Annotated in this window: 53 protein-coding genes and 1 tRNA gene (1 of these 54 only partly in view); 35 read left to right on the top strand and 19 right to left on the bottom strand. The window is 73.0% G+C overall.

Annotation, left to right across the window (positions count from 1 at the left end; genetic code table 11):
* The 3 genes from ACFWEG_RS01660 to ACFWEG_RS01650 all read right to left on the bottom strand — a co-directional run.
* Positions 1-2,025, bottom strand: the 5' portion of a protein-coding gene (locus ACFWEG_RS01660) for a serine/threonine-protein kinase (RefSeq protein ID WP_387207970.1). Its footprint begins 42 nt before the window's first position; the window shows 2,025 of its 2,067 coding nt (coding positions 1-2,025); the start codon lies at positions 2,023-2,025; its stop codon lies off the left edge, out of view.
* A 265-nt stretch (positions 2,026-2,290) separates the two neighbouring features.
* The gene (locus tag ACFWEG_RS01655; protein WP_387208039.1) at positions 2,291-2,728 is read right to left on the bottom strand and encodes a MarR family winged helix-turn-helix transcriptional regulator; all 438 of its coding nucleotides are present in this window, start codon (positions 2,726-2,728) and stop codon (positions 2,291-2,293) included.
* Between the two features lie 115 nt (positions 2,729-2,843).
* Entirely contained in the window at positions 2,844-3,506 is a 663-nt protein-coding gene (locus ACFWEG_RS01650; RefSeq protein ID WP_387207968.1) for a DJ-1/PfpI family protein, read from the bottom strand.
* Between the two features lie 277 nt (positions 3,507-3,783).
* Here ACFWEG_RS01650 and ACFWEG_RS01645 point away from each other — a divergent pair, with 277 nt between their 5' ends.
* The 4 genes from ACFWEG_RS01645 (at position 3,784) to ACFWEG_RS01630 (ending at position 9,602) form a co-directional block, all read left to right on the top strand.
* The gene (locus tag ACFWEG_RS01645; RefSeq protein ID WP_387208037.1) at positions 3,784-6,198 is read left to right on the top strand and encodes a lamin tail domain-containing protein; all 2,415 of its coding nucleotides are present in this window, start codon (positions 3,784-3,786) and stop codon (positions 6,196-6,198) included.
* Between the two features lie 437 nt (positions 6,199-6,635).
* Entirely contained in the window at positions 6,636-8,000 is a 1,365-nt protein-coding gene (locus tag ACFWEG_RS01640) for an aspartate aminotransferase family protein (RefSeq protein ID WP_387207966.1), read from the top strand.
* A gap of 122 nt (positions 8,001-8,122) precedes the next feature.
* Positions 8,123-8,806 carry a GntR family transcriptional regulator gene (locus ACFWEG_RS01635; protein WP_387207964.1) on the top strand — a complete coding sequence of 228 codons (684 nt, stop codon included), beginning with the start codon at positions 8,123-8,125 and terminating at the stop codon, positions 8,804-8,806.
* 145 nt (positions 8,807-8,951) lie between these two features.
* Positions 8,952-9,602 carry a hypothetical protein gene (locus ACFWEG_RS01630; RefSeq protein ID WP_387207962.1) on the top strand — a complete coding sequence of 217 codons (651 nt, stop codon included), beginning with the start codon at positions 8,952-8,954 and terminating at the stop codon, positions 9,600-9,602.
* A 40-nt stretch (positions 9,603-9,642) separates the two neighbouring features.
* On the opposite strand, the gene ACFWEG_RS01625 is transcribed toward ACFWEG_RS01630, so the two are convergent.
* Positions 9,643-10,149 carry a tetratricopeptide repeat protein gene (locus tag ACFWEG_RS01625; protein WP_387207960.1) on the bottom strand — a complete coding sequence of 169 codons (507 nt, stop codon included), beginning with the start codon at positions 10,147-10,149 and terminating at the stop codon, positions 9,643-9,645.
* A gap of 24 nt (positions 10,150-10,173) precedes the next feature.
* Positions 10,174-10,980, bottom strand: a complete 807-nt coding sequence (locus ACFWEG_RS01620; RefSeq protein WP_387207958.1) for an SLATT domain-containing protein — start codon at positions 10,978-10,980, stop codon at positions 10,174-10,176.
* A gap of 323 nt (positions 10,981-11,303) precedes the next feature.
* On the opposite strand from ACFWEG_RS01620, the gene ACFWEG_RS01615 reads away from it, so the two are divergent.
* From ACFWEG_RS01615 to ACFWEG_RS01605, 3 genes are all read left to right on the top strand, one after another.
* Positions 11,304-11,645, top strand: coding sequence for a YbaB/EbfC family nucleoid-associated protein (locus tag ACFWEG_RS01615; RefSeq protein ID WP_387207956.1), 342 nt, complete (start codon positions 11,304-11,306; stop codon positions 11,643-11,645).
* A 171-nt stretch (positions 11,646-11,816) separates the two neighbouring features.
* Positions 11,817-12,416, top strand: coding sequence for a recombination mediator RecR (gene recR / locus ACFWEG_RS01610; protein ID WP_387208035.1), 600 nt, complete (start codon positions 11,817-11,819; stop codon positions 12,414-12,416).
* Positions 12,409-13,116, top strand: coding sequence for a DUF5063 domain-containing protein (locus ACFWEG_RS01605; protein ID WP_387207954.1), 708 nt, complete (start codon positions 12,409-12,411; stop codon positions 13,114-13,116). The genes recR and ACFWEG_RS01605 overlap by 8 nt, the downstream gene beginning before the upstream one ends.
* Here ACFWEG_RS01605 and ACFWEG_RS01600 read toward each other — a convergent pair.
* On the bottom strand, positions 13,113-14,168 hold the full coding sequence (locus ACFWEG_RS01600) for a serine hydrolase (RefSeq protein ID WP_387207952.1): 1,056 nt from the start codon (positions 14,166-14,168) through the stop codon (positions 13,113-13,115). The two genes, ACFWEG_RS01605 and ACFWEG_RS01600, sit on opposite strands and share 4 nt — an antisense overlap.
* Before the next feature lie 448 nt (positions 14,169-14,616).
* Between ACFWEG_RS01600 and ACFWEG_RS01595 the strand changes: the two genes are divergently transcribed.
* The 3 genes from ACFWEG_RS01595 to ACFWEG_RS01585 all read left to right on the top strand — a co-directional run bounded on the left by ACFWEG_RS01595 (position 14,617) and on the right by ACFWEG_RS01585 (position 18,829).
* Positions 14,617-15,888 carry an aspartate kinase gene (locus ACFWEG_RS01595; RefSeq protein WP_387207950.1) on the top strand — a complete coding sequence of 424 codons (1,272 nt, stop codon included), beginning with the start codon at positions 14,617-14,619 and terminating at the stop codon, positions 15,886-15,888.
* A 791-nt stretch (positions 15,889-16,679) separates the two neighbouring features.
* A complete protein-coding gene (locus ACFWEG_RS01590; RefSeq protein ID WP_387208033.1) occupies positions 16,680-17,213 on the top strand; it encodes a SigE family RNA polymerase sigma factor in 534 nt (177 codons plus the stop codon).
* Positions 17,210-18,829, top strand: coding sequence for a hypothetical protein (locus ACFWEG_RS01585; protein WP_387207948.1), 1,620 nt, complete (start codon positions 17,210-17,212; stop codon positions 18,827-18,829). The genes ACFWEG_RS01590 and ACFWEG_RS01585 overlap by 4 nt, the downstream gene beginning before the upstream one ends.
* 151 nt (positions 18,830-18,980) lie before the next feature.
* Here ACFWEG_RS01585 and ACFWEG_RS01580 read toward each other — a convergent pair whose 3' ends face one another.
* The 4 genes from ACFWEG_RS01580 to ACFWEG_RS01565 form a co-directional block, all read right to left on the bottom strand.
* The gene (locus ACFWEG_RS01580; protein ID WP_387207946.1) at positions 18,981-19,799 is read right to left on the bottom strand and encodes an SURF1 family protein; all 819 of its coding nucleotides are present in this window, start codon (positions 19,797-19,799) and stop codon (positions 18,981-18,983) included.
* 353 nt (positions 19,800-20,152) lie between these two features.
* Positions 20,153-21,973: a S9 family peptidase gene (locus ACFWEG_RS01575; protein WP_387207944.1), complete on the bottom strand. Its 1,821-nt coding sequence runs from the start codon at positions 21,971-21,973 to the stop codon at positions 20,153-20,155.
* A gap of 87 nt (positions 21,974-22,060) precedes the next feature.
* Positions 22,061-23,371, bottom strand: coding sequence for an MFS transporter (locus ACFWEG_RS01570; RefSeq protein ID WP_387207942.1), 1,311 nt, complete (start codon positions 23,369-23,371; stop codon positions 22,061-22,063).
* Between the two features lie 237 nt (positions 23,372-23,608).
* The gene (locus ACFWEG_RS01565) at positions 23,609-25,840 is read right to left on the bottom strand and encodes a BTAD domain-containing putative transcriptional regulator (RefSeq protein WP_387207940.1); all 2,232 of its coding nucleotides are present in this window, start codon (positions 25,838-25,840) and stop codon (positions 23,609-23,611) included.
* 206 nt (positions 25,841-26,046) lie between these two features.
* Between ACFWEG_RS01565 and ACFWEG_RS01560 the strand changes: the two genes are divergently transcribed.
* Together ACFWEG_RS01560 and ACFWEG_RS01555 are read left to right on the top strand one after the other, a co-directional pair.
* A complete protein-coding gene (locus ACFWEG_RS01560) occupies positions 26,047-27,945 on the top strand; it encodes an alkyl/aryl-sulfatase (protein ID WP_387207938.1) in 1,899 nt (632 codons plus the stop codon).
* 73 nt (positions 27,946-28,018) lie between these two features.
* The gene (locus ACFWEG_RS01555) at positions 28,019-29,035 is read left to right on the top strand and encodes a DUF389 domain-containing protein (protein ID WP_387207936.1); all 1,017 of its coding nucleotides are present in this window, start codon (positions 28,019-28,021) and stop codon (positions 29,033-29,035) included.
* Between the two features lie 12 nt (positions 29,036-29,047).
* Here the strand turns inward: ACFWEG_RS01555 and ACFWEG_RS01550 are convergent, their stop codons facing one another.
* Entirely contained in the window at positions 29,048-29,944 is an 897-nt protein-coding gene (locus ACFWEG_RS01550) for a phosphorothioated DNA-binding restriction endonuclease (RefSeq protein ID WP_387207934.1), read from the bottom strand.
* Between the two features lie 430 nt (positions 29,945-30,374).
* Between ACFWEG_RS01550 and ACFWEG_RS01545 the strand changes: the two genes are divergently transcribed.
* The 3 genes from ACFWEG_RS01545 (at position 30,375) to ACFWEG_RS01535 (ending at position 33,013) form a co-directional block, all read left to right on the top strand.
* Positions 30,375-31,373, top strand: a complete 999-nt coding sequence (locus tag ACFWEG_RS01545; RefSeq protein WP_387207932.1) for a DUF4365 domain-containing protein — start codon at positions 30,375-30,377, stop codon at positions 31,371-31,373.
* 612 nt (positions 31,374-31,985) lie between these two features.
* A complete protein-coding gene (locus ACFWEG_RS01540) occupies positions 31,986-32,432 on the top strand; it encodes a GntR family transcriptional regulator (RefSeq protein WP_387207930.1) in 447 nt (148 codons plus the stop codon).
* A gap of 11 nt (positions 32,433-32,443) precedes the next feature.
* Complete coding sequence (locus ACFWEG_RS01535; RefSeq protein ID WP_387207928.1) at positions 32,444-33,013, top strand: HD domain-containing protein; 570 nt, start codon at positions 32,444-32,446, stop codon at positions 33,011-33,013.
* Here the strand turns inward: ACFWEG_RS01535 and ACFWEG_RS01530 are convergent.
* Both ACFWEG_RS01530 and ACFWEG_RS01525 read right to left on the bottom strand, forming a co-directional pair.
* Positions 33,001-33,474 (bottom strand): NUDIX hydrolase, encoded by a 474-nt coding sequence (locus ACFWEG_RS01530; RefSeq protein WP_387207926.1) that lies wholly within the window; start codon positions 33,472-33,474, stop codon positions 33,001-33,003. The genes ACFWEG_RS01535 and ACFWEG_RS01530 overlap by 13 nt on opposite strands.
* Entirely contained in the window at positions 33,471-34,241 is a 771-nt protein-coding gene (locus ACFWEG_RS01525; protein ID WP_387207924.1) for an XRE family transcriptional regulator, read from the bottom strand. The genes ACFWEG_RS01530 and ACFWEG_RS01525 overlap by 4 nt, the downstream gene beginning before the upstream one ends.
* Before the next feature lie 861 nt (positions 34,242-35,102).
* On the opposite strand from ACFWEG_RS01525, the gene ACFWEG_RS01520 reads away from it, so the two are divergent.
* From ACFWEG_RS01520 to xerC, 16 genes are all read left to right on the top strand, one after another.
* On the top strand, positions 35,103-35,366 hold the full coding sequence (locus ACFWEG_RS01520; RefSeq protein WP_387207922.1) for a DUF6284 family protein: 264 nt from the start codon (positions 35,103-35,105) through the stop codon (positions 35,364-35,366).
* On the top strand, positions 35,363-36,244 hold the full coding sequence (locus ACFWEG_RS01515) for a DUF2637 domain-containing protein (protein WP_387207920.1): 882 nt from the start codon (positions 35,363-35,365) through the stop codon (positions 36,242-36,244). The genes ACFWEG_RS01520 and ACFWEG_RS01515 overlap by 4 nt, the downstream gene beginning before the upstream one ends.
* Positions 36,244-36,618 carry an RRQRL motif-containing zinc-binding protein gene (locus tag ACFWEG_RS01510; RefSeq protein WP_387207918.1) on the top strand — a complete coding sequence of 125 codons (375 nt, stop codon included), beginning with the start codon at positions 36,244-36,246 and terminating at the stop codon, positions 36,616-36,618. Before ACFWEG_RS01515 ends, ACFWEG_RS01510 begins: the two co-directional genes overlap by 1 nt.
* 29 nt (positions 36,619-36,647) lie before the next feature.
* Complete coding sequence (locus ACFWEG_RS01505; RefSeq protein ID WP_387207916.1) at positions 36,648-37,208, top strand: hypothetical protein; 561 nt, start codon at positions 36,648-36,650, stop codon at positions 37,206-37,208.
* Positions 37,209-37,299: 91 nt separating this feature from the next.
* The gene (locus ACFWEG_RS01500; RefSeq protein WP_387207914.1) at positions 37,300-39,543 is read left to right on the top strand and encodes a cell division protein FtsK; all 2,244 of its coding nucleotides are present in this window, start codon (positions 37,300-37,302) and stop codon (positions 39,541-39,543) included.
* Positions 39,544-39,684: 141 nt separating this feature from the next.
* The gene (locus ACFWEG_RS01495; RefSeq protein WP_387207912.1) at positions 39,685-39,936 is read left to right on the top strand and encodes a hypothetical protein; all 252 of its coding nucleotides are present in this window, start codon (positions 39,685-39,687) and stop codon (positions 39,934-39,936) included.
* Between the two features lie 37 nt (positions 39,937-39,973).
* The gene (locus ACFWEG_RS01490) at positions 39,974-40,168 is read left to right on the top strand and encodes a hypothetical protein (protein ID WP_387207910.1); all 195 of its coding nucleotides are present in this window, start codon (positions 39,974-39,976) and stop codon (positions 40,166-40,168) included.
* 13 nt (positions 40,169-40,181) lie between these two features.
* Positions 40,182-40,634, top strand: coding sequence for a hypothetical protein (locus ACFWEG_RS01485; protein WP_387207908.1), 453 nt, complete (start codon positions 40,182-40,184; stop codon positions 40,632-40,634).
* 9 nt (positions 40,635-40,643) lie between these two features.
* Positions 40,644-40,817, top strand: coding sequence for a hypothetical protein (locus ACFWEG_RS01480; RefSeq protein WP_387207906.1), 174 nt, complete (start codon positions 40,644-40,646; stop codon positions 40,815-40,817).
* Positions 40,818-40,839: 22 nt separating this feature from the next.
* Positions 40,840-41,187, top strand: a complete 348-nt coding sequence (locus ACFWEG_RS01475) for a hypothetical protein (RefSeq protein ID WP_387207904.1) — start codon at positions 40,840-40,842, stop codon at positions 41,185-41,187.
* An 84-nt stretch (positions 41,188-41,271) separates the two neighbouring features.
* Positions 41,272-42,552, top strand: a complete 1,281-nt coding sequence (locus tag ACFWEG_RS01470) for a DNA cytosine methyltransferase (protein WP_387207902.1) — start codon at positions 41,272-41,274, stop codon at positions 42,550-42,552.
* Between the two features lie 84 nt (positions 42,553-42,636).
* Positions 42,637-43,554 (top strand): bifunctional DNA primase/polymerase, encoded by a 918-nt coding sequence (locus ACFWEG_RS01465; RefSeq protein ID WP_387207900.1) that lies wholly within the window; start codon positions 42,637-42,639, stop codon positions 43,552-43,554.
* Entirely contained in the window at positions 43,551-43,898 is a 348-nt protein-coding gene (locus tag ACFWEG_RS01460) for a hypothetical protein (protein WP_387207898.1), read from the top strand. The genes ACFWEG_RS01465 and ACFWEG_RS01460 overlap by 4 nt, the downstream gene beginning before the upstream one ends.
* The gene (locus tag ACFWEG_RS01455; protein ID WP_387207896.1) at positions 43,895-45,016 is read left to right on the top strand and encodes a DUF3631 domain-containing protein; all 1,122 of its coding nucleotides are present in this window, start codon (positions 43,895-43,897) and stop codon (positions 45,014-45,016) included. Before ACFWEG_RS01460 ends, ACFWEG_RS01455 begins: the two co-directional genes overlap by 4 nt.
* 266 nt (positions 45,017-45,282) lie before the next feature.
* Entirely contained in the window at positions 45,283-45,498 is a 216-nt protein-coding gene (locus ACFWEG_RS01450; protein ID WP_387207894.1) for a helix-turn-helix domain-containing protein, read from the top strand.
* A 73-nt stretch (positions 45,499-45,571) separates the two neighbouring features.
* A complete protein-coding gene (xerC, locus tag ACFWEG_RS01445; protein ID WP_387207892.1) occupies positions 45,572-46,750 on the top strand; it encodes a tyrosine recombinase XerC in 1,179 nt (392 codons plus the stop codon).
* 83 nt (positions 46,751-46,833) lie between these two features.
* On the opposite strand, the gene ACFWEG_RS01440 is transcribed toward xerC, so the two are convergent.
* From ACFWEG_RS01440 to ACFWEG_RS01430, 3 genes are all read right to left on the bottom strand, one after another.
* Positions 46,834-46,907, bottom strand: a tRNA-Pro gene (locus ACFWEG_RS01440).
* 29 nt (positions 46,908-46,936) lie between these two features.
* Positions 46,937-47,683: a Pr6Pr family membrane protein gene (locus ACFWEG_RS01435; protein WP_387207890.1), complete on the bottom strand. Its 747-nt coding sequence runs from the start codon at positions 47,681-47,683 to the stop codon at positions 46,937-46,939.
* A gap of 221 nt (positions 47,684-47,904) precedes the next feature.
* Positions 47,905-48,846: a metallophosphoesterase gene (locus ACFWEG_RS01430; protein ID WP_387207888.1), complete on the bottom strand. Its 942-nt coding sequence runs from the start codon at positions 48,844-48,846 to the stop codon at positions 47,905-47,907.
* 96 nt (positions 48,847-48,942) lie between these two features.
* On the opposite strand from ACFWEG_RS01430, the gene ACFWEG_RS01425 reads away from it, so the two are divergent.
* The gene (locus tag ACFWEG_RS01425) at positions 48,943-49,410 is read left to right on the top strand and encodes a GatB/YqeY domain-containing protein (RefSeq protein WP_387207886.1); all 468 of its coding nucleotides are present in this window, start codon (positions 48,943-48,945) and stop codon (positions 49,408-49,410) included.
* Positions 49,411-49,606: 196 nt separating this feature from the next.
* Here ACFWEG_RS01425 and ACFWEG_RS01420 read toward each other — a convergent pair whose 3' ends face one another.
* The gene (locus tag ACFWEG_RS01420) at positions 49,607-51,955 is read right to left on the bottom strand and encodes a transglycosylase domain-containing protein (RefSeq protein WP_387207883.1); all 2,349 of its coding nucleotides are present in this window, start codon (positions 51,953-51,955) and stop codon (positions 49,607-49,609) included.
* A 428-nt stretch (positions 51,956-52,383) separates the two neighbouring features.
* Between ACFWEG_RS01420 and ACFWEG_RS01415 the strand changes: the two genes are divergently transcribed.
* Complete coding sequence (locus ACFWEG_RS01415; protein ID WP_387207881.1) at positions 52,384-52,734, top strand: WhiB family transcriptional regulator; 351 nt, start codon at positions 52,384-52,386, stop codon at positions 52,732-52,734.
* A gap of 132 nt (positions 52,735-52,866) precedes the next feature.
* Here the strand turns inward: ACFWEG_RS01415 and ACFWEG_RS01410 are convergent, their stop codons facing one another.
* Positions 52,867-54,198 carry an ArsA family ATPase gene (locus tag ACFWEG_RS01410; RefSeq protein ID WP_387207879.1) on the bottom strand — a complete coding sequence of 444 codons (1,332 nt, stop codon included), beginning with the start codon at positions 54,196-54,198 and terminating at the stop codon, positions 52,867-52,869.
* Positions 54,195-55,157 (bottom strand): ArsA-related P-loop ATPase, encoded by a 963-nt coding sequence (locus tag ACFWEG_RS01405; RefSeq protein ID WP_387207877.1) that lies wholly within the window; start codon positions 55,155-55,157, stop codon positions 54,195-54,197. The genes ACFWEG_RS01410 and ACFWEG_RS01405 overlap by 4 nt, the downstream gene beginning before the upstream one ends.
* A 93-nt stretch (positions 55,158-55,250) precedes the next feature.
* Here ACFWEG_RS01405 and ACFWEG_RS01400 point away from each other — a divergent pair, with 93 nt between their 5' ends.
* Both ACFWEG_RS01400 and ACFWEG_RS01395 read left to right on the top strand, forming a co-directional pair.
* A complete protein-coding gene (locus ACFWEG_RS01400) occupies positions 55,251-55,412 on the top strand; it encodes a DUF4177 domain-containing protein (protein WP_387207875.1) in 162 nt (53 codons plus the stop codon).
* Entirely contained in the window at positions 55,409-55,888 is a 480-nt protein-coding gene (locus tag ACFWEG_RS01395; protein WP_387207873.1) for a RidA family protein, read from the top strand. Before ACFWEG_RS01400 ends, ACFWEG_RS01395 begins: the two co-directional genes overlap by 4 nt.
* Positions 55,889-55,992 lie beyond the last annotated feature (104 nt).

Genomic DNA, 55,992 nt, shown 5'->3' with positions numbered 1-55,992 from the left:
GCCGAGCTGGGTGCGCTGGAGGGAGCCGTCGGGGAGGAGTTCGAGCCGGCTGCGGGCGCCGGGCCGGCAGGAGCCGTCGGAGGTGAGCAGTTCGGAGGCGGCCAGGACGGGGGAGGGGCCGCCGGTGTCGAGAGCCGCTTCCCACGTGCAGCGGAAGGTGGGTCCCGATCCGGTGAGCGACATGACGGTGTCGCCCTCGGAGCCCTCGGTGAGGGTCAGGTCCCACGACTGGCCGTCCGAACCCCCGCTCCAGGTGCCGACGAAGTCGGCGGGGAGCGCCGCGGGGTCGGGCTCGTCGCCGCCGTCGGTGGGCTCGTCCGCGCCCTGGTCGTCGTCCGGGTACGTCTCCCCCGGGGCGTCGTCCTGGGTGTCCCCGGGGGCGGTGGACGCGCTGCCGCCGGGGCCGGTCGCCACGGACGACCCGTCCCCGCCGCGCATCAGCACCCACACCCCGAGCCCCGCACCGAGCGCGACGAGCAGCGCGAGCGCGACCAGCACGGCCGTCGCCGCGCCCCGGCCGCGCCCCTCGTCGCGCCCGCCCGGCGCGGGCAGCGGCGGCGGCCCGTACGGCGGGGTGGCCGCGGAGCCGTACGGCGCCTGCGGGGGGAGCGGCTGGGCGGGCGGGTACCCGTACGCCGCCGGCTGCGGATAGCCGTACGGGCCGCCGGGCGGGGGCTGCTGCGGGTAGCCGTAGGCGGCCGCGGGCGGGCCCTGCGGGTGGCCGTACGGGGCCGGGGTCGGCGGGTGCGGGGGCGTCTTCGCGAGGCCGGGCGGGGGCGTGGTGGCGGCCATCGTCGGCGCGTGGTGCAGGTCGGGGGCGGCGGGCGGCAGCGGCCGCGAGGGGCCGGACGCCTCGGCGGGGGAGGGGCGCGGGGCGGCCGGTGCCGGACCGGCGGCCTGCTGGGGCGCCGAGCCGGGCGGACCGGCCCCCGGGGCAGCCTGCTGGGGCGCCGCAACAGACGCTCCGGCCCCCGGGGCAGGCGGGTCCTCGCCCGTCGCGCCGGGAGTCGCGGCTCCCGCGGGCGCCGCCCCCGGGCCCGCCTCCGCCGGCACGACCGCGCCCGCCTTCCGCAGCGCCACCGTGCCGCCCCGGTGCTCCGGGTGGTCGGGGTCCTCGACGTCGAGGAGGCCCACCGCGTGCCGGCCCAGCCGGGCGACGAGGGGCGCGGGCAGCCAGGGTTCCAGGGCGCGCCCGTCGTGGACGGTGTCGCCCGCGCCCACCCGCTGGAGGACCTCCGCGAGCGCAGGGCGGGCGGCCGGCTCCTTGCGCAGGCAGTCGGCGACCAGGTCGCGCAGGGACTCCGGCACCCGCGCCAGGTCGGGCGCCTCCTGCGCGATGCGGAACATCAGCGCGTGCACCCCACTGTGCGCCGAGCCGAACGGGAGCTGCCCGGTGGCCGCGTAGGCGAGGACGGAGCCGAGGCAGAAGACGTCGCACGCCGGGGTGACCCGGTCGCCGCGGACCTGCTCGGGGGCCATGAACCCCGGCGAGCCGACGAGCGCGCCGGTCCGGGTGAGGTCGACGTCCGTCGCGGTCTCCAGCGCCCGCGCGATGCCGAAGTCGATGACGCGCGGGCCGTCGATGGTGATGAGCACGTTCGACGGCTTGAGGTCGCGGTGGACCATCCCGGCGGCGTGGATGTCCTGCAGCGCGTGGCCGAGGCCCGCCGCCAGGATGCGGACGCTGCGCTCGGGGAGCGGACCGTGGTCCGCGGAGACGACGGCGTGGAGCGAGGGCCCGGCGACGTAGCCCGTCGCCACCCAGGGGACGGCCGCCTCGGTGTCCGCGTCGAGCACGGGCGCGGTCCACTGGCCGCCGACCCGGCGCGCCGCCTGCACCTCGTGCCGGAACCGCCGGCGGAACTCGTCGTGCTCCGCGAGCTCGGTCCGCACCAGCTTCACGGCGACCGTCCGCCCCCGCTCGGAGCGGGCGAGGAACACCTCGCCCATCCCGCCCGCGCCGAGCCGCCCGATCAGCCGGTACGCCCCGATCCGCCGCGGGTCCCGCGCGTCGAGTGCTTCCATGGCGATCCCCCGATGCCGTGCCTGCCGCCCGCCGCGGGCGGCTCGTCCCCAGGCCCCGAGGATAGGGCCCGCCTTCGACGGCGACCCGGGCATCCGGCACGTTCCGCCCCCAGGAGTGACACGCGACCGCGGATCAGGGGCGGACCCGCTCGCCCCCCCCGGCCGACACGCGCACCGGCGGTCGCGGCGATGACGCGCGGCGCTTCGTGCCGGCGCCCTGGCCCGGGCCGGGGGGCAGGAGCCGGCCCCGGGCCGGCACCGCCCCCTACCCCTCCGTGCCGGTGCCCGGCACGACCTCCAGCGCCGCCCACAGTCGTTCGAGCACGCGTACGGTCTCCGCGAACGCGTCCGTTCCCAGCTCCTCGGCGAGCCGCCGGGCGAAGTCCGCGTGGCCGGGCGTGATGAGGCCGACCGCCGCCCGCCCCTCGTCGGTCGGGACCAGGATCTTCGCCCGCCGGTGCGCCGGGTTCGTCTCGTACGCCGCGAGGCCCTTGCCGACCAGGACGTCCGCTATCCGCTGCACGCTCTGCCGGGTGTGCCCCATCGTGCGCGCGATGCCGGCGACCGGCATCGGCTCGCGCAGTACCGCGCCGAGCACCTGCCAGGACGCCGCAGTGAGCCCGGCGGGCTTCGCCAGCTCCTCGGCGACGGCGGAGATCTGCCCGTTGAGGCGGAACACCCCGGTCGCGGTCCGGGTCAGCAGCTCGGGCGCGTCGGGCCCGGCCTCCTCGCGCGCCGCACTGTCCCGCGCGGCCCCGTCCCGCCCGGACGGCACCCGGGCGCGGGCCTCCCGCGCGGACCCCTCCCGCGCGGGCCGCTCACGCAACACCGGCGGCCTCCAGGACCTCGTACGCCGCCAGGTCGGAGTCGTGGTGCAGCCGGTACCACGCGTCGAGCACCTTCGCGTCGTACACGCCGAGCACCCCGAGGACCTCCCGCGCGAACGCGACGGGCTCCGTCGGCCCCGCGGTGACGACGAGGCGGTCGGCGGACGTCACCGCGTCGGCCTCCACGTACGACGCGGCGCCGCCGTAACCCTGCTCGGCCGCCTGGAGCAGGTAGAACGACACCGCGCTGGTGTGCGCGCGCCCGTCGAGCAGGCCCGCGCGGGCGAGACCCAGGGTGGCCCCGCAGATCGCGGCCACCGGGACGCCCGCCTCGGTGAACTCCCGCGCCTTGGCCGCGAATCCGTCCAGGCCGCTGCCCGCGTCCCAGAGCGACGCGCCGGTGAGGACGAGGAGCGCCGCGTCGGCCGGGCTCAGCTCGGACAGCACCAGGTCCGGCTGGACCCGCAGACCCCCCATGGTGGTGACCGGCTCGCGCGAGGGCCCGACCGTCCGCACGGTGTAGCCGTTCCCGACGAGCTGGGTCGTGAGGTGCCCCGTCTCCCAGTCGGCGAACGTGTCGTAGACGGCGACGTACACCGTCCGGCCGGCGTCGGTGCGGGCTTCGGAACCTGAGGTCGTGCTGTTCGTTGCCATGACAGCATTCTGTCATTTCGACAGCATGCTGTCAAGAGATACCGACCCTCGCGACCCCTCCCGCCACCGTCCGGAAGACACCCGGAATTTACGTCCCGTCCCTTGTCGACTCCCCTTCTACGCGCGTAACTTGAGCCGACTTGCCCCGCGAGCGGGACGCCGGACGACCGGACAGGGGCGCCGCGGTCCCGCGCCGAAGGAGTGAACCCTCGTGCCCGACGCCATACCCAGACGCACCCGCCGCCGCGCCGTCGCGGTCGCCGTCCTCGCCGGATCGGTGGTCCTGACCGGGCTGCCCGCCGCGCAGGCCGCCCCCTCGGCCACCGCCGTGATCTCCGAGGTCTACGGGGGCGGCGGCAACTCCGGTGCCACCCTCACCCACGACTTCGTCGAGCTGGCGAACGCGGGAGCGGCGCCGTTCGACGTCTCCGGCCTGAGCGTGCAGTACCTCTCCGGCTCGCCGTCCCCGACCTCGCGCTGGGGCGTCACCCCGCTGACCGGCGCGATCGCGCCCGGGAAGACGTACCTGGTGCAGCAGGCCGCCGGCACCGGCGGCACGGCCGCGCTGCCCGCGCCCGACGCGACCGGCGGCCTCGCGCTCTCCGCAACCTCCGGAACGGTTGCCCTGGTGCAGGGCACCGCCCCCCTGACCTGCCTGAACGCCGCCGACTGCGCGGCCGAGGGCCGGATCGTCGACCTGGTCGGCTTCGGCAGCGCCGTCGTCCGCGAGGGCTCCGGCCCGGCGACCGGCGCGAGCAACACCGCCTCCGTGGCCCGCGCGGCGAACCTGGCCGACACCGACGACAACGCCGCCGACCTGAAGGCCGGGACGCCCTCCCCGGTCAACGCGGCCGGCCAGACGTCCGGCGGTGGCGGCCCCGAGGAGCCGGAGGAGCCCACCGAGCCCGGCCCGGTGCGCATCCACGACATCCAGGGCACCACCCGCGTCTCCCCGCTCAAGGGCCAGAAGGTGACCGCCGTGCCCGGCATCGTCACCGGCGTGCGCACCACCGGCTCCAAGGGCTTCTGGATCCAGGACACCGCCCCCGACGCCGACGCCCGCACCAGCGAGGGCCTCTTCGTCTACACCGGCTCCGGCCCGCTGACGGTCAAGGCCGGCGACAGCGTGCTGGTCAGCGGCACGGTCGCCGAGTACGCGGCGAACGCGAACGTCCAGTCGCTCACCCAGATCGGCTCCCCGACGACCACCGTCCTGAGCAGCGGCAACCCGCTCCCCGAGGCCGTCGTCCTCGACCCGTCGAGCGTCCCGGCGAAGTACGTCCCCGCGCCCGGCGGCAGCATCGACGGCCTGCCCCTCGAACCGACCGTCTACGCCCTGGACTTCTACGAGTCCGTCGAGGGCGTCCGCGCGCGGATCTCCGACGCCCGCGTCGTCGGCCCGACCACCCCGTACAAGGAGGTCTGGGTCACCTCGAAGCCGGCCGAGAACCCCACCGTCCGCGGCGGCACCCGCTACGGGTACGACACGCCCAACACCGGCCGCATCAAGGTCATGTCGCTCGACGAGACCGGCGCCCCGATCCCCGCCGCGAACGTCGGCGACGTGCTCTCGGGCACCACCGAGGGCCCGGTCGACTACGCCTCCTTCGGCGGCTACAGCCTGCAGGCCACCACGCTCGGCGCGCATGTCGACAAGGGCCTGGAGCGCGAGGTCACCCGCAAGCAGAAGTCCAAGGAGCTCGCGGTCGCCACGTACAACGTGGAGAACCTCGACGCGCTCGACGAGCAGGGCAAGTTCGACCGCCTCGCCCAGGGCGTCGCCGTCAACCTCGCCTCGCCCGACATCGTCACCCTGGAGGAGATCCAGGACGACAACGGCGCGACGGACGACGGCACGGTGACGTCCGAGGCGACGCTGAAACGCTTCACCGACGCGATCGTCGCGGCCGGCGGCCCGCGCTACTCCTGGCGCTACATCGCCCCCGCCGACAAGCAGGACGGTGGCGAGCCCGGCGGCAACATCCGCCTGGCGTACCTGTTCAACCCGGAGCGCGTGTCGTTCGTCGACCGCGCGGGCGGCGACGCGTCCACGCCCGTCTCGGTCGTGAAGACCCGCAAGGGCCCGCAGCTCTCGGCCTCGCCCGGCCGCATCAACCCCGCGAGCCCGGCGTGGGCGGACAGCCGCAAGCCGCTCGTCGGCGAGTTCACCTTCCGCGGCCGGTCGGTCTTCCTCGTCGCCAACCACTTCGGCTCCAAGGGCGGCGACGAGCCCCTCCACGGCCGCAACCAGGAGCCGACCCGCTCCTCCGAGACCAAGCGACACCAACAGGCGGCGGAGGTCAACGCGTTCGTCCGCGAGCTGCAGGCGGCGGACAAGAAGGCGCGCGTCGTCGTCCTCGGCGACATCAACGACTTCGAGTTCTCGAAGACCGTCGAGGTCCTCAGCGGCGGCGGCACGGTCCTCACCCCGCTCATCGCGACGCTGCCGGAGGCCGAGCGCTACAGCTACGTCTTCGACGGCAACTCCCAGACCCTGGACCACATCCTCACGAGCCCCGGCATCCGGTCCTACGACTACGACGTCGTCCACATCAACGCCGAGTTCGCCGACCAGGCCAGCGACCACGACCCGCAGATCGTCCGCGTCGACGTCACCGACCGCGGCCTCCCCTCCCTGCGCGAACTCCTCGCGCTCCTCGCGGACCTGATCCGCGAGTGGCGCGACCGCTAAGGCCCGACCGTGGGGGCGACCCTGAAGGGGCCGCCCCCACCCCCGTCTGCGCGGCGCACGCCGGGGACCGAGCCCGCCGCGCAGCGGCAGGTTCCCCCGCGACGCCGCGCAGCCGCGGACCCCTCCCGCTCCCGCCGCCCGAGCCGCGCAGCGGCGAAGCCCCCCTCGCCCAGGCCGCGCAGCGGCGGACCCCTCCCGCTCCCGCCGCCCGAGCCGCGCAGCGGCGAAGCCCCCCTCGCCCAGGCCGCGCAGCGGCGGACCCCTCCCGCTCCCGCCGGCCAAGCCGCGCAGCGGCGAAGCCACCCTCTGGAACCCCCGCGCCACCCCCCCCGCGCCCCCCACGACACCCCACCCCCGACACTCCGTCGAGCCCGCGCCCCCACCCACCGGCAGGACGCCCATACCCGGGCCGAGCTGCGAACTCCTACGCTCCCCGCATGACCCCTCATGCCAACACCCCCGACCCCGCGAAAGGCGCGGCCGTCCGCGCCGCCGACCGCGCGCACGTCTTCCACTCCTGGTCGGCACAGGACCTGATCGAGCCCCTCCCCGTGGCCGGCGCGGAAGGCGCCTACTTCTGGGACTACGACGGCAACCGCTACCTCGACTTCACCAGCGGCCTGGTGTTCACGAACATCGGCTACCAGCACCCGAAGGTGGTGCGGGCGATCCAGGAGCAGGCCGGCCGGATGACGACGTTCGCGCCCGCGTTCGCCGTGGAGGCCCGCTCGGAGGCCGCTCGGCTGATCGCGGAGCGGACGCCGGGCGACCTGGACAAGATCTTCTTCACCAACGGCGGCGCCGAGGCGGTCGAGAACGCGACCCGGATGGCCCGGCTGCACACCGGCCGCCCGAAGGTGCTCAGCGCGTACCGCTCGTACCACGGCGGCACGTCCACCGCGATCAACCTGACGGGTGACCCGCGCCGCTGGCCGAACGACAACGGCTCCGCGGGCGTCGTCCACTTCTGGGCCCCGTTCCTCTACCGGTCCCCGTTCCACGCCGAGACGGAGGCGCAGGAGTGCGAGCGCGCGCTCCAGCACCTCGCGGACACGATCGCGTTCGAGGGCCCGGGGACGATCGCCGCGGTGGTCCTGGAGACGATCCCCGGCACGGCCGGGATCATGACCCCGCCGCCCGGCTACCTCGCCGGCGTCCGCGAGCTCTGCGACGCGCACGGGATCGTGTTCGTCCTCGACGAGGTGATGGCCGGCTTCGGCCGCACCGGCGCCTGGTTCGCCGCGGACCACTTCGACGTGGTCCCCGACCTGATGACCTTCGCCAAGGGCGTCAACAGCGGCTACGTGCCGCTCGGCGGCGTCGCGATCGGCCCGGAGATCGCCGAGACGTTCGCCCGCCGCCCCTACCCCGGCGGCCTGACGTACTCCGGCCACCCGCTGGCCTGCGCGGCGGCGGTGGCGACGATCCAGGTGATGGACGAGGAGGGCGTCGTCGAGAACGCGGCCCGGCTCGGCGCGGACGTCATCGGCCCCGGCCTCGCCGAGCTCGCCGCCCGCCACCCGTCCGTCGGCGAGGTCCGCGGCACCGGCATGTTCTGGGCGCTCGACCTGGTCCGCGACCGGGAGACCCGCGAGCCGCTGGTGCCCTACAACGCGACCGGCGAGGCCAACGCCCCGATGGCCGCGTTCGCCGCGGCGGCCAAGGCGAACGGCCTGTGGCCCTTCGTGAACATGAACCGCACCCACGTCGTCCCCGCCTGCAACATCACCGACGCCGAGGCCAAGGAGGGCCTGGCCGCCCTCGACGCGGCCCTCTCCGTCGCGGACGAGCACACGGTCTGACGCCCCGGACGGCAGCGCGACGCAGCTGTGGGCACTGGACCGGACCACCGCTTACCCTGGTCCGGACCCGCAGCTGCGTCCGATCCTGATCGTTGCTGTCCGTTGCTGTTCGAAAGGCCTCCATGCGCGGCACCGGAACCCGCGGCACGGCCGTGACCCGCAGCACCCTGCGCCAGCAGATCGCCGACGCGCTGCGCGACGAGGTGCTCGCGGGGCGGCTGCTCCCGGGCCAGGAGTTCACCGTGAAGGAGATCGCCGAGCTGTACGGCGTCTCGGCGACGCCCGTCCGCGAGGCGCTGGTGGACCTCTCCGCGCAGGGGCTGCTCGACTCGGTCCAGCACCGCGGCTTCCGGGTGCACGAGGTCACCTGGGACGAGTACCGCAGCATGATCGCCGCCCGCGCGCTCGTCGCGGACGGCGTCTTCCGGCAGATCGCGGTGGACGGCATCAGCGAGGCCGCGGCGGCCGGGACCGCGTCGGTGCGGCGCCGCGCCGAGGAGGCGGAACGGGCGGCCTGCTCGGGCGACCTCGCCGTGCTCGTCGGCTACGACCTGCGCTTCTGGTACGAGCTGACCGCGCTGTTCGGCAACCCCTACCTCGGCGACTTCCTGCACCGCCTCGGCGTCCAGGCGTGGGTCTGCGTCGTGCCCTACCTGCGCGACGCGCCCGACATGCGCGACCTGCTGTGGCGCGGCCACGGCGCGCTGGCCGCCGCGGTCGCCGCCCGCGACGACGCCGCGGCCCGCGCCCTCGTCGACTCCCACCGCGACCACGCCCTCGCCCTCCCGTCCCGCCTGCGCGCCTGAGCGCCCGGACACCGCCCGGCGGCCGCCGGCCGGAGGTTGCCGTCCCCGCCCCCGGGGCAGACCGCAACCAGGGGACTGACCGGCCGCGTTCGCGGGACTACGCTGAGAGGTCCCGCCGAAGCCGTCCCACCGCAAGGAGCGCCCCTTGGCCTGTGACCTGTGGCTGGTCCCGCTCGTCGACGTGCTGTGCCACAGCCCCGACAACCCGTTCGCCGAGGAGATCGCCGCCTACGACAAGGCGCTCGGGGAGGCCGGGCTGCCGCCGGTGCCCGTCTTCGCGTACATGCCGGGCCTGTCGGGCGACGTCGCACCGGTCGCGGGCTTCGACTACGACGCGCTGCACTTCCTGCGCCGCGCCTACCTCCTGAAGCTGTGCGGCCTCGCGGTGACCCCGGTGGACGAACTGGGCGGCGACTACGAGCAGTTGCTGGAGATGTTCGAGTCCACCGCCATGGAGTCCCACCTGGTCTGGCACTACGACCACGCCGGCGCGTACGTCCCGGTCGACTTCCGCACGCCGCTGGCGAACGAGGAGCTGCTGGCCGGCGGCGGCCCGCTGGGCTCCGCCCAGGGCCTGCTGCGGGAGCTGGAGTTCGTCGCCCCGGACCTCGGCATCGACCCCGCCAACCCGCCCGCCGCGCCCGCCCCGCCGGAGGGCCCCACCGCGCTGGAGGAGCAGGTCCGGCCGACGGCGTACGACGACAACCCCTTCACCCGCGAGCGCCATGTGTGGCTCGGCCTGCACGCGGCGGCCACGCGGGCGCTCGGCCAGGGCTCGATGATCATCTTCAGCTGAGCCGGCTGAGCCGGCGGTCCTCGGTGGGACCTCGACGCGCTCACTGCGTCGCGTCGAGGTCCCGCGCGTAGAACTCGATCGCCCGCCGGTACTCCCGCACGGACGGGTCCGAGCTGGTCGCCGCGAGCAGCGTGAGCAGCTCGCCCATCGCCTCGTGGTGCCCGCCGGTGTTGTACAGCGCCATCGCCAGGAACGTCCGCAGCCCGCCGTCGTCGGGGTGCCGCGCGACGCCGGCCCGCAGCGTCGCCACGGCCTCCTCGTACCGTCCGAGGACCCGTAGGGTGCTGCCGAGGCCGAGCAGCGCCCCGCGCCGGTCCTCGTCGTCGAGACCGCCGCCGCGCAGCGCCCGCTCGTAGAACCCGACGGCCTCCGCCTCAAGCCCCATCCGGTCGTGCACGCACGCCGTCACGTACGCGATCCCGCCGTCGTCGGGGTGCGCGGCGCTCAGCCCGAGCAGCAGCTCGCGCGCCTCCTCCAGCCGCTCCCCGTCCCGCAGCCGTGCCACCTCGGCGAGTGCGGCGTCCCGGTCCCGCTCGTCTGTGCTCATGCGCCCAGGATGGCAGCGCGGGGACTACCGGGGCGTCTCCGGGGGGCGCTGGCGCGGCATGTTCGGGCGGGCGCCGGGGTGGAGGTGGAGGCGGCCCGCGGCGGGCGCGGCGTCGCCGCGGGCGTGGGGGAGGCCGCCGGTCTGCAGGAGGAGCGGGGAGGCGCCGGCGCCGAAGAGGAGCATCCAGTCGGCGGTCTCGGCGCGGACCAGCTCGGTGACGTCCTCCGAGAAGCGCCGCAGGACGCCCAGGCAGCGCTCGGCCGCCTCGCTCGCGGTGCCGTCCGCGGGCCCGAGGACCTCGCGCACGGACTCCGACGCCCAGTCGAACTGCAGCGCCTGCAGCCGGCGCTGCACGGCCTGCGCGGTGGCCACGTCCCGCATCCACCCGGCCGTGAGGCCGAAGTACCGGTCGCCGGCCAGGCAGGCGGCGGCCAGGACCAGGGCCAGGTAGCCGTACGCCGCGGCGCCCCGCAGCGCCCCGGCCAGGTCGAGCAGCGGCAGCGTCGCCCCGGCGAGCGCGCCCGCCGCCGTACCGGCCCGCAGTGCCGCCGCGGCCCGGCGCTTGCCCCGCCGGTCGGTGAGGTACCAGGCGGCGGTGCGCAGCGCGTTGCCCTCGACCCAGCGGTACAGCTCGTCGAGCCGCTCCGCCGGCTCGCCCCAGTCGCCGAGCGGGAACGGCCGGACGCCCAGGTCACCGAGGTGCGCGAGGTGGGCGGGGGCACGTTCCGGTCCCGCGGAACCGGCCGGCCGCCGCGCCGCCGTCCCGCCCGGCCGCGCGTCGACGTCCGCGGGGTCCTCGGGGAATTGAGGCTGCATCTCCGGCTGGCTCACCCAGCACTCCCTAACTGCGCTTCCCGGTCTCCTGGCATGGCTCCGCGCCGCCCCGGCGCCCAGCGGCCCCGGTGGCACGACCCCCCTTCCTACCGCCCAACGGGTGGGCGCGATCCCGCTTCGGCGCCGTGTACACCCGCTCGGCGCCCGTGATCAGGTATAGGGCCGCGTCGCGCCTGGTCGGACGTCACTCGAAAGAGTGGTGGCGCGCGGGCGTGGGACACCACGTAGGCTCAGTTCTGAGGCCGTTGCGCGGCCCGCGAGACCCGAAACGTCCATGCCCCGACCTGTCCCGGCCCGACCGGGGCGCTGAGGAGTGACCCGTGATCCCCGGTGGTGGCCAGCCCGACATGCAAGCGCTCCTCCAGCAGGCCCAGAAGATGCAGCAGGACCTCGCCCGCGCGCAGGAGGAACTGGCGCAGGCCGAGGTGTCGGGCCAGGCGGGCGGCGGCCTGGTGCGGGCGACGGTGACCGGCTCCGGCGAGCTGCGGGCCCTCGTGATCGACCCGAAGGCGGTCGACCCCGAGGACACCGAGACGCTGGCCGACCTCGTCGTCGCCGCGGTCCAGGCCGCGAACGAGAACGCGTCCGCGCTGGCGCAGGAGAAGCTGGGCCCGCTCGCGCAGGGGCTCGGCGGCGGCGGGATGCCCGGACTGCCGTTCTAGGGGGCGCTCGGGGCGGACCCGGGCCTCCGGTTCAGGGGCCACCCCGAGGTGACCCCGACCCGGCACCGGGAACTTCCCCCCGGCGCTCGAATCGGTCGCGTGCGCCGCTATCTCCCGCACACGGCGACCAACTACCGTGACCCGAAGAAGCAGTACGGCGAAAGGCGCTCCGTGTACGAAGGCGTGGTCCAGGACCTCATCGACGAGTTGGGCAGGCTGCCCGGCGTCGGTCCCAAGAGCGCGCAGCGGATCGCCTTCCACATCCTGCAGGCCGAGCCGACGGACGTCCGCCGGCTGGCGCACGCGCTGCTCGAGGTGAAGGACAAGGTCCGGTTCTGCGCGGTCTGCGGCAACGTGGCCCAGCAGGAGCAGTGCACCATCTGCCGCGACCCGCGCCGCGACCTGAGCGTCGTCTGCGTCGTCGAGGAGCCCAAGGACGTCGTCGCGATCGAGCGGACGCGGGAGTTCCGGGGCCGGTACCACGTGCTCGGCGGGGCGATCAGCCCCATCGAGGGCGTCGGCCCCGACGACCTCCGCATCCGCGAGCTCCTCGCGCGGCTCGCCGACGGGACGGTCACCGAGCTCATCCTCGCGACCGACCCGAACCTGGAGGGCGAGGCCACGGCGACGTACCTCGCCCGCATGATCAAGCCCATGGGTTTGAAGGTCACCCGACTGGCCAGTGGACTCCCCGTCGGGGGAGACCTGGAATACGCGGACGAAGTCACGCTGGGTCGTGCCTTCGAGGGGAGAAGGTTGCTCGATGTCTAGTCATGACGCACCGCTGAGTCCTGTCGCCGACCCGTCCGGCGCCGCGCCCGACCGCGACGACCTGGGTGATCCCGGCGACTTCGCGGTCCAGATCGCCGACCAGGTCGAGTCCTTCCTGCTCGCCGTCTCCGAGATCGCCCGCGGTGACGACCCCGACGCGGCGATCCCCTACCTGCTCCTGGAGATCTCCCAGATCCTGCTCGCCGGCGGCCGCCTCGGCGCCCACGAGGACATCCTCCCCGCCGACCGCTACGAGCCCGACCTCGGCCCCGAGCCCGACATCGACGACATGCGCCTCGGGCTCGCCGTGATGCTGGAGCCGGTCGACGTCTACAACGAGGTCTTCGACCCCTACGAGCCGCGCACCGCCGCCGTCCCGGCCCGGATCTCCGACGACCTCGCCGACATCGTCGCCGACCTCCGCCACGGCATGGCCCACTACCGCGCCGGCCGCACCACCGAGGCGATGTGGTGGTGGCAGTTCTCCTACTTCTCCAACTGGGGCTCCACGGCCTCCGCCTGCCTGCGCGCCCTGCAGTCGCTGGTCTCGCACATCCGCCTGGACCAGCCCCTGCCCGAGCTCAACGGTCTCGACACCGACGACGCCCTCTCCGACGACGGCCTCACCCTGGAGGAGGAGGCCGGCAAGGTGATGGCCGAGGAACTCGGCATCCACCTGGGCCTGCGCCCGGCCCGCTAGCCGGCCTCCACGACGGCCGCCGCCGCGGCCTCGGCGACCTCCTCCACGAGGCCGACGCCCGGGGCCATCGCGGGGTGGCCGTCGCTGAGGACGGTCACGAGCAGGGTGTGGCCGTCGCGTTCGACGCGGCCGGTGGAGTTGACGACCCACAGGCCGGTGGCGTCGCGCGGGAGCCAGCCGTTCTTCAGGGCCGGGCGGGTGCCGGCCGCGGAGACGCCCCAGGCCTGGTCGGGGACGACCTCCGCCATCAGCCCCCGCAAGGTGCGGCGGGAGGCCGCGGTCAGCGGCGAGTCGTCGGTGAACACCGCCCGCAGCAGGGCGATCCGGTCGCGGGTCGTGGTGAGGGTGACGCCCCAGGACGCGCCGGGGTCGGTGCGGGAGCGGGCTATCCCGAGCCGCTCATCGGCCGCGTCGAGGCCGGGGCGGCGGCCGATCCTCGCCCACAGGGTGTGGGTCGCCTCGTTGTCGCTGACGCGGATCGCCGCCTCCGCGAGCCGGCGCTCCTCCGCGGTCAGCCCGCGCCCCCGGTCCTGCGCCTGGAGCAGCAGCGCGGCCACCACGTCGACCTTGACGGTGCTCGCGGTCGCGAACGGCTCGCCCTGCCGGGCGCTGTGGACGGTGGTGCCCGTGGTCAGGTCCGTCACGCCGACGGCGAACCGGCCGGTGTGCGGGCCCAGTTCGCCGAGCGCGGCGGCGAGGGCCTCGTCAGGAGTGACGGCCGGCGGCTCGGGCTCCGCGGTGCCGCTCGGCGCGGCCTCCGCGACCTCGGGCAGCGGCGGCCCGCCCACCGGCGACAGCGCGAACAAGGACCGCTCCGGCACCGGCACGGCGGACGCCCCGCCCAGCGCCACGACGCCGTCCTGCGCCGGCTGCCCCACCGGTGCCGCGACCGGCGCCCCGTAGCCGAGCGGCACGCACAGCGCGAGCCCCGTCACGGCGAGCAGCCCGAGCCGCCACCGTATGCGCGGGCCGGGCAGGAGGGCCCCGGCGGCCGCCCGGCGCGACGACGTGCGGCGGGGCGGTGCGGCATCGGGCGCGGTGGGTCGTCTCATGGCCTCGTGTCTCGGATACGCGGAACGTGCGGCGCGGAGCACCACCTTCGACGGCCGAGGCACCCCTTGGGTTGTGCGCGTGTGACATCCGGATGTCGATGCGGGTGCGGCAGCCGTCCCGGAGGGCGTTTCGTCGGATTGCGCCCCCGCACCCGCCGGCCGCGCGCCCGGGCCCGCGCCGACCGCGGACGTACGGCCACGGTGCGCCGCGCGCTCCCGCACGGACCGCCGACCCGACCCCGTACCCCTCTCACCTGCGGCGTGTGAGCCCCGACACGATGTGGAGTGGTCCCCTCCGGGGCGGGGCAGGTAGCCGTCCGGAGCGGCCGGGGAGCGAACCGGTGGTCGCGAGGTGGGCGGGACATCTCACCTCGCGAGACGACCGGGGCGTTCCCCGGCCGCTCGCTAGACTGAGCCGACCGCAGGAATATCTGATCGAGGAGCGCACGTGGGCCTTGTCGTGCAGAAGTACGGAGGCTCCTCCGTCGCCGATGCCGAGGGCATCAAGCGGGTCGCCAAGAGGATCGTCGAAGCCAAGAAGAACGGCCACCAGGTCGTCGTCGTGGTTTCCGCGATGGGCGACACGACGGACGAGTTGATCGATCTCGCCAACGAGGTGTCCCCGATGCCTTCGGGCCGGGAATACGACATGCTGCTGACCGCCGGCGAGCGGATCTCCATGGCCCTGCTCGCCATGGCGATCAAGAACCTGGGCCACGAGGCCCAGTCCTTCACCGGCAGCCAGGCCGGCGTCATCACCGACTCCGTCCACAACAAGGCGCGCATCATCGATGTCACGCCGGGCCGCATCCGGACCGCCCTCGACGAGGGCAACATCGCGATCGTCGCGGGCTTCCAGGGCGTCAGCCAGGACAGCAAGGACATCACCACCCTCGGCCGCGGCGGCTCCGACACCACCGCCGTCGCGCTGGCCGCCGCCCTCGACGCCGAGGTCTGCGAGATCTACACCGACGTCGACGGCGTCTTCACCGCCGACCCGCGGGTCGTGCCGAAGGCCCGGAAGATCGACTGGGTCCCGTCCGAGGACATGCTGGAGATGGCGTCCTCCGGGTCCAAGGTGCTGCTCCACCGCTGCGTGGAGTACGCCCGCCGCTACGACATCCCGATCCACGTGCGCTCGTCCTTCTCGGGACTCAAGGGCACCTGGGTCAGCAACACACCCCCGGAGGGACACACCGTGGAGCAGGCCATCATCTCGGGCGTCGCCCACGACACCTCCGAGGCCAAGGTCACCGTCGTCGGCGTGCCGGACAAGCCGGGCGAGGCCGCGGCGATCTTCCGCGCCATCGCGAACGCCGAGATCAACATGGACATGGTGGTCCAGAACGTCTCCGCCGCGTCCACCGGCCTGACCGACATCTCCTTCACCCTGCCGAAGGACGAGGGCCGCAAGGCCGTCGACGCCCTGGAGCGCACGAAGGACGCGGTCGGCTTCGACTCGCTGCGCTACGACGACCAGATCGCGAAGATCTCCCTGGTCGGCGCCGGCATGAAGACCAACCCCGGCGTCACCGCGACGTTCTTCGAGGCGCTCTCGGACGCCGGCGTGAACATCGAGCTGATCTCGACCTCCGAGATCCGCATCTCGGTCGTCACCCGCGCGGACGACGTCGTCGAGGCCGTGCGCGCGGTGCACACCGCGTTCGGCCTGGACAGCGACACCTCCGAGGCCGTCGTCTACGGGGGGACGGGGCGCTGAACCCTCCCGGAGCACGGGGCCGCTGAGGCGCGCCCTGCTCCACGCGTCGCCGACCGGCCGCCACGACCACCCGTCGTGGCGGCCGGTCCGTGTTTCGGGGTGTTTCCCGGCAGGACCTCGACACCGCGCCGGTCCCCGGGGAATCGTTACCGAGGGGCACAGATCACACCGCGCGCTGGGCTGCGCCTTTGTAAGATCGTCGTCGTACGGATGAGCGAAATTCGCGACCGTCCGCCGGAACCGGACGGGGTCGCCGTGCGTCTTCAACAGTCGCTCCATCGGCGGGCCGCGCGGCGGCGCGCCGGTCGGCGCGCCGCGGTTCGGCGGGATGCAGGGCAAACGGGGTAAGGGGTGTTTTCGCGCATGCGGGCAGGTGGGATGCCGCCGAGATCGGCGCCGTGCGCGTACAACCCTCACGGGGGGAAGCGTGTCCAACAGGCGTGGCAGCAGAAGTACTCGACATCGCGGCGTTCCGCGGACCGGGCCTGGCGGTACGCCCGCGCCCGCGCCGGCGCCTCGGCATGCCCGGCGGGATGCCGCCGGTGATCGTCCCCGTGCCGCTGACGCGGCCCCTGCGGACGGCGCCGGCCGTGACGGTCGTCCCTCCGCCGGCCGCGGAACCGGACCCGGTCGTGGCCGTGGCGTCGGCGCCCCCGTCCGCCGCGCCGCTCGCGGCCCCGCCGGCGGTCCCGGCGCCCGCGCCGACCGTCGTGCCGGCCGCGGCGCCGAGCCCGGCGGCCACCGCGCCGACCGCCCCCACCGCGCCCCGGCCGGTCGCGGCCGCCGTCGCGCTGCCGACGCCCCGGCGGAGCGCTGACGAGACGATGGCGACGGGCACCACAGTCGACCATCTGACCGAGACCTACCGGGCGCACTACCGCTCCCTCCTCGGCCTCGCCGCGCTCCTCCTCGACGACACGGCCTCCTGCGAGGACGTCGTCCAGGAGGCGTTCATCCGCGTGCACTCCGCGCGCAAGCGCGTCCGCGACCCCGAGAAGACCCTGGCGTACCTGCGGCAGACCGTCGTCAACCTCTCGCGGTCCGCGCTGCGCCGCCGCATCCTCGGTCTGAAGCTGCTCTCCAAGCCGATGCCGGACATGGCGAGCGCGGAGGAGGGCGCGTACGACCTCCTGGAGCGCGACGCGCTGAAGAAGGCGATGCGCGGGCTCCAGCGGCGGCAGCGCGAGGTGCTCGTGCTGCGCTACTTCGCCGACATGACCGAGGCGCAGGTCGCCGAGACGCTCGGGATATCCCTCGGCTCGGTGAAGGCCTACGGTTCGCGCGGCATCGCGGCGCTGCGGGTGGCCATGGAGGAACCGTCGTGACTGATCCGGGCGTGAACGGGAAGCAGCGCCGCGACGGCGGCGGCAGTGAACCCGGCCGGCGGCGGTACGGCGCGGAGCGCGCCGACGGCGGGGACGACAGTGACGATCGGTACGGGAACGGCACAGTGAGCGCGAACCACAGCGGCGGCGACGACGCCGCCCGCGACAGACTTCTCCGAGCGCTCGGCCCCTCCGGGGGCGACGGGCAGGCGGACGGCGCGCAGGCGGAAGGGCCCGCGGCGAAGCGGGCAGGGGCCGACGGCGCACCTGCGGGCGGCTCCGCGACTCAGGGGACCCCCGCCGAGTCTCCCGCCGGAAACCCTCCCGGCGCAAGCGCTTTCACCGGCCGACGTCCCGCCCACGACGCCGCCGACCCCGGTGCCCCCCGCGCGCACGACCCGTCCGACGACGGCGACGCGCCCCTCCCCTTCCCGCTGGACGAGTCCGCCCTGCGCCGCCTGATGCAGAGCGCCGTCGGAGAGCTCGAACCCTCCGAGCGGGCCCTGGACGACCTGCGCCGGGCGATCCCCGCCCGCCGCGCCCGCAAGCGCCAGGCCCTGGTCGGGGTGGCCGCGGCCATCGTCCTGGCCGGCACCGGCGTCCCCGCGGCCGTCCACATCAGCGCCGACACCAGCAGCTCCAGCTCCGCCGCGACGCACCCCGGCACCGGCCCGTCCGACGCCGGCGGGGGCGCCGACGGCTCCGGCGACGGTGTGCTCGCCCCCGGCGCCGTCCGCCCGGCCCCCTCGGGGAGCGCGGCCGACGAGGGCGAGGGCGCCGCCGCGGACGAGGACCACGCGGGCGCGGGTGCGACCCGCCCCGGCCCCGTCTCGGCGGACGCGCCGCCCTGCGAGGCCTCCCAGCTCGGCGACGCCACCGCGACGACGAACGCCCCGCAGCCCGACGGCACCGTCTACGGCACCTTCCGCGTCGCCAACGTCTCCGGAGCCGAGTGCGCGGTGAACGGCAGCGGCCAGGTCCTCGCCGCGGTCGAGGGCGGGGTGCAGCGGCAGAGCGTCCCCGTGGTGGAGCACGCCGCGGGCGACGCGGCGTCCGGCCTGCCGCCCGCGGCCGTGGCCCTGGAGACGATGGTGCTCCGGCCGGGCACCGCGTACGAGGTCAGATTCGCCTGGGTGCCGGCGCCGAGCTGCCCGCCGCCCGGCGGCGACGGCGGCGGGAACGGCGGCACGGGCGAGCCCTCCGGCGAGCCCTCGCCCACCTCGAGCCCCGACCCCTCGGTCACCCCGTCGCCCGACCCGACGCCCGTCGACCCGCCCACGCCCGACCCGCCGGAGCCGAGCGACCAGTCCACCGACCAGGTCGTCCTGCCGAGTCCGGGCGAGGGGCCGGTCGTCCCGGCCGACCGGATCAGCGGCGGGCCGGACGGCGGAGCCGGCGACGGCCTGAGCACCCAGCTGGGCGCCCGGCCGATCGCGTTGACCCAGGGCCCCGTCCTCGCGGTCCCCGCGACCTTCCTCGCGGAGCCCGAGGGGGCCCGGACCGGCGTCTCGATCTCCCACACCCCGGAGCTGGGCGCGCCGAGCACGACCACGACCATCCCGGACGTCTGCGGTGGGACGGTCTACCGCACGGGGGTCCTTCCGGCGACGCCCTGACCGGGGGCGTGGTGACGGTGCGGGCGAGGCCCTGACGGGTGCGCCGTGACCGGGCGTGGCGGGGCCGCGGAGCTCGCGGCTCCGGCGGCCTCCGCCGCGGGAGTTCCCGCGCGGGTGTGTCCCGCGGGTCGGGCGCGTCCCGCGGGCGCGCCTACGTCGTCGCCCGCTCCGGGCGGTCCGACGGGTCGGTCTGCTCCGGGACGAGGCCCAGCGCCGCGTCCCGCGCCGCCTCGGCCTCGCGCCGGACCAGCCGCACCCACATGAAGAGCACGAAGCCGGCGAAGACGAACCACTCACCGGTGTACCCGAGGTTCTGGAACGCCTTGAGGTCGAGGCCGGAGCCCTCGGGCGCGGTGGGGGGAACCGCGGTCATGCCCCCGCCGACCTGGTCGGTGCCGAGGGTGATCCACCCGTCGTACACGCCGTAGGGCACCTCGTTCACCAGCGAGGCCGCGCTGATCATCCCCAGCTGCCCGACCGGCAGCCCGCCCCCGGCGTGCACCCCGTCGGTCCCGGAGTTCTCCGACGCCTGGAGCGCGCCCGTCACGGTGACCTCGCCGCCCGGCACGGCCGGCACCCCCCGGCCCCCGGCGTCCGGCTTCCCCGGCAGCCAGCCCCGCACCACCGGCAGCGCCTTGCCGCCGTCGGTCCGCAGCAGGTTCAGCACGTAGTACCCCTGCCGGTCCCCGACCCGCCGGTCCGGCACCGTGAACTGCGCGTCAGCGTCGTACCTGCCGCGCGCCGTCGCCTGCCGCCCCGAGGTCTCCTGGTCCACCGGCAGCAGCTCCGCCAGCGGCACGGCCGGCTTCGCCTCGTTCACCGCCGGCCGCTCGTCCGCCGCCCGGTGGCCCTCCACCCGGTCCTCGAACCGGCCCAGCTGCCAGGAGCCCATGAACAGGCAGAAGGGGATCGCCAGCACGACGAACAGGTTGATGCCCCACCAGCGGGGGGTCAGGAGGAACCGGTACACAGGGTTCACGGTACGGGGCGGAGGCGGGACCGAGGACGCCGGGCCCCGCCCCCGGCCACCACCCCTCAGCCCACCCGGCCCCTCAGCCCGGCCCCCGCCTCAGCCCGTCCGATCCCTCAGCCCGGCCCCCGCGTCAGCCCGTCCGATCCCTCAGCCCGGCCCCCGCGTCAGCCCGGCCTCCGCCTCAGCCCGGCCTCCGCCTCAGCCCGGCCTCCGCCTCAGCCCGGCCTCCGCGTCAGCCCGGCCTCCGCCTCAGCTCGTCCGATCCCTCAGCCCGGCCCCTGCGTCAGCCCGGCCTCCGCGTCAGCCCGGCCCCGCCTCAGCCCGCTCGTCCCCGTAGCCCTCCCGCTCTCTCAGCCCAGGTGCCTCCTCGCGAAGTCGAGCTCCAGGCGGACCTGCTTGATCCGCTCGTCGACCACGAGCGAGCCGTGCCCCGCGTCGTACCGGTACACCTCGTGCACCGCCCCCCTCCTCGCCAGCCGCTCGACGTAGTTGTCCACCTGCCGGATCGGGCACCGCGGGTCGTTGACCCCCGCGGAGATGTAGACCGGCACCCGCACCTCGTCGACGTACGTCAGCGGTGACGAGGCCGCGAACCGCTCGGGCACCTCCTCCGGTGAACCGCCGAGCAGGGTCCGGTCCATCGCCTTCAGCGCCTCCATCTCGTCGTGGTACGCCGTGACGTAGTCCGCCACGGGGACGGCCGCCAGGCCCAGCGCCCAGGCGTCCGGCTGCGTGCCGAGCCCGAGGAGGGTGAGGTAGCCGCCCCACGAGCCGCCGGCCAGCACCAGCCGCTCGGGATCCGCCAGCCCGGAGTCCACCGCCCACTCGCGGACCGCCGCGATGTCCTCCAGCTCGATGAGCCCCACGCGGTGCTTCAGCGCGTCGGTCCACTCGCGTCCGTACCCGGTCGACCCCCGGTAGTTCACGCGCACGACCGCATACCCGTGGTCGACCCAGGCCGCCGGGCCGCCGGCGAACGCGTCGCTGTCGTGCCAGGTCGGCCCGCCGTGGATCTCGAAGACCGTCGGCAGCGGACCGGAGGTCCCGGCCGGCCGCTGCACCAGCGCGTGGACGCGCCCGCCGGGACCGTCGACCCACACGTCCTCCACCGGCACCGACTCCGGGGCCCGGATCCCGGGCGGGTCGAGGACGACCCCGCCCCCGGTCGACCGCACGACCGGCGGCTTCGCCGCGGAGGACCACAGGTACTCCACCGTCCCGTCCGGGCGCGCGGTCGCGCCCGAGATCGTGCCCGCCGGCGTCTCCACCCGGGTCAGCTCCCCGGTGGCGAGGTCGAAGCGGTGGATCTCGCTGCGGGCCTCGTACTCGTGGACCACGAGCAGCGCGGAGCCGCCCGGCACCCACTCCGCGCTCACGTCGCCCGGCAGGGAGATGCCGAGCTCGTACTCCTCGCCGGAGACCACGTCCCAGACCATCGGCTCCCAGCGCCCGCTCCGCTGGTGTCCGACGAGCAGCCGGGTGTCGCCGGCCACGGGCGCGAAGCCGAGCACGGAGAGCCCCAGCTCCTTCTGCCCGCCCTCGGTGTCGTCCAGCTCCGACACCAGCGTGCCGTCCGGGGTGACGATCCGGATCGCGGAGTGCATCGCGTCGCCGTGCTCGGTGTGCTCGATCGCGAGCAGCGAGCTGTCGTGGCTGAGGTCGCCGACGCCCGCCGACTCCCGGTGCCGGTAGATCTCCGCAGGCTCCCGCCCGGGGCGCAGCACGTGGATCGTCGACCCGTCCTCGTCCGTCGACCGGCCGACGACCACCGTGCCGTCCCGGCCGATGGCGAGGCCGCCGCCGTAGGAGGGCGCGAGGCCCGGGGCGGCGTCCTCGTCGGGGCCGCCGTGGAAGGGCTGGCGCTTCCAGGTGCCGAACTCGTCCCCGTCGGTGTCGTCGAACCACCAGATCCACTCGCCGTCGGGGGCGAGGGTGCCGTCCGTGGTGCCGTTCGGGCGGTCGGTCGCCTGCCGCTGCTCGCCCGTCTCCCGGTCCCAGGCGTACAGCTCGAAGGTGCCGGTGGCGTTGGAGACGAAGAGCGCGCGCTGCGGGGCGTCCTCGGCCCAGTCGGGCAGCGAGACCCGCGGCGCCCGGAACCGCTTCTCCCAGTCGGGGAGCGCGGAGGGGTCGCGGCGGTCGGCGTCGGAAGTGGCGGGTGCGTCTGCAGTCATGGGTCCATGAAAGCGGATCGCGCCGACATCCCGCTGCGACGGTCCTCAACCTGTGGAGAACTCCGCGCCGGCCCGGATTTCCACCACTCAGGCGAGTGAGGCGGCCCGCCCGAGCGTCCGGATCGGCCGGACGGCGAGCAGGGCGAGCGCGGTGAGGAACGCGACGAGCGCGCCGACGACCAGCACCGTGTCGGTCCCGAACGCCCCGACGGCCGGGCCGGCGAGCGCGCTGCCGATCGGGTACATGCCGACGGAGCCGGCCACCTCGTAGGCGTGGACGCGGTTGAGCACCTCGCCCGGCACCTGCGTCTGCACGCTCGTCGCCCACATCACGCCCCACACCCCGATCCCGGCGCCGACGAGGACCTGGGCCGTCGCGAGCAGCCAGACCGGCCAGCCGAGGACGAGGCCGAGCGGGTAGAGGGGGTAGGCGAGGATCGCGACAGCCCCGGCGGCGAGCGGCCGCGCCGGCCGGTACCGGATCGCGAGCAGCCCGCCGAGCACGGTCCCGGCGCCCAGTGCGGCGTTGAGCAGCCCGAACGCGGTCGCCCCGTGGGCGGGCACGACGACGCTAGCGGCCACGGCCAGCTGCGGCCCCCAGGACAGCACGGCGAACACCATCCAGATCACGATCACGCCCCAGAGCCAGGTCCGGGCCCGGAACTCCCGCCAGCCGACCGCCAGACTCTGCCAGAGCCCCGTCCCCGCCGGGGGCGCGGGCACCGCCCCGAGTCGCAGCGCGACCAGGCACACCGCGCTGAGCCCGTAGGCGACGGCCGAGATCACCATGATCCAGCCGGTGCCGCCGAGCCCCACCAGGACCCCGGCGAGCGCGGGACCGCCGAGCCCGGTGAGCGCCTCCGACGTGCGCAGCACACCGTTCGCGCCCTGCACGTCCCTGGCCACCAGCGGGACGGTGGAGGCGGCGCCCGGCTGGAACATCGCGTTGGCCGTCCCGGCGACCACGAGCAGCGCGTAGAGCTGCCAGAGGTGGTCGATGCCGTCCAGGAACAGCCAGGCGAGCAGCATGTGCGCGGCGAGGTTGGCCAGGTCGGCGGCGATCATCATCCGCCGTGCGGTGAAGCGGTCGGCGAGCACTCCGCCGAACAGGACGAGGCCCGCGAACGGCCCCACCAGGAAGGCCATCGCGTACCCGGCCGCGCCGAGCCCGTGGCCGCCGCTCAGGAGGCCGGCCGCGACGGCGACGGGCAGCATGGCCCAGCTCAGCAGGCCCGCGCTGCGGGCGGTGAAGTAGAAGCGGAAGTTGCGGGACCAGATGGCCGGCTCCCCGGCGGTCGCCAATGCGGCGCTCGACGCCGGGGGGCCTGGCGAAGGCGTCTCCGCGGTCGTCGGTGTCGCCGGTGGTGTCGTCGCGGTGTCGGTCAGCGGGTCGCCCATGGCGGGTCGGTCCTCCGGTACGGATCGGGTGGCGGTGCGGTGCCGCGCATGCGGTGTCCCGACCGTACGGAGCGGCCCCGCGCGGGATCCTGTCGTCGCACCAGAGGCCGGACGGCCTCCGCGCGGACATCGATCGGCAGGCCTGCAAGCCGCTGAACTGCACCTTCGCCCCGCCGGTCCGGGTCAGATCATGACAACCGGCAGAACCGGTGGGACTGCCGCGTCCGTACGGTGCGCTCAGCGGCCCCCTGCCGCCCCGCCGGCGACGACCTGGGCGACCCGTGACGCGCAGCGCGTCCGGTCCGGCGCGATCGCGTCCGCGGGCCGACGGATCCGTCCCGCGGACCGCTCCGACGGCGTCCCCTCCTCGGCGGCCCGCTCGCGGGCGTACGCGCGGACGAGCACGTGCAGGGCGAACCTGCCGTCCGCGTCCTCCCGTGCGAGGTGCTCGTCCGTCAGCGCGCCCAGGAGCCCGGCGGCCGCCTCCGGCGTGACGCCCGCGAGCCGGGCGGCCTCGGCCGCGGTCGGGCCGGGCTCGCGCACCTGGGCGAGTAGCCGGAGCATCCGCCGGGCCGGCTCGGGCAGCGCACGGTAGGAGAGGTCGAAGGCGGTGCGCACCGCCGAGCGCCGGTCGCCGGCGACGTACAGGTGGTCCAGGACGTCGCTGCCCGCAAGCACGTCGGCGTGGTCGCCGATCCCGGTGCCGCGGGCCACGATGTTCGCCCCCGCGATCCGCACGGCCAGCGGCAGCCCGCCGCAGGCCCGTACGAGACGGTCGGCGTCGTCCGCCTCGGCCACGACCCGGCAGGCTCCCACGACGCCCCCGAGGAGGTCGCGGGCGTCGCCCCGTCCCAGGACGTCGAGCGCGACCCGGCGGGCCCCGTCGTTCGCCACCAGACCGGCGAGCTGGTCGCGGCTCGTGACCACCACCGCGCAACCCTGCGCCCCCGGCACGAGGGGCCTGACCTGCTCGGCGTCCCGCGCGTTGTCCAGGACCACCAGCATCCGCCGGTCGGCGAGCAGCGTCCGGTAGAGCGCGGCGGCCTCGTCGTCGTCCGCGGGCAGGTCCCCGTCCGCGACGCCGAGCGCCCGCAGGAACTGCCCCAGCACGTCCCCGAGCCGCCGGGCCGGTTGCGGCGACCACCCGCGCAGGTCGACGTACAGCTGGCCGTCGGGGAACTCCTCCCGGCGGATGTGCGCCCAGTGGGTCGCCAGCGCGGTCTTCCCGACCCCGGCCCCGCCGACCACCGCGACCACGTGCCGCCGCACCGAAAGGTCCGACGCGACGAGTTCGTCGAGAACCGCCTTCTCCGGTTCTCGGCCGACGTGTGCGCCCGTCCGTGCGGGCAGCTGCGCGGGAACGCGCCCCCTAAGGCGACCGGTTCCGCGCACGGGAACGGCCCTCTCCCGTGATGACCCCTTTTCCGTACCCCCGGCCGAAGCCCCCGCAGCCGGCGGCAGTTGCTGCCGCAGCACCCGCAGCTGCGCCTCCCGCAGCTCCGCGCCCGGGGCGATGCCCAGTTCCTCGTCCAGGCGCGTCCGCAGCCGCGCGAACACGTCGAGGGCGGCTGCCTGCCCACCGCCGGCGGCGAGGGCGAGGACGAGTCGGGCGTGGAGCGGCTCGTGGAGGGGCTCGGCGCCGGCCAGGGCCCACAGCCCCGGGAGGGCCTCCGCCGCGCGCCCGAGCCGCAGGGCGAGATCCGCGTGCAGCAGCGCCGCCCGGATCCGCCGCTCGTCCGCGGCGACGGCGGCAGGGTGTCCGCGCAGCACGGGGTCGGCGTCCGCGAGGACGGGCCCGCGCCACAGGCCGAGGGCCCGCGTCAGCGTCTCGTACGCCGTCTCCGGCCCTTCGTCCGGTGTGTGCCGCGACCGCTCCGCACGGGCCAGCAGCTCGTCGAAGAGACCGAGGTCGATTTGGCGCGCGGCCACGTCGATCCGGTAGCCGGCGGGCGTGCGGACGACGCCCGGGGCCGGCCCGGAGCGCGGGCCGTCGTCGGCGAGCAGCCGCCGCACCTGGCTGACGTAGGTGTGCGTCAGGCTCCGGTGCGAGGACGGCGGGCCCGACGGCCACAGCGTGTCGGTGATCTCCCGGTCGGTGGCCTCGCCCGGGTACCGGAGCGCGAGCAGGCCGAGCAGCCGCCGCACCATGGGGCCGCTCACGGCGACGGTGTCCCGCCCGCGCCGCACGGCCGCCGGTCCGAGGACCAGCAGACGCGGTCCCGGGGGCGCGGGTACGGGCCCGGAGCGGCCCGCCCGCAGGAGCGCGTCCTGCTCGCCCTCGGCCAGCCCGAGCGCCGACGCCAACCGCCGCAGCGAGCGTTCCCGCGGCCGCGCGACCCGGCCGCGTTCGATGTCCCGCAATGCCCGGGTGCTGAGCCCGCCCCGCGCGGCGGCCGCCTCCTGGCTGAGTCCGGACCGCCCCCGGAACGACCGCAGCAACTCCCCGACCGGCGCCGTACGCTCCGCCATCGTGTCCCCCCGCTCCCCAGCGGCCCAGTGTGGACCGGACCGGACCACCGGACAAGGGACCACCGGATCCGCCCAGCCCTCCCAGGGAGGGCGAACTCCTAATGGACCGGCCCTGATGGCGGCCCCCTGGGATCCCCACGAGGCTGTGGACAGGGTGTCCTGAAGGAGCCGGGTCGTCCGCTTACGTCCACAGGCAAGGGGCCGCGATGTCCGACGAGCACCAGTCCAAGCCGGCCAGCAGCAGCATCGTCGCGGCCAACGAGGCCGTCCTGCGGCACTTCCCCTTCGACGACACCCAGGACCTCGACGACGCGCGGCGCGGCTTCGTCGCCACCGGGTCCGACCCGGTCGTCCGCGACGACGCCGGCACCGCCGTATGGGACCTCGGCGCGTACGCGTTCCTGGACCAGGGCTGCCCGGAGACCGCCAACCCCAGCCTGTGGCGGCAGAGCCGGCTCTGCGCCGAGCACGGCCTCTTCGAGGTCACCGAGGGCATCTACCAGGTCCGCGGCTACGACCTGTCGAACGTGACGTTCGTCGAGGGCGACACCGGCGTCTTCGTCATCGACCCGCTGCTCGGCGTCGACACCGCCGCCGCCGCGCTCGCCCTCTACCGCGCGCACCGCGGCGAACGCCCCGTCACCGGCGTGCTCTACACGCACTCCCATGTCGACCACTTCGGCGGCGTCAAGGGCATGGTGACGCAGGAGCAGGTCGACGCTGGCCTCCCGGTGTACGCGCCGCACGGCTTCATGGAGCACGCTGTCAGCGAGAACGTGATGGCCGGTACCGCGATGAGCCGACGGGCCGCGTACATGTACGGCGCCGCGCTCCCCAAGGGCGAGCGCGGCCAGATCGGCACCGGCCTCGGCCAGACGACGTCCAACGGCGCCGTCAGCCTGATCGCGCCCACCGTCGACATCACCCGCACCGGGCAGACCGCGACCGTCGACGGCGTCCGCATGGTCTTCCAGCTCACCCCCGGCACCGAGGCCCCCGCCGAGCTCAACATCCACTTCCCCGACCACCGCGCCCTGTGCATGGCCGAGAACGCCACCCACAACCTGCACAACCTGCTGACGCTGCGCGGCGCCGAGGTCCGCAACCCGCACGACTGGTCCAGGTACCTCACCGAGGCGATCACCCTCTACGGCGACCACAGCGACGTCGCCTTCGCCTCCCACCACTGGCCCGTCTGGGGCCGCGAGCGCGTCGCCGCGTTCCTCGGCGAGCAGAGCGACCTGTACGCCTACCTGCACGACCAGACGCTGCGGCTGCTCAACCTCGGACACACCCCCTTGGAGATCGCCGAACTCCTCGAAGTACCGCCCGCCCTGGAGCGCGCCTGGCACACGCACGGCTACTACGGTTCCGTCAGCCACAACACCAAGGCGGTCTACCAGCGCTATCTCGGCTGGTTCGACGGCAATCCCGCGCACCTGTGGGAGCACCCGCCCGTCCAGGCGTCCCGGCGCTACGTGCGCTTCATGGGCGGTCCCGACGAGGTCGTGCGCCGCGCCCGCGAGTCGTTCGACGAAGGCGACTTCCGGTGGGTCGCCCAGGTCGTCAACCACGTCGTCTTCGCCCACCCCGACCACGTCGAGGCCCGCGCCCTCCAGGCCGACGCCCTCGAACAGCTCGGCTACGGCTCCGAGAACGGCACGTGGCGCAACTTCTACCTGACCGGCGCGTTCGAACTGCGCCAAGGCTCCGTCGGCACCCCCACGGCCACCAACTCGCCCGACATCCTCGGCGCGCTCACCCTCGAGCAGCTCCTCGACTCCCTCGCCGTCCGCGTCAACGGCCCCGCCGCCTGGGACGCCCGCGTCACCGTCCGCTGGCACCTCACCGCCGGCCCCGTCGTCACCATGTGGCTGCGCAACGGCGTCCTCACCCACGTCGCCGGCGACGGTCCCGCCACCCTCGCCCCGGACGTCGAGATCACCCTCGACGAGGCCACCCTCCGCGCGGTCCTCCTGGGCACCCTCCCGCCCATCGACCTCGCCGCCCACGGCGTCGGCGTCACCGGCGACCTCGCGAAGCTGACCGAGCTCCTCGGCCACCTGGACGCCCCCGACCCGGACTTCGCCATCGTCACGCCGTAACGAGACCGCGGCCGGCGCCGTACGGGAGCGCACCCGTCCGCACGACGCCGGCCGCCGTACGGGAGCGCACCGCATGAGACCCCTGGACACCGCCACGGCCCACCGCATGACCGACGCCCTGTTCATCCAGGGCCCCCGCACGCCGAGCTCCACCCGCTTCTGGGCGCTCCTCGTCCTCGCCGCCGTCATCGCGTCCGCGGGCGTCGTCGGCGACTCCACGGCGACGGTCATCGGCGCGATGATCGTCGCCCCGCTGATGACCCCCATCCTCGGCAGCGCGCTCGCGCTGGTCCTCGCCGACCGCTCCCAGGTCGTGCGGTGCGCGCTCCTGGTCGCCGGCGGGGCGCTCGCCGTCGTCGCCATCGGCATGCTGCTCGGCTGGATCGCGGCGCCTCCCGACGACTTCGCCTCCAACAGCCAGGTCGCCTCCCGGATCAGCCCGCGCCTGATCGACCTGCTCGCCGCCCTCGCCACCGGCACCGTCGGCGCGTTCGCGCTCGTCCGCGCCGACATCTCCGACACCCTGCCCGGCGTGGCGATCGCCATCAGCCTCGTACCGCCGCTCGCCGTGACCGGTCTGCTCCTGACCGTCGGCCGCTTCCACGACGCCGGCGAGTCCGCCCTGCTCTTCGCGACGAACGTGGCGGCGATCGTGACCACCGGCACCGTCGTCTTCCTGGTCTACGGCGTCCGCGCCGCGGCCCGGTCCGCCGGCCTGCGGGTCGGGGCGTTCCACGGCCGCACCCTGGTCGCCGTCGCCGCCGTCGTGCTCCTGATCGCCGTCCCGCTCACCACCGGCACCATCGCCGTCGCCCGCGACCGCGTCCTCGCCGCCGACGCCCGGCCCGTGGCCGAACGCTGGGCCGCCGGCGGCCGCTGGCAGATCGCCTCCGTCGAGGCCCGCGACGGCATCGTCGTCGTCGACGTCCTCGGCCTCCCGCCCCAGCCCGCCCCCGCCGAGCTCCGCGCCGCCCTCGACACCGCCGGCCTCTCCGACGCCGACCTCGAACTCCACCTCATCGGCGGCCGCACCCAATGGTGCCCCTCCGGCACCCCCACCTGCTCGGCCCGCGAAACAGGCCGCACCTGACCCGGCGGGACGTCAGTCCACGGCGGTGGGCCGCGGACTCCCGCGGAACACCTGCTCGGTGTGCCAAGTGCGGTACGCCGCGCCGACCGGCCGCGCTCCGGGTTGCGGACCGAGCAGCGGACGCCCCGCCAGATCGACGACGTGCGCGCGAGCGGCGGGGCTGTGCCCGACGAAGCGCTGCGAGACGAGGACGCGATGTCCCTCCCCGATGCCGAGGACGCCCTTGTCGAAGAGCTTGTGGTGCAGCGCGCAGAGGCAGATCCCGTTCTCGACCTCGTCGGGGCCGTCGAACGCCCACCACCGCACATGGGCGGCCTCCAGGCCCACCGGTACCGCACCGATCCTGCCGTCGTACCCGCAGAACGCGCACCGGTACTCGTAGGCCGTCAGCACCCGCTCGCGCATGCGCGGATCGCGACGGCGTCGCGCCGTCAGCCCCGCGGCGGCGACGCCTGCCGGTTCGAGTTCCAGGCTGACGGCTTCGCAGAGGTCTTCGTGCAGCGACGGCGGGAAGTGCAGGTCGAGCAGGACCCGCGCCATCCTCCCCAGCAGCTCCGGCTCCCGCCCGAGCGCCGACCGCAGTTCCGGGACCAGCCGCCCCGTCGCGCCGTCCGCCCGCAGCCGCCCCACCCCGCTGCCCGGGCTCCCCGGACCGCGATCGGTGCGCACCTCCCACACCCCGTCACTGACCAGGTGGTGGAACGGGTAGCCCGGCGAGGTCCGGTGCGGCGGCCCGTACTCGCTCAGCAGCAGCCCCAGGTCCTCCTCCACCGCGCCGTACCGCAGCTCCCCCTCGCCGTCCCGCTGGAACCGCCCCAACGCGTACAGCAGCAGCAACGGCTTGTGCGGCGCCCGCACCCCGCCCCTGCTCCACTGCCTCAACCCCGCGACCCGCTCCACCCACCCCATGGCGCGCGATCGTACCCCCGCCAACCACGCGGAAAGGCCCGGCGCTGATCTCTCAGCGCCGGGCCTGACCTGGTGTTACGGCTGTCGGGGTGGCGGGATTTGAACCCACGACCTCTTCGTCCCGAACGCGATCATGGGGTGCCATGGTGCTGCATCATCAGTGGGGCGCGCTGGTGAGGGCGGCGTTCGCGGTCCATACGAGTCCAAGAGGGTGCGTCAGGAATCGCCGCGGTTGGCCCCCTGTTTGGCCCCCGCCAGAGCACCTTGGTGCATGTTGGGTGAGATAGCCCGGCCGTCGGCGCACCGGGCGAAGATCAGAACGGTATGTCGTGGAAATGCCCAGGTCAGATTCCGTCTACGACTTCTCTCAGCCCGAAGTGTCAGTGCCTGCGTCTACGCTTATGCGTGGCTGACGTCAGGGGGAGGGGCAGTGTCAACTGTTCGCGCAAGTCGCAAGATCGAGAGGGCGGGCGTCAACGCTCTTCGAGCGCTCCTTGAGGAGCACGAGCACATCGTTCAGGAGATCGACGGCGGCAACGATCATGGAGAGGACATGATCGTTAACTTCACCCGCGACGGCAAGCGAACACCGTATTGGATCGCTATCCAGGTAAAAAGCGGCAAGAAATACAAGCGGGTTAAGGGGTACGCGATCCCCGTCGACGATCATTTCGACGATTGGCGTCAAAGTCGCATCCCTATCCTTGGTGTCGTGTACGACCTGAAGAAGCGCGAACTATTCTGGGTGAACTTGACGGAGCGATTGAGGTCCGTCACGGAAAGCCCGGGGTGGGTCCAAGTTTCCAACTCGCGCCCTTTGAGTGTCGAAACGATCGAAGAATTTTACATGGAAGTCGCGAGCTATGCCGGCGACGCCAGAATGCGAATCCGAGCTGCGACTGAAGAGGAAGCGCTCAGTGAAGCGGTAAGGGCTAGGCAGGGGCTGGATCCTTTGAATGCGCCTAACCCCATGTTTGAGGGAATCGCCGATCTGGCGTTGCGGTATGAGGAGCGCATCAAAAGCATCCGACGGAACCTTTTATCGGCCCTGCCGCTGATGATAATCACTATTCTTATGCTGATCTGTACGCCGTACCTCTCTCGCTTCGTCGAAGGGTCAATGGGCGGCTCCCCATGGCTGTGGATCTGTAACCTCTACCTGTTCATGCTCGTTATGGCCCTGGTCATGTTCTTCGAATTCAGGGTTGGCCGCTTTCCTGTCGAGACTGGAAAGTGGTTGTGGATAATCGCCGGAAACTTTTTCTGGCTGCCTGTAATTGATTCCGATGGTGATCAAGGGTGGTGGGGGACCTTTTGGATCATCCTGGGCATTTTCGTTCCTTCCTTCGGGTTCAAGTTGTTGCTCATTTCATTCGTTCGCCTTGCGATTGATCGTGTAAGGGCAAGGCGCGGCATCGAAATGGCGTAAGTTTCGGGAGGATTGGGCTAGGGCGGGAAGCGCGCAATAGGTGCAGGTAACCCTGCTCTGGCCCGTTCCGCTGTTCGCCCTACGAGCGCGGCCTGCCGTTTCGACGTCCACGAACGGTGCTCAACGCATGCGGTTGAGAACGCCTGCGGCCCCCTAATCCGAGTGTTAACCGGATTAGGGGGCCGCAGGCAGTGAAGGCTGCTGAGCTCAACCCGACTCCGTGGCGCATGCGAGACTCCACAAGGGGAGAAGCGCTTCCGACACGGCGGCCACCAACTGGCCCTTACACCTAGCCCAACGGTCCATGATGGTCACCTTGCCCCTCTTAAGTCGTTCCCAGATGTCGGACGACGAACAGATGGCAGCGGCAGGGACCAAACACATCGCAATGAGCAACAACGGCTCGGGAGTCGAGTTCAACTCAGCAACCGGCCCTATTGTCGCATGCCTACATGGGTCTGGCGTAGCGGTTTTCGGTAACCGCTATGGGAAGTGACCGACCAGAACGGACGCGCCGCAGTGATCGTTGTCGGCGCCGCGCTGGCCGCAGGTTGGCCGTGTGCCTACGTGGGACCCTTGGAAGCGAAGTCGAACGGCGCGAGAGGAGCACCAGTGCCTGAGGCGAGTCCGCGAGGGACCTACCTGGTCATCTCGGAGGCGTTGAGACAGCAGATCACGGCAGGTGAGATCGACGGCAACCTGCCCTCGGAAGCCGCCCTCATGCGGTCGCACGGGGTCGCGCGGAACACGGTCCGCCGCGCTCTAAAGGTGCTTGAAACCGAGGGGGTCTTGGAGTCCGCGGCCGGGGTCGGTTGGCGAGTAGCGAGCGGCGAGGACCGTCGATCACTGGCGGAGCGGATGAACGGCGTGATCGCCGACGACGCTCTGTCGGTTGGCGATCGGTACCCGTCGGAGTCACAGCTCTGCGACCGCTTCGGGGTTTCTCGGACCGCGGTGCGGCGAGTGCTGGCGCAGATGGAGGGGACCGGCGTGTTGGAGACCGCACACGGCAGGGGGCGCACGATTCGCGCCCTCCCCGGGTCGTCGGGCCGGTCGTAGGCTTGGCCGCCATGGGACTGACTGAGTGGGCATACGCCCTGTCGGAATCGTTGCTGGCTAAGCCGCTACCGCGCCGATGGGCGCATTCGCTCGGAGTGGCGAAGCGGGCGCGCACGTTGGCGCCGATCGTCGGGGATGACGCTGAGCTACTGGAAGCGGCGGCCGTGCTGCACGACGTCGGTTACTCGCCGGCGGTGGCCGTGACCGGGTTCCACCCCCTTGACGGCGCCCGGTTCCTGCGGGAGCAGGAAGGCGCCGACGAACGCGTGGTGCGTCTTGTGGCCCACCACAGTTGCGCCCTCTTGGAAGCCGAAGAGCGCGGACTGCGTAGCGAGTTGGCGGGCGAGTTCGAGCTGGAGCGTCCCGACCTGGTTGACGCGCTGCTGGTCTGTGACATGACCACGACGCCGGACGGCACTCCGACCACGCCGGCCGAACGCCTTGACGAGATCGTGCAGCGGTACGGTCCCGACACCATCGTCGGCCGGTTCATCCAGCGGGCTGCCCCGGAGATCCACGCGGCGGCCGGCCGGGTGGAAACTCGTCTCGCCGCGGCGACCGGCGCCGGTCACCCGATGTAGGGGTCGCGCCGCGAGTCGTCCAAGCCGTGCTCGATGCGGAGACGCATCGACGGGTGGATGTTCAGCTCAGAGAGGTCCGCCGGGTCAACCCAGCGGACCTCTTTGGATTCGCTGCTCGTACGCAGGGTGCCGCCGGTCGGGTGCGCGCGGAAGCAGATGGAGAACTGTTGCCGCACCTCGCCGTCGTCGTACGCGAGCACGTGTTCCGGGTTGGTGTAGAGCCCCACCACGCCGTCGATCTGCACGGTGATGCCGGTCTCTTCCAGCACCTCGCGCACGACCGTGTCGGCGATGCTCTCGCCGATGTCGTGGCCGCCGCCGGGGAGTGCCCACAGGTCGTTGTCGGTCTTGTGGATGACGAGTAGCCGGCCGTCGCCGTCGCGCACGACGGCCGTCACCGAGGGGACGACGGAGTTCGCTTTCGGCGCCATGGGGTCCCGGAAGTAGTCGATTCGGCTCATGCGTGCGGCCCTCCCAAGTCGGTTGGTGACGAGATGGGCCGGGCGTGATCCCAGACCCGTTCGATGCTCTCAGCGTAGGTATCGAACAGCTCGCCCCCGGGGACGCGCTGGATGTGCAGCACGGGCGCCATGTAGGCCCCGACGCCGTACAGATGACCGTTGGCCAGCATCTGGTCGTCTGCCCGGTAGAGCGAGTTGTAGAGCGTGGTGCTGTGCAGGCGGAACTCAACGCCGGGGAGCCGGAAGAACGGGCCGTAGTTGACCAGCGCGTTCCGAATCTTGCTCGCCATGGCCGGGCCGATCCCCTCGTCTGCACCCCGCACGGCCACGGCGTCGCACTCCGGGTCCCCGAGCATGAAGCGGATGCGGACTCCGTCCGCGGACTTCTCCTTGACGACCTGGTGGAACGCCGCATCCTCCGTGAGCCAGAACCCGGAGTAGACCAGGACGTCGAAGCTCTCGCGCGCCGCGCCGTAGAGCTGTGGCCACAGCCGGTTCGGGACGACGGAGCGGTGCGGGTAGAGCTTGATCAGCTCAGCGTTTCCAGCCTCGGTCACTTCGGCTGACGTTCGCTCTTCCGGCCACAGGTAGGACACTTCGCATTGCAGAAGCGAAGCAGCGGCGTACTGGAAGCGGCGGTACGGCTTGCGCTTGGGATCACCGATCCAGCGTTCAACGGTTTTGGCCGACACCCCTAGGCGCGCGCCGACTTGATCCAGCGTCATGCCACTTTCAACGATCGCGCCACGCAGTCGCTCATTGGCCATGTCGTGCTCCCCCGACTGGGACGACTTGGGACGACTTCACCGTAGCGAAGTCGTCCCCGAGTCGTACAGGTGCGGGGTCGATCGTCTTCGTCGCCGCGGCCAATCTAGAAGCAGATCGAGAGAGCGGGACCAAAGAGCCGGACAGCCGAAGGACTTGACGGCCCTAACCGCCCTCTGCATGATGAGGTACAGGTATTACATGTACCTCATGGCGACAGTGTCCAGCCACGTTGGTGGGCCTGCCCCGATCTGCACGTCTTCGCCCGGAGGAAAGCCCGCGGGGGTGATCCGAAGGCAGCGCTTGTTCCTTGAGAACTCCACAGCGTGTTGAGAACGACGGGGTGGAAATCCCCGTCCCTGGGACGGCCGGGTTAGTGCCGTCGGCGGACACTTCCTCGCAGGTCAGCTCTGGACAACACCCCGCATCGTTCGGGGGTGCCACCTGACTCGCGCCGCCCTGCTGGCGTCAGAGCAGTGACGATGACGCACCCGATTTTCCCTGGCTCGGGGCCGGTCGACCGTGGCAACGGTCGGCCGGCGAAGCCCTGTCCCTTCGCTCACGGAAGTCGACATGGATCAACGAAGAACGTGGGCGCTGACTGTGCTTGACCCGCACGGCGGCCATGCCCACCGCGTCCGCCCGAACTTCCGCTCACCGCGCCGGCCTGACCGGCGAGGCGGCGGGACTTCGGCACTTCCTCGCGGCTCTGCCGCGCCGGTTGCCTCCTTCGCCCGTCCGGCCCTTCCGGGTCGTACGGGCGGGGGTGCGGGGAGCCGGATTCACCGCTCTACGGCGTGCGGCCCCGGGTGGCTAGACCCGGGGCCGCTTCGGGCCGTTCCTCGTACAAGGGAGCACGACCCATGAACGTCATCGGTACCGCCGACCTGCTCGTTACCGCCGCCGGCGGGGACGGGCCGAGTGCGGCGGAGTTGGACGCGATCGATCGTGAGATGCCCGTGATCCTGGCGGACGTCGACCTGTTGGACGCGCAGATCATCGCCATGGACCGCATCCCGACGGAGCTGGACGCGCGGCGCATCCGCCGGGCCCGTCACCGGGTCCTGGCCGCGCGCCGGGCACTCGCCAACCGCCGAGCGGCTGGCGTGAACGGGGGTGCGGCGTGAACCGCACCGGGAAGATCCTGCTCGTTGCCGCGCTCGTCGGTGTGGTCGGCATGGCGTTCCGGGTGTCCTGGAACGCGCTGCGCGACGTCGCCGCGGCGACCGGCGCCGACCCCACGGCCGCGTTCTTCTACCCGATCGTGGTCGACGGGCTCATGGCCCTGGCCCTGATCGCGACCCTGGTCCTGACCGACCGGGACCGCCGCTTCGCCCTGCGGGTCCTGGCCACGTACACGGTCGCCTCGCTGGTACTCAACTACGTCCACGGGCTCGTTCCCGAACTGCACACGACCCCGCTCGACTGGGGTCGGCTGGCCGATTGGGACCCCGCGAACTGGGCGCTCGTGCTGCTCGCGACATCGCTGCCGGTCGGGTCCATCTACTTCGGCTCCGACCTGGTCGCGAAAGTGCTGCACCACCGACCGACCCCCACCGCCCCGACGGAGGAAACGGCGCAGATCGTGACGGATCGGTCTACCCCTGACCTGCGCGAGTCGACCCCGACGGAAATCGCCCCCACGTTCGAGGCGCCAGCCGTGGAGGCGCCCCACCCGTCCGCCGCCGTCGTCCCGGACGCACCCAAACCGGCCCCGGTCGGTCGGGTCCCGGTCGGGGCGGTGGCCGCGGAAGCGCGTCGACCGCGGGCGGCGACCGGTCGGGTCCCGCAGACCGCCCGCACCCCCCGACCGACCCGCACCCCGGACCAGCTCCTCGCCGAGGCGCGGGAGGCGACGACGGCGTGGCCGGACGTGGCGCTGACGGCTGAGGCGATCCGCAAGGCGGTGCGGACGTCGTCCGCGAACGGCCGGACGCTGCGAGACACCCTGCGCGCCGAACGCGCCGCCGCCGCCGACACCGTGCCGGCTGAGGTGGCGGCCTGATGGCGTACACCTACGGCAAGTGCCTGGCCATGGGTGCCCCGCCGCCGTCCGGGCGGATACCGGTCTACGTCTGGCGGTGCGCCCCGAAGGGGTTGGCCACCCGCCGTCAGCTCCGCGCGATGGGACTGCGCCCCGGCGGTCAGGACGTGGTGGGCGAGGTCCACCGGCCCCGCTACCGACGGGGCCCGCTGATCGCCTACCTCTACCGCGTCGACCGCGCCAAGCCCGTCCGCCCGATGACGCCGGCGAAGCGGGCGGCCCTGGCCAAGGCGAACACCGCCCGCCGCATCTGCCCCGTCTGCTGGTCCGACGCCGGATACGTCATCCCCGCGTCGCTCGGAATGTGCGTTCCCTGCGCCTACCCCACCCCGTGAACGACCCGTCTGACCTGAGGAGTTTCAGCGTGAAGCCCAACGTCAGCACGTACCGGCTGTTCGGTCACCGCGACATGCTGCGCGACGCGCGCACCCTGGCCCCCCTCGCCGCCCACGTCGTGGGCCGGGCGGTCCCGGGCCGGATGCCGTCGGTACAGATCACCCTCACCACCCCGCAGGGCCTGGCGGAACTGGCCGTCGGGGCGGAGATCGCCCTCACCGGCGCCGTCACCTCCCGCGCCCGCAACCGCGCCGTCACCGCGACCGCGCGGCAGGCCCGCAAGTCGGCCGGCCGCGCGGTCCCGCTGCCCGGCGACAAGGTGCTGATCCTGCTCAACGTCCGCCAACACCGCACCCGCGAGGACGTGGCGGTGACGCTCGTGCACGAGCTGACGCACGCGATGCAGTTCAGCCGGCCCGGCGTCCGGGAGCGGATCATCACCGACCTGCGCGACGACTTCGGCATCCACCCGCAGCCCCGCCGCGCGGCCCGCGAGCACGCCCGCCGCCTGCGCGACGAAGAGCGGGAGGCGTACGCGGCCGAACACCTCGCGGCCCTGATCACCGACCCGGCCGCGCTCGCGGCCTGAGCACCACCGCACGGCTAAGGCCCGGTCGCACACCTCCTACAGCGACGACCGGGCCCGCATCCCTCGCACCCGAAGTGGAAGGGCTCTTGCAGTGAATCACCCCGACGAAGAGAACGAGTTCTTCGAGCGGCTGGAAGCCGACATGGCCCCAGGCCGCCCCGACCCCGAGGGCGGCGAGGGCGCGACCGTCCTGCCGTTCCCCACCCGCACCCCCACCGACCCCGCGCCCGGCGAGTCCCGGCCGGGCGAGTGGGAGGCGGAGCTGCCCGACACCGACGACCCGGAAGCCGAGGGGCTGACCGAGGGTGCGCCGGCGGACCCGCCGCCGAACCTCTACCCGCCCACCGCGGCGGAGTGGATGGAGGCCCGCGACAAGGCCCGCATGCCGGTCCTGCCGGACTGGGTCAAGCTCCCCGACCAGCGCACCGCGGTCCGCAAGTGGGCGGTGCGGCACTACACCTCCGTCGCCGCCTACCACGCGATCCGGGTCCCGCTGGTCTACACGCCGAAGATCGTGGGCTACTCGCCCCGCGGCGCCTGGCGCTGGTCGACCGCGGTCGGGCGGTGGGTCTTCGACGCCGAGGGGCGGCACCTGCGCCTGGCCGCCGCGGCGAACGAGGACGCGGCCGAGTACCTGCGGCTCTCCCGGCAGCGCGACAGCCGGGTGAGGCTCCGCAGCATCATCGCCACGGTGGCGAGCGCGATCGGTCTCGCCGCGGCCCTGACCCTGTGGGTCATGGCCCCGTCGTGGCTGCTGCTGCTCGCGCTGGCCGCGTTCACCACCACCCTGGGTGTGGTCGGCGCGCCGGCGGACCGGCCGCTGATCGACATGGCGAAGGTGACGTTCCGCAAGCGCCGGCTGTCCTCCGACATCGTCATCCGCGCCCACGAAGCGGCCGGGCTCACGACCAAGGATCAGTCGGTGGCGTTCCCGCGGCCGATCGGCCGGGACGGCGACGGGTGGCGGGTCGTGGTGGACCTGCCGTACGGGAAGACGTTCGAGGACGCGATGAAGGCCCATCCGCGGCTCGCGTCCGGCATGGACATCGCCCCCACCCAACTGTTCCTCGACAAGGACGAGACGTCGGGGCGGCGGGTCGCCTACTGGATCGCTGACCGCGACCCGCTCGCCGTCCCGTCCGGCCGGTCTCCGCTGCTCGGTGCGACGCGGGTGGACTTCTGGAAGCCGTTCCCGTGGGGTGTCGATGAGCGGGGCAACCCGGTCATGGCGTCGATGCTGTGGCTGTCGCTGCTGGTCGGCGCGGTCCCGCGGCAGGGCAAGACGTTCTCCGCCCGCACGATCGCGCTCGCCGCCGCGCTGGACCCGTACGTCCGGCTGTACGTGTTCGACGGCAAGGCGTCGCCGGACTGGCGGAAGTTCGCGTTGGTCGCGCACCGGATCGGGTTCGGGATCGTCCCGAAGAACGGGTTCGACCCCGTCGCCCACCTGCTCGCCGCGCTGCGGGAGCTGCGGGCGGACGTGGAGGACCGGTACCACCGGCTCTCCGAACTGCCCCTGCACATCTGCCCCGAGGGCAAGCTGACGCCGGAGATCAGCCGGGACCCGAAGCTGAACATGCCGCTCACCCTGTTCGTCGTGGACGAGGTGCAGGAGTACCTCACGCACCCCGAGCACGGCAAAGAGATCCTCTCCCTGATGGTCTACCTCGCCCGGGTCGCGCCCGCGGTCGGGGTGTCGGTGATGACGTCGACGCAGAAGCCCGACGACAAGGCGTGCCCCTCGGAGCTGCGCGACCAGCACCAGGCCCGGTTCGCGCTGCGGGTCGGCGCCTACCAGGTCTCCGACGTCATCCTGGGGGCCGGCTCGTACTCCGAGGGTCTGGACGCGTCCAAGCTGCTGAAGTCGCACAAGGGCGTCGGGCTGCTGAAGGGCATGTCCGACGACGCGGGGATCGTCCGCACCTACCTGGCCGACGGCCGGGACGCGGAGACGATCCTGACCCGGGCCGCCGCGCTGCGGGAGGCCGAGGGCACGCTGACCGGCGACGCCGCCGGGCAGGCACCCGCCCCCGAGACGTCCGCGACGATCCTCGACGACGTGGCGCAGGTCCTCGGCAAGGGCGAGGCCAAGGTGTGGTCGGAGACCATCGTGGACCGGCTCGCCGACCTGCGGCCCGACGTCTACGGGCCGTGGGCGGAACTGGAGCCCAAGCCGAAAGCGGAAGCCCTCACCGCCGCACTCAAGCCGTTCGGCATCGGCACCGAGCAGATCGGCCGGCGGGTCAACGGCAAGACCGTCAACAAGCGCGGCATCAAGCGCGACGACCTCACCGCCGCGATCACCCACCGCAACAACAACCGGGACGCCGGATAGGCCCCGGGGGCCGCTAGCGCTAGCAGTGACCGTCGCTAGCGCTAGCGACCCCGCTAGCGGCCCAAACCGCCTTTGATCAGGTCGCTAGCGGCTAGCGGCCCACCTGCGCGAATCCCCGAAACCGCCCCGGAAGGGCCCCTGATGACCCCTGTCCTGCTGGCTATCGCCTGTCTATTCTCCCTCACGCTGTGTTACGGATCGCTGTGCGCGGTCAGCCCGTTCGGGGGCTGCCGCAAGTGCCGCGGGTTCGGCTACGCGCTCAAGAAGAGCCGCCGCGGGCGACTCCGCCCCGGCAAGACGTGCCGCCGCTGCCGCGGCAACCGGAAGCGCATACGCGTCGGCCGCCGGCTCTACAACATCGCCGCCCGCACCCACCGCGACGGCACCCGCTGACCACCCCCACCCCGCCCCCCGACCGGAGGTTCCTTTCGTGGCCGTGACCATCCCCCTCGTCCTCCTCTTCGGCATCGCCCTGGCCGTCTGCATCCGCTTCAAGGCCGTCGGGTTCGGCGTCGCCGTCCTCGCCGCCCTCTTCGGCTTCTACCTCGCCGACACCGACGCCCGCACCACCGTCAACGACCTCACCACCGCCGTCACCGACGCGCTCAACGACGCGCGCCCGTAAGGAGACCCGCGACATGAACACCGAACCCCGCCGCACCGCCGACATACAGGTGCACCGACCCACCCCGTACACCCCCGCCGCCGTCCACCCCGCGCCCGTCGTCCCGGTGCAGCCGGGCACCATCCCGTCCGTCGCGAGCGTCGTCCTGCCCGACGGCCGGGTCGTCACCGGCTACGCCGTCGACACCCACCGCCCCGACTCGGTCGCCCCGAAGCCGGCCGTCTCCCGTGCCGCGGTGAACATCGCCGTCGGCGGGGTCGGGTTCCTCGCCGTCTGCGGCGGGCTCGTCATCCTGACGTCGTTCATCGCCGCGCTGACCGCGCTCATCACGCAGCTCATCACGCTCGCCGCGATCCTCTTCGGCGGGTTCATCGCCGTGCAGGTGCTGTCCGCCGGCTCGAACCGCGGCGGGACCACGGTCAACATCCGCAAGGCCGTCGTCAAGCGCAACCGCTTCTACGGCTGACGTGCCGCCGTGACGCTGCTCGACTGGCGCGCCGCGCGCCACTACGACGCGACCCGGGACCTGCCGTGCGTGCTGTGCGACAAGCCCACCCCGCTCCGCAGCCACGACCGCGAACCGGTCCACAAGGTCTGCGCCGAGGACTGGTGCGACCGCAACCCCGACTCCAACCGCTTCCACTCCTGAACCCCCGAGAGCGAGGAACCACATGCCCGACCAGAACCCCGCCCCCGCAGCGTCGCCCCCGGCCGAAGAGGCGTACGCGCTCGCCCCGAGCATCACGCGTGAGATCGCCTGGGTGGCCTTCACCGCCCGCGACTTCGGCCACGTCGCCAACCCGCGGGAGTACTGGCTCCGCAAGGCCGCCGTCTTCGACCGCATCGCGCTCGCCGAGGCCAACCGCCACTTCGTCGTCGCGGGCACCGCCGCGCCGGACGCGGACGCCACCGCCGACGACACGGCCCGTCGACTCGTGCAGCACGACCAGGTGACCGCCGACGGCGACCCCCGCGACTACGTCCGCCGCGAGTACGCCCGGTGGATCACCACTCAGTAGCTACGCCGAGGGCGGCCCCCGTCTCGCCAAAGTCCGGGGCCGCCCTCGCTCGCCAGCACCCATCACAGGACTGGAGACCCCAGCATGACCCAACCCCCTGCCCGGCCGCCGGTCGGCGGCAACATCAGCTTGTGCACCGGGTCCGGCGCCCTGGACCAGGCCGTAGAGGCCGTCACGGGCCTGCCCACGGTGATGGTCGGGGAGAAGGACCCGGCCGCCGCCCGCCTGCTGGCCGCCCGCCTGCCCGACGTGCCGAACCTGGGAGACATCACGGCCGTGGACTGGGCGGCCCTGGCCGCATCCATGCCGCGCCCGGCGGCGCTGACCGCCGGCTTCCCCTGCCAGGACATCTCGAACGCCGGACCGCGAGGAGGGATCGCCGGTGACCGCTCCGGACTCTGGAAAACCATCGTCGAAGCCGTTCGCCACCTTCGACCCCGTCTCGTCTTCCTGGAGAACGTCGCCGCCCTCCGGAGCCGGGGACTCGACGTCGTCGCCGCCGACCTGGCCGCGAGCGGGTACGACGCGCGGTGGATGTGCCTACGCGCTGGAGATCCCGAAGTCGGCGCCTGCCACCGGCGGGACCGATGGTTCGCCGTCGCGTATCCCGCTGCTGAAGACCCCCACCTCACAGCTCGGCAGGAACGGCGGGCCGCAGCACCCGGACAAGCGCAAGGCGGGCGGACACGGGCCCACGCTGGAGGACGAAGTGGTCTTCTTGCTGCCCCCGACGGCCGCCTGACCCTGCTTCCCACCCCGGCCGCCGCCGACGGCACCGGCGGCCCCGGCACCTCCCCGAAGCGGCAGGGCGGCATGAACCTGCGCACCGCAGTCACGCTGCTGCCCACCCCCGCCGCCCGCGACTGGAAGTCCGGCGCGTCCAACCTGCTCGCGGTGAACTCCCGGCCGCTGAACGAGGTGGTGGTGAACCTGCTGCCGACCCCGAAGGCGTCCGACGGCCCGCACGGCGGCCCCAACCAGCGCGACCGGGCCGGGAACTACTACTTCCCCGGCCGGGCCGTCCGGCTGGATGACGAGTGGGTGGCGACCAACGGCACCGACTACGGGCCCGCGATCCGCCGGTGGGAAAACGTCCTCGGGCGCCCCGCCCCGGAACCGACCGAAGCCGGGACGAAGGGGAACCGTCGCCTGTCGCCGGCGTTCGTCGAATGGATGATGGGCGCCGACCCGGGATGGGTGACGGGGACGGACCTGGGTCTCTCCCGCTCCGACCAACTCAAGATCCTGGGCAACGGGGTCGTCATCCACCAGGCCCACGCCGCCTACGCCGCGCTGCTCGCCGTGACCGAACCCGCCACGGCCGCGCCGCCCGCGCCCGCACAGCTCACGCTCGACATCGCCTGAACGCGCCGAGGGCGGCCCCCGTCTCGCCAAAGTCCGGGGCCGCCCTCGCTCGCCAGCACCCATCACAGGACTGGAGACCCCAGCATGACCCAACCGCACCCCCGCGCGCGAGAGCGCGACGACCGGCCGCCCCTGCTCACCGCCGCCCTAGCCGCCGCCGAACGAGGGTGGGCGGTCTTCCCGCTCCGCCCCGGCGGGAAGCGGCCCGCGCTGCACCCCGCCGACCGGTGCCCCGGTGTCGGGGACTGCGCCGACGGTCACCGTAAGTGGGAGCAGCGCGCCACCACCGACCCCGAGCGCGTGACCCGCGCGTGGACGGCCGGCGCGTTCAACGTCGGCATCGCCACCGGCCCCGCCGACCTGGTCGTCGTCGACCTGGACAAGCCCAAGGGCACGATGGACGCGCCTGACGGCGCGGCCAACTTCGCGGCGCTCTGCGAGCGCTCCGGGCACGCCGTCCCCGACACCTACCGCATCCGGACCGCGAGCGGTGGGGCACACCTGTACTTCGCCGCCCCGCCCGGCGTCCGGCTCGGCAACACGGCCAAGAAGCTCGCGCCGCTGGTCGACACCCGCGCGCACGGCGGGTACGTCGTCGCCGCGGGCAGCACCATCGACGGCCAGGCGTACGAGGTCGCCGACGCGCGCCCGGTCGCGGACCTCCCCGCCTGGCTTACCGCCGCCCTGCGTCCCCCGGCCCCGCCGGTCCGGCCGGTCCTCGCCGCGCCGCACAGGACCGGCAGGCGGGCCGCCGTCGTGCTGGAACGCGAGTGCGCGGCCGTCGCCGGCGCCCCCGAGGGCGGTCGGAACGCCGAACTCCTGCGCGCCGTCCGGGCCGTGGGTCGGTTCGTCGCATGGGGCGAGATCGACCGCAGCACGGTGGAAGCGGCTTTTCAGGAGGGGGGCGAGTCCTCGGGGCTGTCCGCGTCCGAGTGCCGCGCCACGATCCGCAGCGCACTGGACTGGTCCATCCGCACCGCCCGACCCCGGGAGGCGGCATGAGCGCCGCGCCGAACCCCCTCCTGAAAAGCCTGCCCGTGGCCCCGGACGGCCCCGGCCCCGCCGGACCGGCCCGCACCGCGCACGGCGAGGGTGCGACGAAGGACGTCGGCCGCAAGGCCGTCCCCTCTGCCCTTCGCCCTGACCCGCGCCCGTACGTCGTGGCGGTGCTGCACATCATCGCGCCGGCGTCCGGCTCGACTCCCACCGCGACCTCCCGGTGCGCGTGCGGACGCGACCGCAGCGCCATCGGGAAGCGGCGGGTCCTCGCCCTGATCGCCGACCACACCGCACACCGCGACCTCTGCCCGCTCCACACCCCGCAGGAAGGACGGCGAGCAGCATGACCGACACCCCCACCGCCCCGCCCGTCGACGGCGCCGCGCTGCTCGACGACGTGGAGGCGTTCCACCGCCGGTTCAACGTCTTCCCCCAGGAAGCGGCCTACGTCGCCGTCGCCCTCTGGGACGCACACGCGCACCTGCTCGACTGCTTCGACTCCACCCCGCGACTCGCGTTCCTCTCCCCCGAACCGGGGTCGGGGAAGTCGCGCGCACTGGAGATCGTGGAAACCCTCGTGCCCCGACCGATGGTCGCGGTGAACGCGTCCGCCGCCGCCCTCTTCCGGGCGGTGTCCGGCCCGGACGGGCGGCCCACGATCCTCTTCGACGAGATCGACACCGTGTTCGGCCCCAAGGCCGGGGACAACGAGGAACTGCGCGGATTCCTCAACGCCGGCCACCGCCGCTCCGGGGTCACCTACCGGTGCGTCGGCGACGGCGGGAACCAGACCGTCGTCGCATTCCCCTCGTTCACCGCGGTCGCGGTCGCCGGGCTCGGGTCGTTGCCGGACACGATCCTGACCCGGTCCGTCATCATCCGCATGCGGCGCCGGGCGAGGAACGAGCACGTGGAAGCGTTCCGCGCGCGGCGCGACGAAGCGGACGGACACAAGCTGCGCGAGCAGCTCGCCGCATGGGCGGAATCCGTCGCGGACCGGGTGCGCGACGCATGGCCGGACATGCCCGACGGCATCACCGACCGGCCCGCCGACGTCTGGGAACCCCTGCTCGCCGTCGCGGATGCGGCCGGCGGGACCTGGCCCGAGCGCGCCCGCGCGGCGTGCCAGGAACTCGTAGCCGCGGCGGCGGCCGGTGATAGGGCGAGCACCGGCATCCGGCTGTTGACCGACCTGCGGGACCACGTCCTCGCCGGTATCGACCGCCTGCCCACCGTCGCGATCCTGGATCGCCTCACCGCGATGGACGAAGCGCCGTGGGGCGACATGGGCGGCAAGCCGCTGGACGCCCGCACCCTCGCCCGGATGCTCGCCGAGTACGTCACGACCGACGGCGACCCCGTCCGCGCGCGCAACATCAAGACCGCGGGCAGCGTGCTCAAGGGCTACTACGCCGCCGACCTCGCCGACGCGTGGTCGCGGTACTGCCCCGCCCCGGCCCCCTGAGAAGCGCTACTTCCGCTACCTCCGCTACCTCCCAGCTCAACGGGGGTGCGGAGGTAGCGGAAGGAAGATCAGGTAGCGGCAACACGCGCTACCCGCGCTCGCTCACCAGCGATCAGGTAGCGGACCCGTCCGCTACCTGATCATGCATCCGCTACGCCTATCACGCCTCTGACCAGCACGGTAGCGGAGGTAGCGGAGGTAGCGGACTTCTGAGGGGGAGGGGCGACGCCTCACCCCCGGCTCAGCTCACGAAGGAGTGCCGATCCGTGGCCACGTCCTCGCAAGCTTCAACGCCTCAGCGCCGGCTTCACCGCGTGGAAGCCGCTGCCGAACTGCTCGACATCAAGCGTTCCACCGCCTACGACCTGATCCGCCAAGGCCGTCTCCGCACCGTTCGCGTCGGTCGGCGGCGGCTCGTACCCACCGAGTACATCGAAGAGTTCGTTGAACTGCTCAAGCGGGAGGCGGAAGCCGCCGGCTGACCTCCCGCACCGCACCGCAACAGGCCGCGCCCTAGATAGGCGCGGCCTGTTCTTTTCTTGAGAGGCACAGTGCATGACCGAGGAACCGAAGCGCCGGCGGGCCGGCCACGGAGAGGACACGATCTACTGGGACGCGGCGAAGAACCGCTACGTCGGCGCCGTGTCGCTGGGACACGGCCCGGACGGCAAGCGTCGCCGCCCGAAGGTGTACGGCAAGACCAAGACGGAAGTCCGTCAGAAGATCCGGGATCTGAAGAAGGAAGTCCAGTCCGGGGTCAAGGCCCCCGCGAACTACACCGTGGCCGACGCCGTGACCGACTGGCTGAGCCGGGGACTCAAGGGGCGTGACGAGAAGGGCACGATCGGCAAGAACCGATCGATGGCGGAGAAGCACCTCATCCCCTTCATTGGCAAGGCCAAGCTGAAGGAACTGAGCGCGGACGACGTCGACGACTGGTTGGACGGCCGGGCCGAGTTCCTCGCCACCCGGAGCCTGCGCGATCTGCTCGCCATCCTGCGTCGCTCCGTCGCGCACGCGCAGCGTCGGGACAAGGCCGCGCGGAATGTCGCATTGCTCGTCACCGTGCCGGAAGGGCGTCCGGGACGGCCAAGCAAGGCTCTGAACCTTGAGCAGGCGAAGGCCGTGCTGACCGCCGCGCGGCCGTCGCGGCTCTACGCCTACCTCGTGCTGTCGCTGCTGAGCGGGGTACGGACGGAAGAGGCGCGCCCCCTCACCTGGGACCACGTCTATCTGACGCCGGAAGACGGGGTCGCGCCGCACGTCGCCGTTTGGCGCTCCGTGCGTCGGCACGGCGAGACGAAGACCCGGAAGAGCCGGCGGACTATCGCTCTACCTCAGCAGGTCGTCGCCGTCCTTGAAGAGCACATGCGCCGGCAGCAGAAGGAGTTCGCGGCGCGGGGAGCGGAGTGGAGCCGGGCGGGTCTCGTGTTCACGACCCGGAGCGGGGAACCGGTGGACGCCGCGAACGTTCGGCGCGACTTCCGGGCGATCACGAGGAAGGCGGGACTGAACCCGGAGTGGACGCCGAGGGAGCTGCGGCACAGCTTCGTGTCGCTCCTCTCCGACCACGGCATCCCCCTGGAAAAGATCGCTCTGTTGGTCGGGCACAGCAGCCAGACCACGACGGAAGCGGTCTACCGGAAGCAGCTCCGTCCCGTCATCACGCAGGGAGCTGAGGCCATGGACGTGATCTTCGCCTACGAGCAAGAGGCGGACGCCGAAGAGAACTGACGGGATCGCTTTGGCCCCCTGTTTGGCCCCCCGGACACGACAGAGGGCCTATCGCGATCATGCGATAGGCCCTCTGACCAGCGTCGGGGTGGCGGGATTTGAACCCACGACCTCTTCGTCCCGAACGAAGCGCGCTGCCAAGCTGCGCTACACCCCGATGTCCGCCCGCTTCTCGCGGCGACTCGTTTACTTTAGCCCACCGGGGCCCGGAGGCGAAATCCGGTTTCGGCGGGGGTGGAGGTCGGGGCGGACGCGGTCGAGGCCGACGAGGGTGAGGGCGAGGGCGGAGAAGGCGAGGGCGAGGAGGAGGGCGGTGGTGAGGACGCCGGCGTAGCCGTGGGCGTCGACGTCGAGGAAGGGGTAGGGGTAGCGGGCCGGGGTGCCGGGGGAGAGGAGGGCGCCGCGGACCAGGGCGAAGCAGAGGTAGGCCGCGGGGTAGAGCAGCCAGAGCGCGGCGTGGCGGGGACGGAGGCCGCCGGGCGGGGTGAGGAGCAGCCAGGCGAGGAACGTGGCGAGCGGGGTCACCGTGTGCAGGAGCGTGTTCGCGAAGCTGTGCCAGGCGGCGGACGACGGATCGGCGGCCATGGTGAAGTCGGCGGCCGTGTCGGCGAGCAGCAGGTGGTAGACGATGCCGGTGATCGCGATGAACAGGACCGTCGCGCCCATGAGCGGGGCGGGCACCTGGGGGCGGCCGGTCAGGTCGCGGCGCGCCTCCACGGCGCAGACGACGGCGACCAGCGCGTTGCTCTGGACCGTGAAGTAGATCGGGACCCGCGCGGGGTCCCCCTGGACGAACTCGACGACGATGCCGGTCACCGCGGCCACGGCGATCAGCAGGTGGACGCAGGCGGCGAGCGGGCGGCGCACGGCAGGTACCACCGCGGCCGCGGGGGTGCTGCCGCCGGGCGGGCCCTTGGGAATCGGGGCGATCATCCGACCACGGTAGGAGGTCGGCGGGGCGTCGCCGCGGAGGCCCCCCGGCGCGCGCCGCACCGGTGCGGAGGCCCGTCGCGCCCGGCACCCGAGGGGAGGCTTCGGCGCGCGCCGCACCCGTACGACGGACCCGCGCGGACGGCACCGGTGCATCGCGCGCCATAGGCCGACGATCCGGGTCCCAAACCAGCGGCCGCGCTCCCGGTGCCCCCGTCACCCCCTCAGCGCCCCGCAACCCCCGGCACCAACGACAGCAGCGTCGCCTCCGGCGGGCAGAAGAAGCGCACCGGGGTGTAGCGGTTCGTCCCGCACCCCGCGGAGACGTGCAGGTACGAGCGCCTCCCTGCGGCCGTGTGCGCGGACAGCCCCTTCACGCGATCGGTGTCCAGGTCGCAGTTGGTGACCAGCGCCCCGTAGAACGGCAGGCACAGCTGCCCGCCGTGGGTGTGCCCGGCCAGGATCAGCGGGTATCCGTCGGAGGCGAACGCGTCGAGGGAGCGCAGGTAGGGCGCGTGCACGACCGCCAGTGAGAAGTCCGCGCCGGGCGCGGGGCCGCCCGCGACCCGGTCGTAGCGGTCGCGCTTGATGTGCGGGTCGTCGAGGCCGGTGAGCGCGATCTCGTGGCCGTCGACCTTCAGCGTGCCGCGGGCGTTGTTCAGGCCCACCCAGCCGGCCGCGTCGAACGCGTCCCGCAGCTCCTCCCACGGGTTGTGGACGACACCGACGGCGGGCGCCCCGCCGCCGTTCAGGCCGTGCTGGCCGCGTGCCCTCTCGACGAGGTAGCGGGCGGGGTTGCGCAGCTTCGGCCCGTAGTAGTCGTTCGAGCCGAAGACGTACGCGCCGGGGAACTGCTCGAGCAGCGGGCCGAGCGCGTCCAGGACCTCGGGCACGCCGTCGGGGTCGGAGAGGTTGTCCCCGGTGTTGATCACGAAGTCGGGGCGAAGACCGGCCAGCGAACGGAGCCAGCGCTGCTTCTTGCGCTGGCCGCCGACCATGTGGATGTCGGAGACCTGGAGCACGCGCAGCGGGCGCATGCCCTCGGGGAGGACGGGGACGGTCACCCGCCGCAGCCGGAACGAGCGGGCCTCGAAGCCCGCGGCGTAGGCCAGTCCGGCGGCACCGGCCGCCGTGATTCCGAGAGGTACTCCGTAGCGTGCGCGCATGAGCCCATCGTCGCAGACGACGGGGCGGGCCCCCAGGGGCGGCGGCCGCGGGAAATGGGCGGGCGAAGTGTCAGACGCACCTGAGACACTGGGGACATGACCACGCTCAAGGCCAGGCTGAAGGACGACCTCACCGAGTCGATCAGGGCACGCGACGACCTGCGTTCGTCGACGCTGCGGCTGACGCTCACCGCGATCACCAAGGAGGAGGTCTCGGGCACCACGGCCCGCGAGCTCTCCGACGACGAGGTGCTCAAGGTCATCGCCCGCGAGGCGAAGAAGCGCCGCGAGGCGGCCGAGGCCTTCGCCCAGGGCGGGCGGACGGAGTCGGCGGAGAAGGAGAAGGCCGAGGGCGTGATCCTCGCCGAGTACCTGCCCAAGCAGCTCTCCGACGACGAGCTGCGGCAGATCGTCGCCCAGGCGGTCGCCGAGGCGAAGGCGGCCGGCGCGGAGGGCCCCCGCGCGATGGGCCAGGTCATGAAGATCGTGAACCCGAAGGTCGCCGGTCTCGCCGAGGGCGGCCGCGTCGCCGCGGTGGTCAAGCAGGAGCTGGCCGGCAGCTGACGCGGGCCGCGCGCGGAGGTACGGCGTCGGCCAGGCGTACGGCATCGGGCGCGTCAAAGGCGTCGGTCCGTACGTCGAGCGCGTGGTGCGCGGCCGGCGTCCGGACCGACCACCGCCCACACACAGCAGTGCGGGGCATCCCCAGGGATGCCCCGCACTGCTGTGTCCATGGGCGCGTCAGCGCGCGCCCCCGGCGTCAGTCGGCGCCGCCTCCGGTGCCGTCCTGCCAGCCGTCGCTCCAGCCGCCGTCTCCGGTGCCTCCGCCGGCGTCGCCGTTCCCACCACCGTTGTTCCCGCCGCCATTGGCGCCGTTCCCGCCGCCGTCGCCGTTCCCGCCACCGTTCGTGCCGCCCCCGTTGTCCGAGGTGGGCGGGAGCGAGGCGTCGCCGCCGGGGAAGCCGGGCTTGTCGTCGCCGCCGCCGTTGCCGCCGCGGTCACCGTCGCCCTCGCCTTCCTCCTCCTCGGGCTTGGTGTTGCCGCGCGGGACGCTGACGTAGGTGAAGGACGGGGTCTCGCCGGCGCTGAGCGCGCCGGTCATCGCGGTCTTCCAGATCGGGCCCGGCAGGCAGCCGCCGCAGACCTTGTCGTAGTAGACGCCGCCGATGGTGAGGTTGTACATCTCGCGCTTCGTGCCGACGTCGTCGCCGACCCAGACCGCCGTGGACAGGTTCGGCGTGTAGCCGACGAACCAGGCGTCCTTGCGGCCCTCGGTGGTACCGGTCTTGCCCGCGTTGTCGCGGTCGCTGAGGCCGGCCCGGGTGCCGGTGCCGTCCTCGACGACGCCCTTGAGCATCTGGTTGATGGTGTCGGCCGTCTTCTCCGACATCGCCCGCTTGCACTTCGTCTTCGGGACCCGGAGCTTCTCGCCGTTCCGGTCGGTGATCGACGCGATGGCGACCGGGCTGCAGTAGGTGCCCCGGTTGGCGAAGGCGGCGTAGGCGCTGGCCATGCCGAGCGGGGTGTTCTCGGCGACGCCCAGCGTGATCGAGGCGTCCTGCTTGATCTTCTTGCCGACGCCCTGCTCGTAGCCGAGCTTCTGCGCCATCGTCACGGTCTCGCAGAGGCCGGTCTTCTGCTCCAGACGGGCGAAGTAGGTGTTGATCGACTTGCCGAGCGCGCTCGTCATGTCGTAGGGGCCCTTCTCGGACTCCATCTCGTTCTGGACGTCCCACTGGTCACTGCCGGTCGGCGCGCCGTCGCAGGTCTTGAAGTCGCGCTTCTCCAGCTTGATCTTCCACGGGTCGCTGAAGACCTCCGTGGGGTCGATGCCCTTCTCGAGCGCGGCCGCCGCGGTGATCGGCTTGAAGGTCGAGCCGACCTGGAAGCCGTAGGTCGTGCCGCCCATCTTGCTGCCGACGCCGAGGTTGAGCACGGTCTCGTTCTTCTTGGCGTTCAGGCCGTACGGGCGGGACTGCCCCATCGAGAGGATCTTGCCGCTACCCGGCTCGACCTGGACCACGGACGCGGCCACCCCGTCCGTCTTGTCGACCTTGGACGTCGCCGCCTCGTTCGCCGCCGCCTGCGCCTGCGGGTCGAGCGTCGTGCGGATCGTCAGCCCTCCGAGGTCCCAGAGCTTCTGGCGCTCCTCGTCGGTCTTGCCGAACACCGGGTCGTTGAGCAGCGTCTTGCGGACGTAGTCGCAGAAGAACCCCGCGCCCTTGACCGCGGTGATGCACCCGTTCCGCGGCCGGCTCAGCTTCAGCGCCAGCGGGGCCTTCATCGCCTTCGCCGCGCGCGCCTGGGTGATGTCGCCGACCTCGGCCATCCGGGTCAGGACGATGTTGCGACGCTTGGTCGCCTCCTGCTCGTCGTTGACCGGGTCGTAGACGCTGGGCGACTGGACGATGCCGGCGAGCAGCGCGGCCTCCTCCAGCTCCAGGTCCTTGGCGGGCTTGGAGAAGTAGCGGCGGGCCGCGGACTCGACGCCGTAGGCCTGCTGACCGAAGAACGTGATGTTGAGGTAGTTCTCCAGGATCTGCTTCTTGGAGAGGTTCTCCTCGACCTGGATCGCGTACTTCAGCTCGCGGACCTTGCGGCCGATCGTCTGCTCGGTGGCCGCGCGGAGCTTCTCCTGGTCGTCGCCCGCCTCCTCCATGAAGACGTTCTTGACGTACTGCTGGGTGAGCGTCGAAGCGCCCTCGGAGACGCCGCCGGACTGCGCGTTCTTGTTGATGGCGCGCAGGATGCCCTTGAGGTCGACCGCGCCGTGCTCGTAGAAGCGCGCGTCCTCGATGGCGAGGAGCGCCTTCTGCATGTACGGCGAGATCTTGTCCAGGGGCACGATCGTGCGGTCACGCGAGTAGACCGTGGCGATCGTCCCGCCCTTGGAGTCGAGGATCGTGGTGCGCTCGCTCAGCGGCGGCTGCTTCAGATTGGCCGGGATCTCGTCGAAACTCTCGACCGTCCCCTTCGCCGCCAGTCCGATGACCCCCGCCGCCGGTACGGCGATCCCCGCGAGCAGTCCCCCCGCGAGCACGCTCACCCCGAGGAACTTGGCGGCATGCTGGGTGGTGGTCAGACCACCACCCGAGCTCTTCTTTCCCATGGGCGCAGCCTACGTTGTCATTCGCCGGACAGGGCAGTAGGCGTTGGCCTAAGCTGCGTTCAACTGTCACAGCGGAGCGGTCTCGTATCGATCCCCCTGCAGGACGCGACCGAACCCGAATCGGTTGCCTCTCGTGCCCGAGTGGAGTGCGGTTCCGCCGCGCGGGTGTCCGTTTCCGTCACATGCGGTGCCCGGTGTCCCTTCCGGATCATGTGATCTGCCCCGTTTCGGGGAGATTGTCCGCATGTGTCCTTCGCTCACTCCGTCGGGTGATCTCCCGTACGCGCATAGTCCGTTCGGGCCATTCAAGATTGGGCCCGAAGGGGGTGTTGCGCTGTTCGCATCTTCCGTAGCGTCCCTAACTGGCAGCGGTGAATATGCCGCTGTCGCCGTGGGGGAGCCTCGATTCGGGAGAGGACGGCGCCGATATGGGCTGGGTTATCGACTGGAGTGCGCAGGCAGGATGCCGCACTACCGATCCGGATGAACTGTTCGTGCAGGGAGCGGCCCAGAACCGGGCCAAGGCGGTGTGCACCGGATGCCCGGTGCGGACCGAGTGCCTGGCCGACGCGCTCGACAACCGCGTGGAGTTCGGCGTCTGGGGCGGCATGACCGAGCGGGAGCGCCGCGCCCTGCTGCGCCGCCGCCCGACGGTCACCTCGTGGCGCCGGCTGCTGGAGACGGCCCGCACCGAGTACGAGCGCAGCCTCGGGATCCTCCCGGACGACGAGGCCGACGAACTGGCGGCGACGTACGTCGACTACGCCGCGGTGGGATAGCGCGTCCACCGCCGGACCGGCGGAGGACTACTGCACCTGCGCACGACGGAGGAGTCCCGGCGTCGCGCGTACGCGATCACTTGAGCGAATCCGTGGCCGAACGGCGCGGACCGCCGGGCGCGCCCCCTGACATCACCCGTCGTCCGCGAGCCGCTCGCCGATGTCGCGCAGACCCGCGAGGTCGTGCACGTCCCCGGGCAGGGCGGTCACCTGGGTCACCGCCACCTCGGGGTGCAGTGACGAGAAACGGTCGCGGGTGCGCTGTTCACGTGCGATCACCTGCATGCGCTCTGCGTGCAGGCGGAGCAGGCCGGCGGCGAGCCGGTCCACGGAGTGCTGTTCGGGTTGCTCGGACGCGGTCCCGGGAGCGGGCGGGGGAGCCTCGGGAGAGACCGCGACGTCGTCGGTCGGGGATGCCTCGGGGGCGGTACGGTCCTGTTCCTTCCCACCCCTCTGATCCACAATGCGGCGCTCCTCAAGATTTTCCGCGGCCGCGAGCGACCGCTCCGCCGACAGCCTCCGCGCCGTGCTGTCGTGCACCCGGTTGAGCACCAGACCGGCCAGCGGCATCGACTCCGCGGCCAGCCGCTCCACGAAGTACGCCGCCTCGCGCAGGGCGTCCCGCTCCGGCGCGGCGACGACGAGGAACGCCGTCCCGGGCGCCTGGAGGAGCTTGAACGTGGCGTCCGCACGCGTGCGGAACCCGCCGAACATCGTGTCCATCGCCGCCACGAACGTCTGGATGTCGTGCAGCAGTTGGCCCCCGAGGAGCTTGCCCAGGGTGCCGGTCATCACCGACATGCCGACGTTGAGGAACTTCATCCCGGCCCGGCCGCCGACCTTCGCCGGCGCCATCAGGACCCGGATGAACTTCCCGTCGAGGAACGAGCCGAGCCGCTTGGGGGCGTCGAGGAAGTCGAGCGCCGAGCGGGACGGCGGGGTGTCGACGATGATCAGGTCCCACTCGTCCCGGGCCCGCAGCTGCCCGAGCTTCTCCATCGCCATGTACTCCTGCGTGCCGGCGAAGCCCGCGGAGAGCGACTGGTAGAAGGGGTTGCCCAGGATCGCGGCGGAGCGCTCCCGGTCGGCGTGCGCCTCGACGATCTCGTCGAAGGTGCGCTTCATGTCGAGCATCATGGCGTGCAGTTCGCCCTCGGCCCGGCCGGGGGCGCCCTTGATGCCGTCGACCCTGCGCGGCACGTTGTCCAGGGCGTCGATCCCCATGGACTGCGCGAGCCGGCGGGCCGGGTCGATCGTCAGGACGACGGTGCGGCGCCCGCGCTCGGCGGCGCGCACCCCGAGGGCGGCGGCCGTCGTCGTCTTGCCGACGCCGCCGGAGCCGCAGCAGACGATGATCCTGGTCCCCGGGTCGTCGAGCAGCGGATCGATGTCCAGGTGCCGCGACGGGGCCACTCCGGCCTTCCGCCGCGCCTCCCCGCCCTGGGACGGCCGGTCCTGAGTCATGCCTTCTCCTCGAGCTGCGCCCGCAGGATGCGGGCGAGGCGGTACACCCCGGCGAGGTCGGCCCCCTCGGGCTGCATCTCCAACTCCCGCAGCGGCAGACCGAGGCCGCCGAGCACCTCGCGCTGCTCGCGCTCCAGGGACACCCGCTCCTCGTGCTCGCGGGCCTGCTCCAGGAGCGGCTCCACCAGCGTCCCCGCGCCGCCGACGCCGGCCGCGGTGAGCACCCGCGCCAGCTCCTCGCGCGGCGCCTCCACGGGGACGGGCTCCTCCAGGACGGCCGGCCGCACCATGTTCACCAGGACGGCCCCCACGGGGAGCCCGGCCGCGCGCAGCTCGGCGACCCCGTCCACGGTCTCCTGGACCGGCATCTCCTCCAGGAGCGTCACCAGGTGCACGGCGGTCTCGCGGGACTTCAGGACCCGCATCACGGCCTGCGACTGGTTGTGTATCGGGCCCATCCGGGCCAGACCCGCCACCTCGTCGTTGACGTTCAGGAAGCGCGTGATGCGGCCGGTGGGCGGGGCGTCCATGATCACGTGGTCGTAGACGTACCGGCCCTTGCGGTCCTTGCGGCGGACCGCCTCGCAGGCCTTGCCCGTGAGCAGCACGTCCTTGACGCCCGGGGCGACGGTCGTCGCGAAGTCGACGGCGCCGATCCGGCGCAGGGCGCGGCCCGCCTGACCGAGCTTGTAGAACATCTGGAGGTAGTCCAGGAGGGCCAGCTCGGCGTCGATGGCCAGCGCGAACACCTCCCCGCCGTCCGGCCCGGGCCCGACCGCGATCTTGCGTTCCTCGTAGGGCAGCGCCTCCGTCTCGAAGAGCTGCGCGATGCCCTGCCGGCCCTCGACCTCGACGAGGAGGGTGCGCTTGCCCTTCGACGCGAGGGCGAGCGCGAGGGCGGCGGCGACCGTCGTCTTACCGGTGCCGCCCTTGCCACTGACGACCTGAAGCCTGCTCACACATTCGAGCGTAACCACTCGGGTCCCTTCGTAAGCCGCCGTGGGCCGCAGAGCTGTTCCGGAGGCATCGCCGCCAGCGGATACAGTCCGTCCATGACCAAATTCGAGTACGCGACCGTGCCGCTCCTCGTGCACGCGACCAAGCAGATCCTGGACACCTGGGGCGAGGACGGCTGGGAGCTCGTCCAGGTCGTCCCCGGGCCGAACAACCCCGAGCAGCTCGTGGCCTACCTCAAGCGGGAGAAGACCGCGTGAGCGGCGCGGTGGAGGCCCGCCTGGCCGAGCTGGGCCTGACCCTGCCGGACGTGGTGCCGCCGCTCGCCGCCTACCAGCCGGCCGTCCGCTCCGGCGCCTACGTCTTCACGGCGGGGCAGCTGCCTCTGGTGGACGGGCAGCTGCCGCTGACCGGCAAGGTCGGCGCGGAGGTGACCGCCGAGGAGGCCACGGAGCTGGCGCAGCGCTGTGCGCTGAACGGGCTCGCGGCCGTGAAGTCGGTCGTCGGCGACCTGGACCGCGTGGTGCGGGTCGTGAAGGTCACCGGGTTCGTCGCGTCCGCCCCGGACTTCACCGGCCAGCCGGGTGTGCTGAACGGCGCCAGCGAGCTGCTCGGCGCGGTCCTGGGGGAGGCGGGTGTCCACGCGCGGAGCGCGGTGGGAGTCGCCGTCCTTCCGCTGGACGCGCCGGTCGAGGTCGAGCTGCAGGTCGAGATCGGCGCCGAGCAGCAGGTCTGAGACGGCGTCGCCCTCGGCCTCCACCGCGCCGCCGTCCATCGGCAGCCTCAGCGTGAAGACCGCCCCGCCCTCGGGGGAGTTGGCGGCGCTGATGTCACCGCCGC

Source organism: Streptomyces sp. NPDC060194, assembly GCF_042728285.1.
In the GTDB taxonomy this organism is placed as follows: Bacteria; Actinomycetota; Actinomycetes; order Streptomycetales; family Streptomycetaceae; genus Streptomyces.
Note: the sequence above shows the minus strand (reverse complement) of the source record. Positions and strands in the feature narration are given on the sequence as shown.

Coding starts and splice junctions, on each gene's coding strand:
- ACFWEG_RS01650 (WP_387207968.1), bottom strand. CDS start 3,506: ATGGCAACGAACAGCACGACCTCAGGTTCCGAAGCCCGCACCGACGCC.
- ACFWEG_RS01640 (WP_387207966.1), top strand. CDS start 6,636: ATGACCCCTCATGCCAACACCCCCGACCCCGCGAAAGGCGCGGCCGTC.
- ACFWEG_RS01635 (WP_387207964.1), top strand. CDS start 8,123: ATGCGCGGCACCGGAACCCGCGGCACGGCCGTGACCCGCAGCACCCTG.
- ACFWEG_RS01625 (WP_387207960.1), bottom strand. CDS start 10,149: ATGAGCACAGACGAGCGGGACCGGGACGCCGCACTCGCCGAGGTGGCA.
- ACFWEG_RS01605 (WP_387207954.1), top strand. CDS start 12,409: ATGTCTAGTCATGACGCACCGCTGAGTCCTGTCGCCGACCCGTCCGGC.
- ACFWEG_RS01600 (WP_387207952.1), bottom strand. CDS start 14,168: ATGAGACGACCCACCGCGCCCGATGCCGCACCGCCCCGCCGCACGTCG.
- ACFWEG_RS01575 (WP_387207944.1), bottom strand. CDS start 21,973: ATGACTGCAGACGCACCCGCCACTTCCGACGCCGACCGCCGCGACCCC.
- ACFWEG_RS01570 (WP_387207942.1), bottom strand. CDS start 23,371: ATGGGCGACCCGCTGACCGACACCGCGACGACACCACCGGCGACACCG.
- ACFWEG_RS01565 (WP_387207940.1), bottom strand. CDS start 25,840: ATGGCGGAGCGTACGGCGCCGGTCGGGGAGTTGCTGCGGTCGTTCCGG.
- ACFWEG_RS01560 (WP_387207938.1), top strand. CDS start 26,047: ATGTCCGACGAGCACCAGTCCAAGCCGGCCAGCAGCAGCATCGTCGCG.
- ACFWEG_RS01555 (WP_387207936.1), top strand. CDS start 28,019: ATGAGACCCCTGGACACCGCCACGGCCCACCGCATGACCGACGCCCTG.
- ACFWEG_RS01550 (WP_387207934.1), bottom strand. CDS start 29,944: ATGGGGTGGGTGGAGCGGGTCGCGGGGTTGAGGCAGTGGAGCAGGGGC.
- ACFWEG_RS01535 (WP_387207928.1), top strand. CDS start 32,444: ATGGGACTGACTGAGTGGGCATACGCCCTGTCGGAATCGTTGCTGGCT.
- ACFWEG_RS01530 (WP_387207926.1), bottom strand. CDS start 33,474: ATGAGCCGAATCGACTACTTCCGGGACCCCATGGCGCCGAAAGCGAAC.
- ACFWEG_RS01525 (WP_387207924.1), bottom strand. CDS start 34,241: ATGGCCAATGAGCGACTGCGTGGCGCGATCGTTGAAAGTGGCATGACG.
- ACFWEG_RS01520 (WP_387207922.1), top strand. CDS start 35,103: ATGAACGTCATCGGTACCGCCGACCTGCTCGTTACCGCCGCCGGCGGG.
- ACFWEG_RS01510 (WP_387207918.1), top strand. CDS start 36,244: ATGGCGTACACCTACGGCAAGTGCCTGGCCATGGGTGCCCCGCCGCCG.
- ACFWEG_RS01495 (WP_387207912.1), top strand. CDS start 39,685: ATGACCCCTGTCCTGCTGGCTATCGCCTGTCTATTCTCCCTCACGCTG.
- ACFWEG_RS01485 (WP_387207908.1), top strand. CDS start 40,182: ATGAACACCGAACCCCGCCGCACCGCCGACATACAGGTGCACCGACCC.
- ACFWEG_RS01475 (WP_387207904.1), top strand. CDS start 40,840: ATGCCCGACCAGAACCCCGCCCCCGCAGCGTCGCCCCCGGCCGAAGAG.
- ACFWEG_RS01470 (WP_387207902.1), top strand. CDS start 41,272: ATGACCCAACCCCCTGCCCGGCCGCCGGTCGGCGGCAACATCAGCTTG.
- ACFWEG_RS01465 (WP_387207900.1), top strand. CDS start 42,637: ATGACCCAACCGCACCCCCGCGCGCGAGAGCGCGACGACCGGCCGCCC.
- ACFWEG_RS01460 (WP_387207898.1), top strand. CDS start 43,551: ATGAGCGCCGCGCCGAACCCCCTCCTGAAAAGCCTGCCCGTGGCCCCG.
- ACFWEG_RS01455 (WP_387207896.1), top strand. CDS start 43,895: ATGACCGACACCCCCACCGCCCCGCCCGTCGACGGCGCCGCGCTGCTC.
- xerC (WP_387207892.1), top strand. CDS start 45,572: ATGACCGAGGAACCGAAGCGCCGGCGGGCCGGCCACGGAGAGGACACG.
- ACFWEG_RS01435 (WP_387207890.1), bottom strand. CDS start 47,683: ATGATCGCCCCGATTCCCAAGGGCCCGCCCGGCGGCAGCACCCCCGCG.
- ACFWEG_RS01430 (WP_387207888.1), bottom strand. CDS start 48,846: ATGCGCGCACGCTACGGAGTACCTCTCGGAATCACGGCGGCCGGTGCC.
- ACFWEG_RS01425 (WP_387207886.1), top strand. CDS start 48,943: ATGACCACGCTCAAGGCCAGGCTGAAGGACGACCTCACCGAGTCGATC.
- ACFWEG_RS01420 (WP_387207883.1), bottom strand. CDS start 51,955: ATGGGAAAGAAGAGCTCGGGTGGTGGTCTGACCACCACCCAGCATGCC.
- ACFWEG_RS01415 (WP_387207881.1), top strand. CDS start 52,384: ATGGGCTGGGTTATCGACTGGAGTGCGCAGGCAGGATGCCGCACTACC.
- ACFWEG_RS01410 (WP_387207879.1), bottom strand. CDS start 54,198: ATGACTCAGGACCGGCCGTCCCAGGGCGGGGAGGCGCGGCGGAAGGCC.
- ACFWEG_RS01400 (WP_387207875.1), top strand. CDS start 55,251: ATGACCAAATTCGAGTACGCGACCGTGCCGCTCCTCGTGCACGCGACC.